This window comes from Methylocystis sp. (genome assembly GCF_051061225.1).
In the GTDB taxonomy this organism is placed as follows: Bacteria; Pseudomonadota; Alphaproteobacteria; order Rhizobiales; family Beijerinckiaceae; genus Methylocystis.
On sequence record NZ_JBPFEB010000051.1, the window covers coordinates 1 to 52,019 of the forward strand.

Below are 52,019 nucleotides of genomic sequence, written 5' to 3' on the forward strand. Positions count from 1 at the left end.
GGCGACACGATGCAGGCGGCTCGTCAAAGATTACGAGCGCTATGCTCAGACCCTCGCAGGCCTCCACGTCGTCGCCTTCGCATGTCTCATGCTCAAGCGCGCCGCAGAATTCATGCTCCAAGGTGCATAACACCCTCTAGCGAAAAGTCCCGGGTCTGAAGGTTAAGTTAAGAACTCTAACGCCGGTAACGATGTGGCTGTTCCAGAGGGCTGCTTATACGGGGGTAAGGCCAGGCAAGCCATAACCTTCCCCGCCACAACAGGGGGAAAGAACCCGAAAAGGAGCGCGGACAGAGTTTGGCATGGTTGACGCCAAACTGGGACGCCTTCAGGCGGGGGCGGCGCTGGATCAGGCCAGCTTTTTTTCGCAATCGCCCGCCTGTTACGCTCGCAGAGCGCTTTGCCTCTCCTAGTTCACCTGTCGCAGCATGTCTGTAGGAGGCCCAGATGCTCAGGAGAAGCTTGTCTGCGGCGCTATTCGTCACTTGCGTCGCGTCTTCGTTGCCGGCCACGTCATTCGCCGGCGTTATGCCCATGGCCGACAACGCCACCGTCAGCCTGTCGGCGCCCGCCGTTCAAGCGCATTGGGAGCCGTACCCTCATCGCCACCACCGCTGGCATATGGGTTGGCACTATGGCTGGCCCCGCTATCGCTATGGCTACGCGGGCTGGAACCCGGCCAACGCTCCGGGAGTCTACGGTTCCGCGGCGCCCGTGTATGGCGGTGGCTGCGGCGTCTACGGCGCTGCTTATCCGTCGTATGGCGGTTGTGGCGCCTACGGGGCGGCTTACCCGACCTGTGGTGGATGTGGCGCATACGGTTATGGCGGCGGCTTGTTCGGCCTCGGCTTCGGTGGAGGCGGGCTGTTCGGTTTGGGGCTTGGTCCGCTCTAGCAGCGTGACTTGAGCGCTCGCTCGCAATAAAAAACGCCCGCGCCTTTCATAGGCCGCGGGCGTTCTGATGTCCAAACCGCGGTCAGTGTGACACGCTAGTGTAAGATGCGACGCTGGCGCCAGCCTGTCTCGACTCCGCGCCTGACAACCACGCATCTCCAAAGAAGCGTTGGAGACTCGCGTCGTCAATGCGCGCGACAACGGCGAGGCGCTTCAACTCGCCGGATTCATAAGCTTGCAAGAAGACATGATAGTCCTTGAAGACCACGCATCCGTTTGAGTCTCCCTTCGGCCCGAGCATATAGGTGTGGGCAAGGAGTCCCGTCCTGCCGAACACTTTGCTGCGATCCGTCGGCGTCAGGCGCAACGCCCGGATTCCGTGGAAAGGTTTTTCCCGCAACGCCAGATCATAAACGCTCGGCGGCGTTGCCCCTCGCATCCGTTCATGGACATAGCGAGGATCATCCAGTCGCAAGCCAAGCCCTGAATGCGCCTCCAGTTTTGTCCCGTTCGGAAGGTAGACCGTATGGGCCGAGATGTCATAGACAGCCGTCCACTGATCGAAGCAGCGTCGTGAGTCTGGCCCTTCTTCCATGCAGCGATCCCGCGTCGGAGCTTCAGCGATGTCGGGGTGCGTCGCACTTTGCCCCTCGGCGACCAGTAAGGGTGGGGTGAATGGGGCTCCGGGCCGATCGCTTTGAGCCGCGATCAGGCTCGCAAAAACGAGAGACCCGATAATGAAAAGCACAAGCTCCATGCGCCAGCCAGGCAGGATGCGGCCCAGAGCCCAGGTCGCCAGACCCAGGAAGGGGCCGACCAAAAGGAGCAGATAGGGCTCGAATCCATGCATGGGGCGCCCGCCATTCGCCATCGGGGTCAACAAAGATAACGACAAATTTCGCGAACCGCTTTGCGCTCAGTCAAGATTATTGTGATGCAGAATGGTGAGTAGAAGCCATTGTTCCTGAATGCGTTGCAAATCCATCACAGCTGGACGGATCGCGAAACCCGGCGGCTCCCGCCGGTCGCTTGGGCTCGACCCATATCCGCTGTTCAGAAGGTCAAGCTCGCGCTCTGACCCCGCTCTGATCAGATGCGTCATATCCCCAACCTGTCGAGCTTTTTGCGGAGTGTATTGCGGTTCAATCCCAGCAATTGCGCAGCTTTCAGCTTGTTGCCGCGTGTCGCGTCCAGGACGCTGCGGAACAGGGGCGCCTCGATCTCGCGTAACAGCCGATCGTAAAGATTGGGCGGCGGGCTGCCTCCCGCCCGTAGCATGCCGGCGATGTAATTTTCGACCGCGTTGGCGAGACCGCGCTCGGTCAGCGATGCTTCTCTCGTCGCCGTCGGACGGCGCGGCTCATGCGCAAGCTCTGCACGCACCATCGCAGCGGTGATGACCTCGTCTCCATAGAGCAGAGCGAGACGGCGCAGAAAATTCGTCAGCTCGAGGATGTTGCCAGGCCAGTCATATTGCGTGAGGCATTCGAGGGCGCTCTCTTCAATGCGCTGCGCCGGCAGTCCGTCCCTGCGTGCAAGCTTCAGAACGGCGTCGACGAGGTCGGGCAAATCCTCCAGGCGTTCGCGCAGGGGCGGCAGGCGCAAGGGCGCGACATTAAGGCGATAAAAAAGATCTTCCCGGAACATCCCCTGCAGAACGCTCTGAGACAGATCCTTGCGCGTGGAGGCGATGAGTCGCGGGGCGCTCGACGACTCCACTTTCAGGAGACGCAGAAGACGGGCCTGCGCATCGAGGGGTAGGTCTCCAATCTCTTCGAGATACAGCGTGCCCCGTGTCATTGGAGTCACGCTTTCATCTGGAAAGGCCGCGATCTGCCGCGTCGTCAGCGCGCCAATGTCCAAATGTGCAAATGCCCCCTTCGACCGCGTGCCTCGCTTATGCAGTTCTTTCGCGACGAGTTCCGCCCCGGTTCCCGGCTCGCCCACGATCAAGGCGGGGAAATCGGTCTGCGCAAGCCGCATGAATGCGCGAGAGAGTTGCTGGGTTGTCGCCGATCTGCCGACCAGCGCAATGGCCCCGGTGTCGCCGGATGTCGGGCGCGCGCCGCCAGCCGTCTCCGAGCAGAGATCAACGAGGCGCCTGAGATCGAAAGGTTTGGCAAGCTGCGCGCGCAACTGCGGATGTTCGTGGCGCGTGGAGGCCGTTGTCGAGCCATGCGTGACGATGACCGGTAGATCGGGGGCCGCCTCGCCAAGAATGCGTCGTAAGCTCGCCTCATCGCCAAGCAGGCTTTCGTCGATGATCGCGAGGTGAGCGCCGGGGGTCGCGGCGAGGGCGCAAAATTGCTCGGCGTCCCCGGTCGTCAGCACGTTGAAGCCGAATTGCGATAGCGCCTGTTGCAGAATGGCGCGCATCGCCGCGCTTTTGTCGCCGACGATCACAGTCTTGCATCCCGCACGCGTCAATTCTGGCCGATATGCGTCGCTGCTGGCTTGCCCCATCGCGTCCGTAGCATTGAGAGAAACAATCCAGCAACATTTATAGATTTCCCTCTCGGCCGCAAGGAGGAACACGCTCAAAGCGCATTGGAATCCGACTGGCCTCAGTCGGTTTTGTCAAATTGGAGCCAAGAATACTACGTGGCTCCATATATGGCTTTAAAGCCGGCCTCATGAACCTGCGTTTGTCTCAACGCGCGAACGTCAAATATTCGTTCGTGAATGAGGTCCGGAACCGGGTGAGCTGCGCATATCAGGGAGCACGCGCATTTCCAGGACGCGCGGTCAGGTTTGCAGAGCGATGGCGTTGCATCGCCGAGGCTTGGACTGAATAGGCGGAAGCGAGAGGAGACCAGTCTGGCGATCTTTGCCCCCCAACGTATCCTGATGCGGCGCCGTTGAAAGAATCGGCTGCGCCGTAACCTTGCGGCTCTTCCTGAGCTAAGGCTTCAAGTGTTTCGGGTTGTTCAATTTTTTTGTCCCCTAGCTGAAACCTAATCATCCCCGCGTAGTTCTAACAACATTGTAAACTGCGTTATGGGGGTATCATGATTGAGGAAGCACGAAACGGACTTCTCGAACACGACTTCGCCCCATCCAGCCTGTCGGAAGGTTCAATCCAGCCAATTGCATTGATTGAGGCGAGGGCTTTGATCCGGGAATGCCTGGCGTTCTGCCTGCAAAAGAAACTCGGCCTGCCGGTCCTGACCTATGGCGACGTCGTCGCCTGGAGCCAGGATGCAGCCTTGGCCGGGGTCATCATTCTCAGCGGAGATCCAAGACACATCGACAGCGAACAGTTGAAGCTGTTTCAAGAGCTGGCGCTATGGGAGAAACAGATTCCCGTGATCCTGTTCTCTGATGGCGAGAGCGAAATTCAGATCGTCAATCGTCTCAGAAGCGGGGCGAAAGGTTATGTTCCCAGCGACACCCCGCTCGAGGTCGTCGCGCGGGCGATCAAGCTCGTGCTCGTGGGGGGCGTCTTCGTGCCCGCCGACATTTTGGCGCGGCCGATGCAAAGCGAGCCGGAGACCTTCCGCCGCACGACGAAGCTGGATTTCACAATGCGCGAGCACGACGTGGTCAAGGCGTTGCTCAAGGGCAAATCCAACAAATCCATCGCCTACGAGCTGGCGATGAGCGAAAGCAGCGTCAAGGTTCACATCAGGAACGTGATGCGAAAGCTGCAAGTGAGCAATCGCACCGAGGCGGTGATCAGAATCGCTGAAATGGAGCGATTCGACCCCGATGCGAACGGGGCCTGCTTTGCCTGAGCAAGAGGGCGAGTCGCCGCGTGACGGCGCGGCGACCCATCCGGTTCCTATTTGCCGAGCAGCGGCACGGGCGCGATCGGATCGAAGTGATAATTGAGCCCGAGCCGGGCGATTTGCCCGCTGAAGCGGGTCCCCGTGGTGAGCGCGGCCCTGTCCATGAAGAAGACTGGAGGCGTAATTGCGTTTGCGCGATCCGCCGTGACATCCGCTATTGATCCGCGGCTATTTGCATGGCCCAGATTGAAGTAGAGATACTCGGCCTTTAGGCTCATTGCCGGCGTGAAGCGCCATTCGACGCCGCCACCGACCGTCCAGCCCACCTTTGTCTCCGAGATATGCGAGACGTCTCCGATCGACTGGTAGAAAGGCGCGCCCACACTGACATGCGCGACCTGGTTTTGGAGTGTCACGCCGCCATATGCGAGGCCGCCGCTGGCGAAGGCCATGATCGATGGCGTCACCAGAAAACCGGCGCGAGCGCGCAATGTGCCGAACCAGTCGAGAGTCTTCTCGACGGCGGCCGATGTCTGCGTGTTTCCCATCTGGATGCCGGCAATCGAAAACGACGATTGGGCGCCGAAGCCGCCACGCCCGTGCTGAGCCGCGCCTTGCAGATCAGCTTCGGCGCCGACGACGTAGCGATCGAGGACGTAGTTGAAGCCGGCCTGGCCGCCGCCCAGAGCGCCATTCGCGGCCGCATTGACGACTCCGTTCGCCGTCTGCGCGGCTGCGAGGCCAAGCGTATTTCCATCGTGAGTTTGGTCGAGCATCCTCACCGCAGGCGCGGCGGTCGTCACGACTTGTCTGCTCGCATCCCAGCCGAAACCGGCGTTGAGGCCCGCATAGAAACCCGTGGCGAAAGCCGCCGGCGGCGGGGAGGCGAAGTCGACTCCCCCACCGCCGAAATGATAATTCAATCCCACGCGTCCGATGTCGCCCCGGAACTGCGTGCGCGCGTAGGAGGCCACGGAGTTGACAAGCGCGGATGGCGGGGGACTCGGATATGTGTAATTTCCCGTCGGCAACGTGGTGACCAGCGGCGAGAGCGCGTAGTTTACGCTGCCGAGGTCGTAATGCAAATATTCCGCCTTGAGGCTGGCGTTCGGCGCGAACATCCATTCCAGACCGGCGCCGATCGTCCATCCCGTTCGCGTTCCGGAATACCGCCCAACGGCGCCCGAGGATTGCAGGAGTGGGCCCAGCGGCCCGTCGCCGCTCCAGTTCTGCTCGACAAACGTGTTTGCCCGCGCCCCGCCATAGGCGAAGCCGCCGGTTCCATAAGCCAAAAGAGTCGGCGCAACGAGAAAGCCAACGCGCCCGCGCGCGGTGCCGAGCCAATCGACGTTTTTCTCGTGATGCGCGGTGATGTTGACGGCGTCGGTCTGCGGCACGGGCGGCGCGCCGACGAGAAGCGAGGAGCCGACATTAAGGGAAGCCAGGCTATGCCGGGTGCGGTCGTTCGACCCCTGAATATCGCTCTCGACGCCGACGACGAAACGATTGGCCTGGACATTGTAGCCGATCTGCGCGCCGCCGGAGAAGCCTCCGCCCGCCGCCAGCGAAACGCCATTCGCGCCCAGGGCGCCCGCGCCCCAGTAGGAGAAGATCGGAGCCGCGAGGAAGCCGTCGATTTCCGTTCGCACGGGGGCGCCGGCCATCGTGACGGTCGGACGGGGATCCCACGTATAGCCTGCGTTCAAGCCCGCATAGAATCCCTGCCACAGCAACGGCGCCGGCGCGACCGGGGGACCTTTCTTGAATATGCCCGTCGGCGTCGGCGCCGCGGCGTCCGGCGCAAAGGGGTCGCCCGCGAAGCGGATATTATAATTCACATTGGTGCGGTAGCCGGTTTGGCGGAAAGGGATGTTCGAAACATCGCGGCCAAACTCCAGCGCCAGCGTCTCGCCGAACAGAGACCCTGTGAAACTCGTGTCCGCTCTCAGACCGCCGCCGTAGGTCGAAACCCAGAAATGCCGATAAGCGCCCGCGTTGACATTCTCGATGATCCCGCTGCCCCACGCGCCAAACACGTAGGGAGAGACCACGTGGTTGTAATCCAGCAGGGAAAAGACGACCGGACGTGACAGTTCGGCGCGCGCGGTGACGCCGCGATCCGCGTTCAGCGTGCCGGCCGCATATCCCGACACCGCGTCGAAGCCGTCGAGACGGAAATTCTCGGTGATCATCAGCGGCCGGCCAAAATTCGTCTGTGCGCGGCCGATCGCGGTGAACTGGAACTGTTCGGGAAGCGCGACATCGACGCGCGCCTTCACGTTCAGGCGATTGAACGCCGTATCGGCGCCGATTCGGGAAAGATGCGGGCCGAAGAGATAATCCGAGCTGTCCAGGCGTCCCCCGAGCCCGCGCGCGTAGAGAATAAGGCCCGAAACCGTCACGCTGGGGAGCCACGGAAGGCGATAGGAGCCTTCTGCGCCGAATCTCGCCGCGACATAGCGGTCGCGCGTGATGTCGTTGACCGGTCCCAGAAAGAATGCGGGATCGACAAAGCCGAGCGGAAACGGCTCGAAGCGGTTACGATAATTGGTGTGATCGACGCTTGCCTGAACGCGGAGCGTAAGATCGTTCGTGAGGAACAGGGGATAGGCGGCGCGTGCGTTGACGCGATCGAACCTGCCGGCGACGCGCTCGCCGAGCGTGAGATATTCGCCGGGCAAAGTCGAGAGCAGCGGAGTCGCGCGCGTGCGCGCCATCACATAGCTGGCGCCCACCACGAGGCCATTCGCGCCGATCGGAACTGCAACGTCTGTGCTGTACGACTGACTCTTTGCGGTACCATCGAAATAGCGGTCAAAATCCGGCGTCGAGGCGACCGCGCCCGAAATCTGTTCGCCAAGCCCCAGCGAATTGTTGACCGCGAAAGACTGGGAGAATTCCCAGGTGCCGAATTGCTTGGGCAGACGGTTGGAGATCACTGTGCCCCCGGTGATCGGGGATTCGTTGGTTTCAAAGGTCAGCACGAATTCGGCAGAGCCCGGGCCGGGCGCGGTCTTGGCCATGCCGGTGACGCCCGCGACCGTGCCCAGAAGCATCGTGCGGCGCTCGAACTCCGCAGCGGTCAGATGGCGTTGACCCACCAGCGGATCGAGGCGCGCGCGCAACAGATCGACCGTTTGCGCGCGCGCGCCGACAATCTCGATCTTCCCGATGAACCCGTCTGTCACACCCAGATGAACGACGCCGTTCGAAAAATAAGGATCGGGCGTCGAGAGATAGGCCAGCGGATAAGCTTTCGCATAGGCCGCCTGCAGCTCGGCCGTCGCCTGATAAACATCCGCTACGCTGAGCCGCGCCCCCTGCAGCCTCGAGGCGAGCGCGGCGTTTTGCTCCGCGAGCTCAGGAAAGGCGCCGTCGATCACGACGCTGCGCACCGTCACAAATCGCTTGGCCGCGTCGGCGGGGATGACCAAGCCGCGTTGACCACGGGTCACAGCCACCCTTGCTTCGCGGGCCACCGGCGGCGCGGCCGGCGGCGCGAGCACCGTCGGGTTGAAGAACTGTGCGCTGGCGGGCGAGAAATGCCACACGCCGGCGACGCTGAGCGCAAGGCCACAAGCGCGGCGGTAGGCCGTGTTTCGTTGTTTCCGCTGTCGGGTCAAAGTTTCTTCTTCGCAAGCTAAATGGAACCTTCGACCGAACCTAACGAACGAGCGATGTCCATTCCATGGAAGCGACGGTTTTTTCGGAAAAAAAGCCCCCGTGCGCCCTTTGCGCAACATAAGTGTAAATACGTATTATTTTGCTTTTTTCTGTGTGTAATTATCCGGGAGGGGGAATGGCTCTGGCGCCGGCCGCAATGCTGCCTAAATCTTCAATTGGCGCGTTTTAGGCTTTGTAGGAAGTGACTCATTCGAGGAGGAAAATCTCATGAAAAAGCCTCTCTTCGCCTTGATAATCGCATTCTCGCCGACGAGTTTAGCCTACGCAGACCCGAGCGCGAGCGCCGGGATTTTCCAGTCAAGCCAGAACATTTTCGGTTCCACGATCAACAATCTGGCGGTCATTCAGCAGGTCCCGATTGCAATTGGAGGCGGCGGGAGCCCCTCGACCGGCGCTGTCATCTATCAGGGCTCCGCAAACGTCGTCAACTCGACGATCAACAACCAGGCGATGATCACTCAGGTCCCCATATTCATCTACCCCTGATGGGTTCCAATGCACGCGTGACGTTCTCGCGGCCACGACAAGCGACGCGCCGTCGTCTGGTCGTGCGCCGCGCGGCATTGCGCAGGAGAAAGAGCATGAAATATGCAGTCGCTTTGGTTCTCGTCGTTTGCGCCGCCGGGCGCTCCTACGCGAGCGACCATTTCTACGTCTACCAAACCAACATGGTGGACATTATAGCGGGCATGCAGGTCGGCCCGAACAATGTTTTCGGACGGAGCCAGGCGGGAGCCGCGAATTTATTCAACCTCACGCAGGTGGGGCCACAAAACACCGGTTATGTCTCGCAGCAGGGCTATCACAACATCGCGAACATCACGCAGATTGGAGCGGTCCTGCCTTTCATCTCGGCGGCCCCATGATCCGCGCAGCCCGTATACTTTGGGGTTAGTCCTTTTTTACAAGTATCCTTTTGCTTGGATCGTCAAAATAATGCCAGTTGTCGAAGGCCGCCCCGGTGGACTTCGGCAGAGAAATCGGAGGACCGGACCATGAAGAAATTTCTCGTCTCCTTTGCAGTCTTCACTGCGACCGCAGGCGCCGCCTATGCTGATTCGACCAGCATTGGTTCGCCTCAGATCAATGTCCCGACCTCAATCAATGTGGCGCTCCCAGTCCAGGTGCAAACAGGCGTCGCGCTCGGCATCGGCCTTATGGGCGGCACGGGAGTGGCTGGCGTCGGACAGTATGGCGGCCAGAGCGCCAACGCCCAGCAGTTCATAGCGAATATTCTTTCTCAGCACTTCGCTCCCTGAGCCACAATCACCTTTCGTCTCTAGGACAGTATCAGGATGGCCGTGTCGGAACCTCAGTCCGACGCGGCCATTTTGCCATTTGGTGGATATGCTGCCGCAATCCCTTCCGGTCGGCGAACGCGACAACCCGCCGATCCGGTTGCTGGCAGGGCGATGAGAACTGTTGGAAAAAATCGTCGGCCCGCTCTTGCTCGCCTCTCGCCCTTCAGCGAACAAACATCTTGCGAGGATCAAGAAGCGTTACGCCGCCGCCGTGCATCTCTGTGGAGCGGGGCGGCGTGAAAGAGGAAAATCCTCTGCGGAGCGCCGTTCGATGACGTGACCTCCAATGAGGCCCTTGCGTCTCGATAGGATGAAAGTCGTTTTGCCTCGGCGGCGAGGCGTATTGCCTCGCAGCCAAGGCTCGCGAGCATTTCCTGCCCATTGGGCGTGGCGGCAAGAAATGCCGCCACGACAGTTTCTCGGGACAGTTGCGCCCGCTTAGAAGTTCCAGTTGTTGCCACCGGCGATCTGGTTCGTGACGCTCTGGACGGCTGCGTTCCACTGGCTGGCGTTCTGAACGACGACGCCAACGCCGAGTCCCGAGCCGCTTCCCATGGAACCGATGCCGGTGGCAGTCGCCGTCTGCGCCTGGTTCGCGATCGCGGCGTTCGTGTTCGTGATGGTGGCGGTGAGGGACTGGCTGGGCGTCGGGGACGGCGGGGGAGCCGGCGGGGTGGCAAAGGCGGCGCTGGCGCTCAGAGCAACGAAAGCCGAGGAAATGAGAAGCTTTTTCATAGTCGTTCTCCATTTCTGTCCGATAGAAGCCCGAGTGACCGGCCTTCCACGAGATCATGTTTATCTGGAGACGACGCACAGCAATACTTGGAAATAAGCAGTAAGGAGAAACACGTAAATGATTGAATGGATGTCGCGGTGGACTCTTTCGATTCAGGATTCCTGTGTCAATATGGAAGAAGGTACATAAATTCTTTTCATGCTTTTGGTCAGACTCGACTGCCAAACTCGGCGACAAACTCTCCGAAGCGCCGATGTCGTCGCTCATTGAGCGCTCAAAGCCGACTCTTTGGCAAATCATTTGACTCGTTCGGCGAAAATCAGCCTGCCTGAAATATGGTCGAGCGGCTCATGAGCGCAATCTCAGGCCGCAGACTCACCGTTCTTCCAGATTGACCTTGCCCTCACCCTTGTTGACGAAGCTGGGGTGAGCATCGGAGTCGTCGCTGCGCGGTTTCACAACCTTTTCAGGCGCACGCGTGATCTGGGCGGCGACCGGCGCCGGCGCCGGCTTCTCGGGGATTGTCGGAGGCGGTGCGATGCGGGGCGGGGAGCTCTCGTGTCGAGCCGCCACAGGTTTGACATGCGCCTTCGCTTCGCTGCCCGTAAGGTTTGCTGGCCTTTGCTTCGGGCGAAACTGATCGTCGCGAAGCTGCCCACCGGTTTGGTTGCGCGGCGGGCCGAAGGGCTTTGGCGTGAGGCGCGGCGGCTCCTCGAGAGGCCTCGGCGCCATCAGTCTCGCGCTGTTGCGTTCGCGAGGAGGCGCGCGTTCAAACTCCGGTTCGATGGGAACGGGCCTTGGGCCGACATATCCGACAGGCGGCGGCGGAAGCCGATCGAGATAACGCTCATATGGCGCCAGCCTCGCGGCACCGCGCTCGCGCGGAAATCGGTCGAGTTCGGGCTCCATTGGCGGGGGGTCATCGCCAGGATCATAGGCCGGCGGCGCATGCGGATGCGGGATCGGCGCTGGCGGTATCGCGTCCTCGTCATCCGGTTCGTAGCCCTGGCCGAAGGCGACGCTCGTGCAAAGCAGAGCCAGGAGCGCAATGCCCGAGCAAAGCCGCCGTCCCCACGCATGCTCCATCATCTTGTGCTCACCTTCGCCGCATCGCGCTTATGGCGTCTGGATGGGTGATTGATCAAGCGCGGCGAGTTCTGACCTGACGCGCACGAGCCATTGCTCCTTGTCCTCGCCCAGTCGCCCTTGAGCCGCGAGCCTTTCCAATATCTCAAGAGCCGGGTTCAGATGGTCCCGCGCTCTCGGCCGGTTGAGCTCTGCGAGCCGCCAGCGTGGGGCGATGGTCGAAAGGAGCGCCTGGGCGTCCTCCGGATTGGCGCGCGCCAGCTTCTGATAAATTTCCAGCGCGCCCTCGAAAGAGGCCGTGGCGCCCGGGATGTCGAGGCGCTTCGCAAGCGTCGAGCCGATACGTTCATAGCTGATCGCGAGCCCCCGCTGAAAGCGCGTGTTGGACGGGTTGGCGTTTAGCAGCGCTTCTCTCGTCGCGCGCGTCTCTCCGTAAGCTTCGAGCGCCTTGTCGAACTCGCCCTTCGCGAAATAGGCGTCGCCCAATTTTTCCCGGCTCACCGACACGTCCCAGCGCCATTGCGGGTTGTCCGGGGCCGAAGACGCGAGCGCCTTGGCGATGTTCAGATCGAAGCGATAGGACGCGAGCGCGCCGTCAACGTCTCCCACCGCAAGCTGTGCGTCGCCGAGGGTCTCGTAGCTGACCGAGAGATCGCGCCTCCAGCCGGCGTTATTTGAATCGAGGCTCGTCAACTTCTGCATGAGCAGAACGGATTTTTGCGCAGCCGAAAGCGCCTGCGGCGCATTCATGGCGGTGATCAGGGTTTGCGCAATCGTATTGAGGCCGACGGATTGCGTTCGACGAAGGGTCCTGCTGAAGGCGTCCTGATCGTCGAGACGTAGCTGCATGTCGCTGACCCGGCTCGCGACATCCTTGACCAGACGCGTCTGTTCCGTGTTCCCCGTCGACAGCTTCTGAGTCAGATCTTTCAGCAAGCTGTTTGATGAACCAATTGCCGACTCGATCGACGCTTCCGTCCGCGCCAGACGCGCATCCGCGGCGCTCTTCTCCTGCAACGCCTCCTGCCATTTCCAGGCGGCGACTCCGGCGATGGACAACGCCACGACGGCGCCCGCCCAGGCCAGGCGTGCGGGCCGGCGTGTTCTTTCGCCTTTGCTGACAAACATCTCCGCTCGACGCGGCTCGATTTCGATCAGCGGAGCCTGCGCCGGCGTCTCCCTTTCGTGCTTCTTCACGTCGCGGCAGGCGACGAGGTAGGCGCGATCGGTCGCGTCGAGCAGCGCCAAAGTGTCAGGCTGCGCGTAGAGATGCTCCGCCGTTTCGAGCTGCGCGCCAGCATGCGCGATGCAGTCGGGCGATCTCACATTCCTGTCCCAATTTCTCGACGCACGCTTGAGACCCTCCACCACGGCGCCAAGCCTCGGCTCCTCGGCAAGGAATGCCCTGAGAAGACTCCAGCGCTCGAGCAAGACGTCATGGACGAGTTCGCAGGCTGTCTCGGGAGACTCCGTGTCCCGAACGCGCCGGAGCAGCCGCTCCTGCTCCAGCCGTTCAATCAGGGGTAGCGATGTGACGGGGATTTCGCGCATCATCGCGAGCCGCCGCCGTGGGGCGTCACCCTGCGGATCAATGCATGCAAGCCAGGGGATCAGGCCGCGTCGTAACAGAGCGAGCCGCACATCATGGTCCGGTGGCGGAGGCTGATCCGCACCCATTCCGAGAACGCGATCGCCTGCCGCGTCCAGACAAGCTGCGAGGCGGCCGACGCTATTGTAATCCGAAAGAGAGATCGCTCCATTCGGCGGCGACCGCCGTGCAAGCTGTTCGAGAACATAGGCGAGAAGCGGCAGGGGATTTGCGCATGCTTCCGCATCGTCCAGAAGGGCGGTGACGAGCTCGGCGTCGATACGGTAAGGGTTGGCCGACCTCTGCAACGGCCCGCTGATCACCAACTCGAGTTCGGCGCGGGAGAAGGCCGGTAAAGGGAAAACCCTTGTGCGCATGGCCGGAAGGAGCGCCGAGCACTGAAGCGACTCGAAGGCGCCGGCGGTCGCCGAATACAGAATGATGACGCCGCTGTCCTCCCAATCCGTCAGGGCTTTGAGAACGAGCAGGAGCTTTGCATGCTCATCGCGCGTCTGATCCCGAAACAGCATTTCCGCCTGATCGACTGTGACGACGAGTTTTGGCGAACTGGACGTATTCGCGTCGGCTGGCGTCTCTTGCCCCCGCAGCAGCGGGGCCAATGTTCTCACGCCGCCAGCAAGAGCCTCGGCGATTTGCTGCGGAGTCGATGTGCCTCCCTTCATGACCGCGATGGCCTGGACCAATCCCTGCGCACCACGAAAGCCGCCTCGGCCAGGACGAAGCACGGGAAGGACGCAGAAGCTCTCGCCTTCCCGCGCAAGCCGGGGGAGCAGGCCGGCGCACAGAAATGACGATTTGCCGGCGCCCGTTGCCCCTGTCAGAACGAAAGCCCCGCTGCCGCGTCCATGCGCGAGTGATCGCAGGGCTTCAAGCGATTCCCTGAGCGCGCGGTCGCGGCCGAAAAACACCCCCGCGTCCGCTGGAGTGAGCGGCTCGAGGCCCCTGTAGCAGGGACGGCTCTTCTCCTGCTCGGGAGGCCAGTCGAAGGAATGCGCGTCGAGACGGCTCGACTCCAGCGCGGCCTTGAGCGCTGCGAGCCTCTCAGCGGGGAATGCAGCCGCTGCGTCGATGTGAATGGGGAGTCGAACAACGACGACAGAGGCGGGGACAAGGGCGGCAATCTCGTCGTTGGAGAGCGACTCGGGTGCGACGCAAATCACGCGTTTACCCGCTCCAAGGACAAGTTCAAGCTGAAAGCGGAGCCCTTCCTGGCCGGCCGACGCGCGTGAGATCAGGAAAACGACAGCGTCGACGTCGAGATTTGACGACCAGGCCCGTGTTTCGGTCCCGGCAAACCGGACATCCCAGCCGTTTTCCCTCAACCAGGCGCCGAGCGCCTGAGCCCCAGAATGGTTTTCCGCAGGACCGGTCAATAACAGAGAATGCATCCAGGCCTCAAGGGACGCGGGCGTTGGTGAAGACTCTAAAAACACAAGAATGGCAAAGCAGGGGCATTTTGCCGGAAAATAGGCGGAACGCGCGCCTGTCCCGCATGCGAGCAAAGTGAGGTTAATATTGCGTTCCCAGTGGGACGCCGTTCAAGCCGGTCGCGACCCGCCATCTTCAGAGGTGTCTCTTGGATCCTTTACACCAGACCGTCACCGCAAAACCGCCGCCGCCGCAACCATCCACGCTGTTGCGCCGAAGCCAATGGTTGTCGCGACGCAACTCGACAGCACTGCAGCAAACAAGGCGGGGTTGGGCGCGGCCTTGAGATCCGGCCGCATGGCGTGCACGAGAAAGGCGAAGGGGTTGAAAAAGGCGCCAAGGCACGCCGCGATGATCAGCCAGTTCGGGGGCGCCGCGCCCGTAAGGCGGCACAATCCGTAGAAGCCGAAGAGGAACAAGCCCATCATCAGATAGTCGACATGGGAGCGGAGGAGGTCGGCGCGGTTCGGCACGAGCCTTTGAAGCGCGCCGCCGGAGGATGCGAGGAGTGCGACGAGCAGCCATGCTTCAAGCAACGCCATGGAGAGACAGACGGCGCCGCCGACGGCGAATGCGGAGAGCCACATGATCACCGTCCTCCATCGTAGAAGTGAGCAAAGTCCTGAACGGCGAGCGTCCGGACGACATTGAGTTGCTCATCGAGCGCCTGGTAGAGCGCGCCGCTTCCGTAAATGGCGAAGAGCACAATTGCATCCTGCTCGCCGCCGCCTTCCCGATGCGGCTCGTCGGATGGCGGCGCGACAGTGAAGCGCCCCGCCGGCCTCACCTCCTTCAGCTTCCCATCTGCATGATAGAGATGATGTTCGCCGGAAAGAGTCATGGTCTTGTTCAGGGTCAGGTGGCGATGAAGGAGAATGCGCTCATTCGCGGCAAATCTGAAAAGGACGTGGAGGACGCCGTTGCTTTCGTCCAGGTCGAGAACCGAGAGCGACAGATGGTCGATGCCCTCGATGGTCTTCCATTGGATCACACGTTCGTCGTCGTAAAAGGCAGCCATGCGCGCTCTCCTGAAGAATTCGAGAGCACATTGCAGCATGTTGGCGCCAGACGCCCAGGGCAGATTGCCCGGATTCAAGCGTGGAATCTTCCCGCAGTCCGATCGGCGGCGATCTGATCCCCTTCGGGCAATTTGCCCGAATTTGGCGGATGCGTCGCCCGCCCATTGGCGGCGCGCCCGCCTCGGGCTAGAGTTCGGGAGTCGCGCGAAAAGCAGCGGAGTGGGATGCATGCGCCTGATCATACGATTGATCGCCCAGCTCATTGCGATTGTGGCCGTCACTCTGATGACGGCCTCCGCCTTTGTCATGATCGACGCTCATCGGAGCGTGGAAGCCGAAACCGCCGCCACGGCAGATCGTGTCGCCTACGAACTGGAAAACCTGTTCTGGCGTGAGATTCTGTGGCGCGGCAGCATGCGGCGCGACAAGGTGTTGCCGGTTCCGAACTGGGAGTCGCTGTCGACCCTGAAGCTCATCTCGCCGGGCGTGTGTATTGCTTTTGCGCCCATCGGCGAGGAGCCGCGTCAGCTTTGCAGCCGATTGGAGGGCGTCGGCGCGACGGCGCCGGAGTGGTTTGCGCGCACCTATCGGGACATTTTTGGTCCGGAGACTCCACAGACCCGTCAGCTCACCGTGCGGCAGCCGGAAACCGGCGCGGTGGTCGCGACGGCCGACGCGGATGCGGCGGTCCGACAGGCATGGCGGCAGATATCCATCGTCCTCAACATTGCCGCGTCCATGGCGGCGGCGATCTGCCTTCTGGCCGCCATGGCCATTGCGAGGTCGCTCGCGCCGACCCAGACCATCATTGCAGGGCTCAGGAGTCTGGAGGCCGGAAATTGTCGACGGCCGATCGAAGCCTGTCAGGCGGACGAGTTTGGTCTCATCGCGCGGGCCGTCAATGATCTTGCCGAGCGTCTCGCCCATACGGCCGCCGAGCGCATGGCCCTCACCAAGCGCCTGTTCGAAGTGCAGGAAGAAGAACGGCGCGCATTGGCTCGGGATCTTCACGATGAATTCGGGCAATGTCTCACGGCGACGCTCGCGTTCGCGGCGGCCATAGAGGCGGGCGCCGGCGACCGGCCCGATCTCGCAGAAGACGCGCGTTCCATTTCCAATGTCGCCAAACGCATGATGGCGACGCTGCGTGAAGCGCTCGCGCGCCTGCGCTCCCAGGATTTGGAGGAGCTGGGGCTCGAGGCCTGCCTTGTTCAACTCGTCGCCGGTTGGAATGCGCGGCCGCGCGCCAACGCCATCGTGCATCTCGATCTGGCGGGAAATCTTGCGAGCGTTCCGCGCGCCGTCTCCACCAGCGTTTATCGGATCGCTCAGGAGTGTCTCACCAACGCCATGCGCCACGGTCGCCCGAGCGATGTTCGCCTCCGCATCGAACGCGGCCAGGCCGGCGACAATGCGATCGCGCTGACGATCGAGGATAATGGCGGCGGCGATCCAGCAAGCGTGATCGCATCTGCGGGTCATGGCCTGCTGGGGATACGCGAGCGTATCGCGGCGCTGGGCGGCCATCTCTCCATCGGCCGGGCGGCAGGCGGCTTACGCATCGCCGCAATCATTCCGCTCGCGATGTCGAGTGAATCGCGGAACGGGCTTGTCGGCATATGACGGCGGTCTCCATCCTCCTCGTCGACGATCATCCGATCGTGCGCGAGGGATATCGCCGCTTGCTCGAACGGCAGCCGGGCTACCATGTCGTCGGCGAAGCGGACAATGCGGCCGGGGCCTATCAGGCCTATCGCTCCGTGGCGCCCGATGTGGTGATCATGGATCTGTCTCTACCGGGCGCCGGCGGACTGGAGGCGATCCGCCACATTCGGCAGTGGGACAAAGCCGCTCGCATCCTCGTCTTTACGATGCATAGCGGATCGGCTTTCGCTTTGAAGGCGTTTGAGGCGGGCGCCGCTGGCTACGTCACGAAAAGCAGCGACGCCGGCGATCTCATCAAGGCGGTGGGCGCCGTCGCGCGCGGCGGCCGCGCGCTCAGCGACGACATTGCGCGGGAGATCGCCGCCGAACGTCTCGGAGACGGCCGATCGCTCATCGAAGAGCTGGGCACGCGTGAGACGGAAATTCTGCGACTGGTGGCGGAGGGCAAAACGACAGAGGAGATTGCCGACGTTCTCAACCTCAGCACGAAGACCGTCCAGAACTACCATTATCAGATCAAGTCGAAGATCGGCGCGCGGACCGACGCGCATCTGGTGTGGCTCGCGATCGGCGCGGGGCTGGTGGGAACGGCCGGCGCCGACTGAGCTGATGTTGCGGCGTCAGGGAATTTGCCCAGCCCAGATCAGGCGCTTTACCGAAGCCCGACGATTGTGCTTCATCCATATTTCTCCCGTCTGTCCTTCAGGACGAAAGCGGGAGAAACAAGATGGCGTCCGTGTCGTTCATCCATATCGCAACGTCTCTGGCACTCTCTTTATGTGTGGCTGTCGCGATTCCCGCGCGGTCGCAGGCGAAGGAGGCGCCACGACCGATCCGGCTTGCGATCTTCGATCTGGAGCTCGACGATTTCAGCGCGGGTGGGCCTCTCGCGGGAGAGAGCGCAGCCGAAACTGCGCGCCTACAGCGCATGACAAGGCTTGTTCGCGAATTGCTGTCGCAATCGGGCCTGTTCGAGCCTGTCGACGTCGGCGCGTCCTCGAGTCCGATGGTGGCGGAACACTGGCTTCGCAAATGCAATGGCTGCGACGCCGACGCCGCCCGCGCGCTGGGGGCGGAGATGTCCTTCGTCGGCTTCTTTCGCAAGATCAGCGTAATGGAACAATATTTGGAAATCCGGATTCGTGACGCGCGGACGGGCCAGCTCGTCCATGTTTCGCAGACGGATTTGCGCGGCGAAACGGACGACTCCTGGAGCAGGGCTTTGAAGTTCCTGATCAGATATGAACTTGTCGAGCCCGAACTCAGGCGTCTTGATCATGCCGCGCGAAGTTCCCGGGAGTGAGCCCCGGGCGCATGCAAACATGACCATGCGGGCTCGCAGAGACGGCTCTGTGACGCAACAGCGTCATCGAATTCGGATCAGGTCGATTTCGTAAAGATGCGGCCAGCATTTGCCGGTGACGATCAGGCGGCCTGTGTGCGTATTGACGGTGACGCCGTTGAGAACGAAGGGATAGATCAGAACCGAAGGGCTCGGGTTCAGACCGCCGAGATCGATCCAGCTGATGATTTTCCCGGTCGCGGCATCGATCTTTGCAATGAAATCGGTCTGCCAGACATTGGCGTAGATCGCGCCGTCAACATATTCGAGTTCATTCAGAAAGCCGACCGGCCCAATATCGTCCGTCACATATACAGCTCTGACAACGTCGAACGTCTGGGCGTCTCGGAACATGATGGCCGAGGAACCGTTGCTGGAAATCAGATGGACGCCGTCATTGGTCAATCCCCACCCTTGAGTCTCGTAGCGGAATTCGCCCGTGCGACGGAAGGTGCGCTGATCGTAGGTATAGCGCGTGTTTTCGATGTAGGTCATCTGGTGGATGGCGCCATTCAGGACCGTCACGCCTTCTCCAAAATATCGCGGATCGAGATCATGATGGTTGAGAACACGGCCGGTTTCGAGGTCCCACTGGAGCAATTTGGATTGCCCATAGAGACCGGTCCCCTCGTAAATCGACCCGTCCACCATCGTCAGCCCCTCAGTGTAGGACATGCGGTCGTGGGGATAGGTCCGAGCAACGCGGTAACGGTAGAGAGGGATCGACGTCTGTCGCTTGACGCGTTCGCGGGTCAGTTCGACATGCCCACCGGAAGGCGGCCAATTCGTTCCGGCTCTGAGCTCAGGGCTTAGACCCGCCGAGACCAGCGCCGAGGTCATGCCGAGAAGAACGTTTCGACGGGGCGCGCACAGCGTCCTCATGTGAGCGGGCATCGTCAAACCTCCAGGTCAGAGGCGTCAAGCCGTAGCGCAACGGGGGACCTTGTCAAGCTTGTGAAGCAAGTGAAATGCGCCAGCGCGAGCGTCGTCCTGCCTGAAATGAAAAATGATCGAAAATGAGGTAACTCGTAGTAACGCCATCGCGGTGGGCAGGGGGGGGCTCCTTCACGCTGAACCAGATGTGTCGCGCCTGTCGTCGGAGCTCAGCGCCCGTCGTCAGGGCCTGTCTTTCATGGACGCAACCGTCTTTTCGATCCGTTGATCCGGCACGAGCCATATCAACGCAACTCCAATAAAGAACGCGAGGCCGAGAAGAGGGGACAAGAGCCAGGCCGCCGCTATGCCGAGAGCGTATAAAACCGGTGAGATTCTCCCCTTGAAATCTCTTCCGATGGCTCTCGCAAGAAGGCTCTCGGGGCCGTGCAGCCGTATCAGCACAGCCTGCAGAAGGGTGTAGGCGAGGGCGGCGGCAAGGAGGTTTGCGCCGTAGAGACAGATCGGGGCTCGCGCGAAATGGTTCTCGCCCATCCAGCCGGTTGTAAACGGCAACAGCGACAGCCAGAACAGCAAATGAAGATTCGCCCACAAGGCCGCGCCATTCACGCGCCGGGCCGCCTTGATCAGATGGTGATGATTGTTCCAGTAGATTCCGATATAGATGAAACTAAGGACATAGCTCACGAATACCGGCCATAGCGGGAGAAGGGCCGTGACGTCTTCGCCGGCGGGAACTTTGAGTTCCAGAACCATGATCGTGATGACGATCGCCAGAACGCCGTCACTGAACGCTTCCAGCCGATTGGTCTCCATGAGGGCGCCTCGACATCATGCGTCGCCGTCCCGGCGGGGCGCCGGTTGCGGTGTCCGATCTGTCTATAGCAGACGCCGATCCGGACAGACATAGGCGAGCGCCGCTGCGAGAGCCATTTCACGGCCATGCTGGAAAACGCGCCTTCAGACTGGGATCGGAAGGCGCGCGAGCTCGACAGTGACTGAACTGGCCTTTTGGCCGTGCAGTGTTATTGAGTCAGGAGCGCGACGCCCTCCTTGCCGAGCAGCCGGTGCACATTCAGCAGGAGCTGGAGCACGACGCCGAAGACGCCCAGCGCCATCCACCCGAAGAAGACGAAGCCCCAGTGCAGCGGCGCGACGAAAAGTTCTTCCATGAACCAGAAGGTGTGGCCCCATTCGTTGAGACCGACATTCGGAATGATCATGAACGGACCGATCGACACGATGAGATAGGCGAGCGAATAGCCTTTCGAGAAATAGGGAATTCGCGTCTTGGCGTGGAAGAAGCAGCCGACCGCGAGGATGGAGTAGATCGGGTAGCTCATGTAGAACTCGATAATATGCGAGGGCGTGAAATCGGTGTCGCGGATGACCGTCATGTGCCAGGTGCCGTCCTGCTCTGTAAAGAAGGAGGCGCCCCAGTAGATGGCGGCCGCGTAGCAGACGAGCCACTTCACATTATCAACAATGGCGCGCATCTCCTCGCGCGGCGTCACGGCCGACATGTCGCGCACGCGGGTTTTCCAGAGATAGCCGGCAAGCGCCAGTCCCGTAATGAGTTCGAGAGGGATCTCCGACCAGAGGATCGACATCCAGTAGGTCTGAAACTCCGGCGCGAAGGAATCGAGACCTGCCCGCCAGCCGTAGATTTGCTCGTAAATTCGGACAATCAGATAGAAGCTGTTCAGCAGCCCCAGTCCGATCCACATTCCCCTGAGATCGACGATCGGCTTTTCGGCGGCCGTGGCGCTCGCCGCGCTATGTGTCGATACGCTCATCTTGTTCCTCCATTGGATCTCGAAAACGCGTCTGCGCTTTCGTGTCCTTGAGAATACGGGCCGGCGCGGCCTTGCCAGCCTGACAGATTTGCCATTACTCTCGCAAAACTGGACAAGTGTTCTGCCAAAACGCATGCAGTTTCCGCCATCACGGAGCGCGCCATGGACATCGCCATTCTGGGATATGACGACTGCCTGGGACTTGGTTTCATTGGCGCGGCTGATCTCCTTCTCCTCAGCCGTCGCATGTTGAAGAGGAAGGATGCGCCCGAGCCCTTCCGTGTCGTCACCGTCAGCTACGACGGCGCGACCATCCGCGACGGCTTCGGGCGCAGCCATGCGGTCGACGCGTCTTTCGCGACGCTCGACAATTGCGCGGCGGTGATTGTTCCGCCCTTTCTGTGCGACGGCGATCACGCCATTCCTGCGACGCCCGCGATCAGCGCCGCGGCTGGTTGGCTCAGGCGGCAACACGCTCTCGGCGCCATCCTCGCCGCCTCCTGCAATGGCGTGTTTCTGCTCGGCGAAGCCGGGCTTCTCGACGGACGCCGCTGCACCACCACATGGTGGCGGCATGATGAATTGAAGGCGCGTTATCCGCGCGCGGACGCGGCGCGGGGCGCGGCTCTCATCGAGGACGGTCGCGTGGTCACCGCCGGCGGCCCCATGTCCTGGATCGACCTCTCCTTCAACGTCATCCGTAACCTTTGCGGCGCCGAGGCGGCCAAGAAGGCGGCTGATTTTACAGTTGTGGACACTGTTCCGACGACGCAGAACGTCTATATTCCTCCCGGCTATGTCACGGCGTCCAATTCTTTTCTGCTGGAGGCGGAGCACATCGTTCGACAGGCTGGCGACGGGCCGATCACCTCCGCGCAACTCGCGCGCGCCATCGGCGTCTCGGAACGAACGCTGCACCGCCGCTTGAAGGACTCGACAGGCGAAACGCCCAAGCACTTCATCGACCGGCTGCGATTTGAAACGGCGCGCATGCTGCTCGAAACGACGAAGAACCCCGTCAAGCAGCTGGCCTCGGCCTCGGGCTTTGCCGACGAGACCAGTTTCCGGCGGGCGTTTCGCCGTTATGCGGGCATGACTCCCGGCGCTTATCGCTCCTGGTCGCAAGCGCGGCGTGGCGTCAAATCCTGATCGCGGCGCGTCCGTGAGGATGGAGGCCGTCGTGTCTCCCTGCGGGGCGTATCGTTATCTGCTTCTGCGCGAGTGGAGCGCGGCGCGACCCCCGCTCGCCTTCGTCATGCTCAATCCGGGTTTCGCGGATGCCGCGAGGGACGATCCAACCATCCGCCGTTGCATCGGTTTCGCGCGACGGGAAGGGTGGGGCGGAGTCGTCGTGGCGAATCTCTTCGCATATCGTACGCCCTATCCGAGCGAACTCGCCGCCGCCCCCGAACCGGTCGGGCCGGAGAACGAGGCGACGTTGCGGCTGCTTGCGCAGACAAGCAAAGCTCCGATCATTTGCGCCTGGGGGGCAAATGCGCCCGGTCCACTGTGTGATCATGCGATTGCTGTCCTGGGTGCGCATGGGGCCGCTCTGCTGTGTCTTGGCAGGACGAAAAGCGGGGCGCCGCGTCACCCTCTCTATGTGAGGCGAGACAAGGCGTTCGAGCCGTTTCCCTGAGTTGTTGCCCGCTCTGGCGGCATGTGCGACGCCGCACATCCAGTCGAGCGGTCGGCGCGTATCTTCTCCTCATGACAAGACACGGAGGACCATATGTTGACCAGGCTCACCACCACGCTGATCGGCGCCCTCATTGGAACGATGATGTTTGCGGCCGTTGGAATCGGCATGGCTCATGCGCACACGGTTGATCAGCAGACCGGGGTCGTCGTCTTCGGCGGCGACTAATTCTTGCAAGTTTATTTCCAGAAAGCCGCCGGATCAGCCTCCCGGCGGCTTTTTGCTGTTCTCTCCTGTCGTGTAAAAGATACAGCCGAACGGCCTCCTGGCGGTCTTCTGCAACATTGGAAAACAAGGAAGTCAGATGTTCGGCGACCTGGCAATCGACCACTATCCCGTCGGCGCGGTTCTCATATCGCTGACGATCGCCGCAGCCATCACGCTACAGCTCGGATTAAGGCGCTTGCTCGGCGCCGACACGATCAGGGACTGTCATGAAGTGAGCGGCTATTATCTTTCGACTGTCGGCGCTTTTTACGCCGTGCTGCTCGGTCTGATCGTCTTCGACGCCATGTCGAGATTCCAGACTGCGGACAAGACGGTCGACGCCGAGGCAAAATCCATTCTCACCATCTATTCGCTCTCCAGCCAGTTCCCCAGGCAGGAGGCGAACATCAAGGACCTCACGCGGCGCTATCTCGACGATGTGATCAGGAATGAGTGGACGCTCATGGAGAAAAACCAGATGAGCCCGCCGGCGGGGAAGGCCATTCTCGATCTGATGGAGGTGATCAAGACGATCGAGCCCGAAACAGAGAACCAGAAGGCCATCTACCCGAACATATTGTCCGAGATGCTGTCGTGGCGGGAGAGCCGTGGCGAAAGATCGCGCGTCGCCAATTTCGAAATTCCCGCGGTCGAATGGCTGGTGCTCATTCTCGGCGGTGGCATCACGATCGTCTTCACATTCTTCTTTACGCTCGACCGAAAGGCGTTCCAGTTCGCCATGACGGCGATGATCACCCTGATGCTGTCGATGAGCCTGTATCTGATATATCTCTTTGGCGATCCCTTCTCAGGGGATCTGAAAATTCACGAGGACGCGCTGGTAAATGTTCGCAAATTCGTGACGGAACACCCTTAGGCGCAAGCGCAGCATTTCGGCTCCCCGCTCCGAAGCAGCGGAGAGCCAACGCGCCCGCCAGAAGCGGGCTACGTCAGGTGTTGAAGCGGAAATGCATGACGTCGCCGTCGGCGACGACGTACTCCTTGCCTTCCAGTCTCAGCCGGCCAGCGTCCCTTGCGCCTGCTTCGCCCTTGTGCGCGACGTAATGCTCATAGGCGATGGTCTCCGCGCGGATGAAGCCCTTTTCGAAATCCGTGTGGATGACGCCCGCCGCCTGTGGGGCGCGCGTTCCTTTTTCGATGGTCCAGGCGCGGGCCTCTTTCGGGCCGACGGTAAAATAAGTGATGAGATGCAGCAGCTCGTAGCCGGCGCGGATCACGCGGTTGAGGCCAGGCTCGGTCAGACCGACGGCTTCGAGAAAATCCGTCTGCTCCTCGGCCGGCATCACCGCGATCTCGCTCTCGATCTTGGCCGAGACGACGACGCAGGCCGCGCCTTCCTCGGCGGCGCGGGCGGCGACCTTGGCGGACTGGCCATTGCCGTCGGAGGCGGCTTCCTCTTCCACATTGCAGACGTAGAGGACGGGCTTGGAGGACAGGAGACCGAGCCCGTTGAAGGCGGCGCGTTCATCTTCCGAGATTTTGGCCATGCGGGCCGGCTTGCCGTCGCGCAGCAGCACGAGGCAGCGGTTCATCAGATCGAGAAGCTCCTTGGCCTCCTTGTCGCCGCCCTTCGCCTTCTTCTCCAGAGGAAGCACGCGCTTTTCGAGGCTTTCGAGATCGGAGAGCATCAGTTCCGTCTCGATGGTCTCAATGTCGCGAATGGGGTCGACGCCGCCCTCGACATGGGTCACGTCGCCATCCTCGAAGCACCGGACCACATGGGCGATGGCGTCGCATTCGCGAATATTGGCCAAAAACTGATTGCCCAGCCCCTCGCCCTTGGAGGCGCCGCGCACGAGGCCGGCGATGTCGACGAAGGTCAGGCGCGTCGGGATGATCTGCTTGGAGCCGGCGATCTTCGAGAGCTCGTCGAGGCGCGGGTCGGGGACAGCCACTTCGCCGACATTCGGCTCGATGGTGCAGAAAGGATAATTCGCGGCCTGCGCCGCAGCCGTCTGCGTGAGCGCGTTGAAGAGGGTCGATTTGCCGACGTTCGGCAGACCGACGATGCCGCATTTGAATCCCATTTCCGTCCTGCTTTGCTTGGAGAGAGCGTCTTTGGCGGGGGGTATGCGGGGCCGCGCGCCAAAAGGCAAGGGGGGCGCCGGGCGCCAAAGGGCAAGGGGGCGCCGCGCGCCAAAAGGGAAGGGGGGCGCGCGCCCCTACAAAACGCCGGGTGACCCTTTGCGCTGAGTCCCTGGGGCAGCGGCGACGGAGGGAACGTCGCCTGCGTCCCCTCCGTCGCGCGTCCTTACAGGCTCTTCAGATATTCCAGCAGCGCCTTCTTCTCCTCCGGCGAGAGGCGGACGCCAAACTCGTGGCCGCAACGGCTGTTGCCGGAATCCCGCTTCGAGCAATCGTCAGCCGTATAGGTCGAGTTGAGCCCCGTCTGCTCGCTGGCGAGGCCGACATTCTGCACGTCATAGGCGGGTCCGACCTTGAACGAGGCCGGACGCTCGGCGGCGGGTTTCAGAAGATCGGCCAGAGTCGGGACCGAGCCGTTGTGGAGATAGGGGGCGACAGCCCAGATCCCCTGCATCACGCGCGATTCATAGGCGAAGGCGGGGGCTGCGCCGGGCTCCTTGTAAGTGTTTTTCAGACCCTCGCGCAGCTTTTCGAGCAGCGCCATGCGAAGCGCGGTGGGCCGGGCGGGCCGCAGCGGCAGGCATTCTTCGGCGATCGGGCGGAAGACGTCCAGACCGAAATGCAGCGGCGCCTCGAGGATCGAGCCGATGACGGACATGCCCAGAATGGAGATGATCTTCTCGCGCGGCTGCAAGGGCTTGTCGAGGTCGGGCAGCAGCGGGATCGAGGCGCCTTCCAGCACGCCGGTGTCGGCCTCGCGGACCAGCACGGAATATTCCTTCGAGTCGGTGCCGACGTCCTGAATGGGCGTGCGCCAGGTGTCCGGATTGCAGACGCGCGCGGCGCCGGTCGTGACCTCGTGGCAGCCCTTGGCGCAGCCGCCGTCCTTGGGATCGCGGTGGAAGATTTCGTCGCCCTTGGCCACGAGCGCCGCGTCGAGCGCAAAGGGCCATTTCGGCGGCTCGATCTGCTTGAGCAGGATCTCGAGCTGCTGAAGCCCGGCGAAATTCAGCGAGGAGTCGTTGAGGAAGTTGGTGACGTTCGGGAGGATGGATTTCGTGGGGTGATAGACGCCGAAAACGCCATAGACCTCGCCGACATTTCGCGCCAGTCCCAGAATATCGTCGCCATTGCGGGCGAAGCCCGGCCATTGCGTCGTGTCCTGCACAGGCGCCTTCCAGACGAAGGGATAGCGCACCGGCGCGTTGGCGGGGGCGATATTGCCCTCGATGATGCGGGTCGGCGGCTCGCCGATGTCGAGGCCGGCGACGCGGTTGAAGATCATCGACACGGCGTCCGCGCGGCCGACGCCCCAGCCGGGCGTGGGGAGGGCCTTGCTCATCAGCGTGTGATAGGGCGTGAACCAGGCTTCGACCTCGTCACGCAGGGCCTTGCGCGCATCGTCGCCATTGGCGCCGGCAGCCTTGGCGAAGTCGTCGAAGGCGGCGCCGTTCTTGAGAACCGCATCAACCGATTTGTCGATGTCGACGAGCAAAGACTGAAAATCCGTCAGCGCGGGGCCGCCGTCGATGCGCCAGGAGACGCCGTCGACCTCGATTTGCCGCGTATGACAGGCCGAGCAGGTCATGCTCAGCGTGCGGACATTGTTCTCCGAAGCCGTGAGAAAGCCCACCGGCAGGCCGGGCGTCGGGCTGTCGGGATTGGGCAGGTAGCCGTAGCGGCGCAAGCCGTCGTCGAGGAAAGCCGAGCCGTCCGCGCGCTTCAGCGCCTTGAACCAGGCGAAGGGCATGATGCGCGCGCCCTGATCGCGCGAGTAGAAGTCGCTGCGGCTCGCTGGCGTCCATTGAGCGCCCTGGCTGGCGTATTTCACCTCCGCTCGCAAAGGCGTCGCGACCGCGAGCGCAAGGAGGGCGGCCGAAACGAAAGAAGCCGTGGCGGAGAAGGGGGTTACGGTATGTTCCAACATGTTTCTCTCCAATTAAAAAACAATAGCTTATGCGGGTATTGATAGCCGAAAGCCGCGCTGGCGCCAAACGCCTTTGCAGACTGGGCGTCGCGTGCCTGTCTGCAATTTAAGTTGACCCTCGCGGGCATGCGGTTGAAAAACGCGGCCATAACGACGCTTCCGTCTGTGCGGCGGAGCTTATTGGAATTTGTGGCGCTCAGAATGGCGAATGTCATGTTCAACGGTCGCTTGCGCCGCCTCGGCGCGGGGATTGCCGTCGGTCTTGTTGTCAGCACGACGCCCCTGCTGGCGCAGAGCGGGCCGCCTGCCGCCACGCCTGCTCCGGCGCCGGTCGCCGGGCCTCAGCCGGCTGCGCCGCCCCCCGCCGCCGCTCCAGCTCCGGCGCCTACGCCCGCGCCGGCGCCCGCCACGGCGCCTGCGCCGGCCGAATCCGCGCCTTCCGCGCCCGCGACGGAGGCGAGCGCGCCGCGCCCGAAGCCCAAGCCGAAGCCCCCGGCGCCGCCGCGCGAGACCGCGCTCTCCGACGATCCGACCCCTGTTCTCCAGCCCGAGACCTTTTTCACCACCTCCAAGGCCTCGGAGCGCTATGCGCAGATCGTCGACCTGGGCGGCTGGCCGACCGTGGGCGTCCCGCTGCGCGCGGGCGCGAAAGGCCCGGCGGTCGTCGCATTGCGCCGCCGGCTCGCCGCCGAGGACGAGACGCTCACCGACACGCGCAAACAGAGCTGGGACCCGCAGCTCACGACGGCGGTGAAACGTTTCCAGTTCCGCATGGGCCTGAAGCAGACGGGCGTTGTCGCGGGCGCGACGCTGCGCGCGCTGGATGTGCCGGCCGATGTGCGGTTCCGCCAGCTCGCGTCCAGCGCACAGCGTCTGGCGGGCGTCGATTTCCCCTTCGGCGAGCGCTACATCGTCGTCAATATTCCGTCGACGGCGGTCGACGCGGTGGAAAACGACCGCGTCGTGCGGCGCTATGCGGCCATCGTCGGCGATCCGGAGCATCATTCGCCGGAGGTTCAGGCGAAGATCGTCGCCGTGAACGTCAATCCCACCTGGACGGTGCCGACCTCGATCATCAAGAACGAGATCGCGCCGAAAATGCTCAAGGACCCGGGCTATCTCACGCGCTCGCGCATCCGCGTGCTCAACAACAAGGGCGAGGAGATTGATCCGCGCAGCATCAACTGGGCGAGCGAGCGCGCCGTGAACTACACGCTGCGGCAGGATTCCGGCGCCGGCAATTCGCTCGGCTCAATCCGCATTTCCATGCCAAATCCCCATTCGGTCTATATGCACGACACGCCGTCGCGCAATCTCTTCGCCAATGATTACCGCTTCCTGTCGCACGGCTGCGTGCGCGTTCAGGGCGTCGTCGATCTCGCGGCGTGGATCCTCGACGGCTCCAATGGGCCGGCGCTGCTGAAGGAAGAGATCGAACTGAAGATCGCGAGCGGCGAGCGGGAGGAAGTGAAACTCGCGCGCCCTGTCCCAGTCGTGTGGGTTTACATGACAGGCTGGGCGTCGGCGGATGGAACCGTGCATTTCCGCGACGACGTTTATCATCTCGACGAAATCGGCGGCGCGGGGGAGCCGATGTAGCAAGGCCCTTCGGGGCGCTTTCTGGGAGCGGCGCTCCGCTCCCTCTCCCGCGAAGCGGGGGAGGGGGCTAATCCGCGCTTTCCCGCGCGCTCTCATGCCAGCCGCGCAGCAGATAATAAGAGAGGGCCGACAGCGCCCCATAGATCGCCAGCCCGGTCAGCGAAATCAGCGCCAGCGCCGCGAACATGCGCGGAATGTCGAGCCGGAAGCCCGCCTCCACGATACGATAGGCGAGCCCTTCGCCCTGTCCTGACGCCCCCGCCGCCAGCTCCGCGACAATGGCGCCGATCAGCGCAAGCCCGCCGCCGATGCGCAATCCCGTGAGGAACTGGGGTAGCGCCGCCGGCAGGCGCAGATGCACGAGTCTTTGCCAGGGCGATGCGCGATAGAGCGTGAAGAGATCGCGCAGCGCGTGATCCACCGAGGCGAGCCCAAGCGCCGTGTTCGAGAGGATCGGAAAGAACGCGACGAGAAAGGCGCAGACCAGCACCGCATTGTCGGGCTTCATATAGACGAGCAGCAGCGGCGCGATGGCGATGACGGGCGTCACTTGCAGCACGATGGCGAAAGGCAGCAGCGCCCGCTCCAGCCACTTGGATTGGGCGAGCAGCAGCGCCAGCGCGACGCCGCAGAGGGTCGCGACCGCCAGCGCCTTCAGCGTCACGCCGAGCGTCACCAGCAGCGACGAAAAAAGCAGCGCGCGATCCTCGACGAGCTTGGCGAAGATCGCAGATGGCGCAGGCAGCACATAGGGGGGGATCTGCTTGACCGCGACGATCCACTCCCAAAGGCCGAGCGCGGCGGCGAACACGAGCAGCGGCACGAGCGCGTCGCGCAGTTTCACGACCGTTCCCCCATCGCGGCGTGCAGCGCGTGCGAGGCGCGGCGCGTGATCTTCGAGAAGGTCTCGCTCAAGCGAAACGCGTCGTCCCGCGCGATCGCCGGATCGATCTCCATCTCGTCGACGAGCGCGCCCTGCGCGCGCGACATGACGAGAATGCGGGTGGAGAGAAAGGCGCTTTCGAAGATCGAATGGGTGACGAAGACGATCGTGGCGCCGAGATGCGCCTTCAGCGCGACGAGACCGTCGTTGAGCTTGAAGCGCGTGACTTCGTCGAGCGCGGCAAAGGGCTCGTCCATGAGCACGAGCGCGGGGCGGGTGATGAAGGCGCGCGCGATGGCGCAGCGCATCTTCATGCCGCCGGAGAGTTCGCGCGGCAGCGCTTTGGCGAAATCGGCGAGGCCGACGCGCGACAGCGCCTCCATGATCTGGCCGCGCGCCTCGGCGCGGCTGTGGCCAGCAAGGCGCAGCGGCAGGTAGACATTGTCGAAGACAGTCGCCCAAGGCAGCAGCGTCGGCTCCTGAAAGACGAAGCCGATGTTGCTGCGCGCCGAGGCGTTCGCCCAATCAATGGCGCCGGCACTGGGCTCGGTCAGGCCGGCGATGAGCCGCAGCGCCGTGGATTTGCCGCAGCCCGAGGGACCGAGCAGCGTCAGCGTCTCGCCCTTGCGCACTTCGAGGTTCAAGTCCGAAAGCGCCGTCACCCCGTTGGGGAAGGTCTTGCCGACGCCCTTGAGGGAGACCAGGCGCGGCGCGGCGCTGCGCGGACCATCGGCGAAGACATCCGCCGGCTTCGCGTCATGCGCGAGGACGTCGCTCGTCTGGTTCATTGCGGGCGCAGCTCCAGGCCGACCTTCCTGTTGATGAAGCGCAGCGTGTAGCCCTTGCCGTAATCCAGATCCGCGGGCGAGACGCCGGCTTTGACCATCTTGTCGAAGAAGCTCTTCATGCGCGCGTCGGTCATGGCGCCGACGCCGAGCGTGAGGGAGTCGCCGGAGTCGACGATGCCGCGCTCTTTCATTTTCTCGATGGAAAAAGCGATCTGGCCGTCAGTGATGTCCGGATTGCCGCGTTTGATGGCGGCGTTGGCGGCGGCGTTGTCGCCATACATGTAATGATACCAGCCGATGATCGAGGCGTCGACGAAACGCTGGACGAGATCGGGTTTCTTTTCGACCGTGTCGGCCCGCGTCTGGATCGTCGTGGAGTAGCTGTCGTAGCCGTAATCGTGGAGCAGAAAGACATTGGGCTTGAAGCCGCCCTGTTTCTCGACCGCATAGGGCTCCGACGTCAGCAGCCCTTCCTGAATCGACTTCTTGTCCGCGATGAAGGGCGCCGAATTGAAGCCATACGGTTTGATCTTCTCGTCCCGGAAGCCATAGGCCTTCTTGAGCCACTGCCAGACGGAGGCGCGAACGGCGCCGGCGATGAAGGCGGTCGCCTTTGGCAGATCCTCGAAGCGGTCGAATCCTTCTCCCGGATGCGACATGAAGATGACGGGGTCGATCTGGAACATGCTCGCGACCGCCACGATCGGTACGTTCTGCTGAACGGCTTCCAGCATCTCGATCGTATTCGCGCCCATGGCGAAATCGACGCGCCCCGCAGCCAGCAGAATCTGCGTGTTCACCTGCGGCCCGCCCTGCACGATCTTCACATCCAGCCCGTGGCGCGCATAGGTGCCGTCAGCGACGGCCTGATAGAAGCCGCCATGCTCGGCCTCGGCGCGCCAGTTGGTGGCGAAGGTCACCTTGTCCGCGGCGAAGGCCGGCAGGGCGGCGACGACTGCGAAAAGGATAGCGGGGAAACGTCTCGGCATGTGCGGCTGCGCTCCGATAAAACGCGCGCAGCATACACGAATTCCTCGCTCAGACGCCGCTGGATTTGGACGAGAAATGGAATTTCTCCGCCAGCATCGGCGGCGCCGCCGCCGCTCCGCCGCCCCCGGCCGCCCGCCAGGTGCGCTCCGTCGGCCCGAGCGCCGCGATCTTGCCGAAGAGTTCGCCCAGCCGCTGGTTGAAGCGCATGTTGCGCACCGGCGCGGTGACGCGGCCATTCTCGATGAGGAAGTTTCCGTCGCGGGTGAGGCCGGTGAGCAGCAGGCTTTTGCGCTCGACCATGTTCTCGTACCAGATGCGCGTGACCAGAACGCCGCGCTTCACCGAGCGGATCATGTCGTCGAGCGAGGCGTCGCCGCCCTCGATGATGAAATTGCGCGCGAAGGGGATGGCCTCGGCGCCGGTCTTCTGCGCCCAGGCGCGGGAGCGGTAGAGCGAGGTCACCACGCCCCTGTCGATGAAGGCGCGGGCGCGATGCGGCACGCCTTCCCAGCCGACGCCGCCTTCCGGCGCCAGCGGATCGGCGGGGTCGATGCGGATGGTCAGCTTCTCGTCGAAAAGCCTGTCGCCGATGAGCGCGCCGCCGCCGGGGCGGGAATAGAAGCTGCGGCCCTCGTCGGCCGCGCGGGCGTCCATCGCGCTCATGATCCAGAAGGCGAGCTCGGCGACCGCGACCGGCTCCAGCACGACCGTGTAATCCCCCGGCTCGAGGTCGACCGGCTCCACGTCATGCGCGGCCTTTTCGCAGGCGCGGCGCGCGATGCGTTCGGCGTCGAGGCGGCCGCTGAAGAACTGATGCGCGCCGGCCCAGCCCGACCAGCTGTCGCTCTTGTTGCGCGCCGTGGCCGAGAGATCGATCTCGCTCCTGCGGTCATAGGCGAAAAGGCCGGCGCTGGTCGCGAGCGTCTCGAAGCGCCGCGCGCTCGAGGCGCAGCCAAAGGTGTCGACGCCAATCCTCGCGCCTTCCGCGATCACCTGCGCCGCCTGCGCCGCCAGCGCGTCGAGACGCAGCGCGGCGGCGTTGTCGTCGTATCGGGCGGCGGTCTCATAGGTCTGCGGACCGAGCGGCGCGACATAGTCGGGATCGGCAGGCAACATGCGGGCGATCTCTTCCGAGCGGAGCCGCGCCGCCTCCAGAGCGTCGTCGTCCAGCCGCGTCGTCGTCACCGAGCCGATGCGCCCGCCGATATGGGACGAGATGCGCAGGCTGATCTCGGAGGCGGCGCGATTGGTGGTGGCGCCGCCGCGCGCGAAGCGCAGGCTCATGTCGTCGCCGCCGTCGATCTTCACCACGCAGGCGTCGGCGGTCGAGCGCGCGAGGATCTTATCGGCGATGGCCTTTGCGTCGTCGGAGGAAAGAAACATGCGCTTAAGCGTCGCCTGTGGTGTTCAGAACGCGCACCTTGCGAAAGCGCGCGGGCGGGCTGCCGTGGGAGACGGGCGCGACCTGAACCGGCTCCGCCTTGCCGCAGGTGAAGGTGCCGTCGAGGTGATAGGTCGAGGCGTCGCCCAGCCCATCCAGCGAATTCCAGAACGGGATCGTGCGACCCTGGTAGGCCCCGTCGCGCAGCAGCGCGCCGAGCTTCCCGTTTCTGATCTCGTAGAAGAGCTGGCCGCCGAACTGGAAATTGTCGCGCTGCTGGTCGATGCTCCAGCTCCCGGCGCCGACGACGTAAATCCCCTCGTCGATCCCGCCGATGAGGTCGTCCAGCGAACATCTCTCCGGGTTGGGCGCCAGCGAAATATTGGGCATGCGCTGGATCGGGAAGGCGGTCGGGCTGTCGGCGTAGGCGCAGCCGTTCGAGGCGGAAAGCCCGATGTAATGCGCTTGGCCGAGCGCCATCTGGAAGTTCCGGAACACGCCCTTTTCGATGATCTTGAATTCCGCGCTCGCGGCGGGCGCGCCGTCGTCGTCGAAACCGATGGTCGAGAGCGCGCCCGGCTGCGAGCGGTCGGCGACGATGGTCATGAGCTCGGAGCCGAAGCGCAGCTGATTGAGCATCGCCGGCTTCACGAAACTGGTTCCCGCGAAATTGGCTTCCCAGCCGAGCACGCGGTCCAGCTCGGTCGAATGTCCAACGGTCTCGTGGATGGTGAGCCAGAGATTGGTCGGGTCGATGACGATGTCGTAATCGCCCGAGACCACGGGCTTCGCGGCGAGCTTCGCCCGGGCCTGCTCGCCCGCGAGCCGCGCCTCGTCGAGGAGCCCGGCGCCCGCCACATATTCCCAGCCGGCGCCACGCGCGGGAATGAGGCTGTCGCGCGTCGCCATGCGGCCGGCGTCGCGATCGACGGCGGTGGCGGTGAAGGTCGGGTGGACGCGCGTGCGGGTCTGGCGGATGCGCGCGCCGAAACTGTTGGCGAAGAGCCGTTCTTCACACGCGATCGACAGAGACGCGGAACAGAAATCCGCGCCAGCGTCGCGGGCGGCCGCGCAGGTCGCGAGCAGCAGGTCGGATTTCTCGCGCGCAGGCACGGCGAATGGATCGACGCCCATGGGCATGATCCATTCCGCCTCATGGGCCGGAAGCTGCTCCAGCGCCACCGGCTGCGAGCGGATCGGCCGCACGGCGCGGGCGTTCTCCAGCGCGCGTTCGACGCCTTCGCGAATGCTCGCCGCGTCGAGCCGCCGCGCGCCATAAAAGCCCCAGCAGCCGTCGAGCAGCACGCGCAGTCCGAAGCCACGCGTCGAGCGTTCGTCGAAGTGCTCGAGACGGTCGTCCTTGGCCTGCGCATATTCGCGAAGCGTCTCGCCGAGCCGGATGTCGGCATAGCTCGCGCCGCCGCGCCGGGCGCCCTCCAGGGCAAGATCGGCGAGGTTGTCCAGCAGTTGGCGATCGAGCGCAAAGCGGCTCCCGCCCGTTGCTTCCGCGCGCTCCGGCGCGTCCCTGAGAGGCGCGACTCTCGGCCCCACTTGAGCTTCTCCCTGGATTCAGTCTGTTAATGTGGCCGCTTCGGCGGCGTTTGGCAATTGTGGGGCGTGCGGAGCGTCCGCTGCCCAGCCGCAGCGGGCCATGGCGGCGCGCATATGCTCCGGCGCGGGCGCTTCGACGCGCACCGGCGGCTTGCTTTCCTGCATGGGAATGACGATGGCCCGGGCGTGCAGATGCAGCGGCGGCGCGCCCTCCCGCCGTCCGTGGCCGTAGACCGGATCGCCGAGGATCGGCCAGCCCATCGCCTGCGCATGCACGCGGATCTGGTGGGTGCGGCCGGTGTGCGGCGTGAATTCGATGAAGGCGAGGTTGGCGTCCGGCGCCCGGCCAAGCACGCGCCAGCTCGTGCGGGAGGGAAGCCCCAGCGGATCGGGGCGCATCCACCAGCCGCGCGCGGCGTCGAGTCGCCCGAGCGCGAGGTCGATCTCGCCTTCCCCGGCGTCGGGCGCGCCCTCGACCACGGCCCAATAGGTCTTGGCGATGCGGCCGTTCTTGAACAGCTTGCCGAGGCGGTCCAGCGCCTTGCGGTGGCGGCCCAGCACGAGGCAGCCGGAGGTGTCCTTGTCGAGCCGATGCGCGAGGGCGGGTGCTCGGGGCAGGCCGAAGCGCAACTGGTCGAAGGCGTCCTCCAGGCTCGGCCCGCCCTTGGGGCCGCGATGCACCGGGACGCCCGCAGGCTTGTCTATGACGAGCATCAGCCCGTCGCGGTGGAGAAGGCGGGAGAGAAGATCCATGCTGTGTTTGCGGCGGCCCTATTTCTGCTGCGCCACCCGCCGGGGCAGCGTCAGGGCGTCGCCGATGAATTTACCATATTTGTGCAGATATTCATCTGTCAGATGCACGCCGTCGAACTGATAATATTCCTCGTGGCCGTCGAATCTGTCGATGAAATTGTCGAACTCGATGACGTTCAGGTCAGGGTGGTCGCGCCACAACGCCACGCGATAGACGTCGTTCACCTGGAAGTCGCAGCCGTCGTAGAAGCAGCGCAGGATATTGCGCTTCATGCGGCTGAACAGATTGGGGGGCTTGAACCAGCGCTCGTTGACGCGGGGGATGGAGATCAGCTCGACATCACGGACATCGGAGAAAAATTCGACCAGCTTCTTGGTGTACTCGACATAGGCCGAGGCGCCGACATGCTGAATGACGTCGTTGACGCCATTCAGGATGACGACCTTGTCCGGCGTCTTCCCGCCAAAGAGCGAATACAGCCGGGGTCTGGGATATTTGTCGCGCAGCTCCGTGTAGAGCAGACGGGAGTTGCGTCCGTTGAAGGCGACCGCGCAGGCGTCGACGCCGCGCCCGCCGAGCCGCTTCGACACCTCTTTGGGCAATTCCGGGAAAAGCTTGCCGTCGGAGGCCCAGGATTCGCCCACGATCAGCACGCGGTAAGTGTCGGGGCCGTCATTGACGAGGGAGCAGGTGACGACCGGCTCGTCGGTGCGTTTCAGCGACAGCAAGCCGAGCGCCGTCGACACGAACAGGACGAAGAACGCCCTCCGCAGATTCGGCAGAAGAACGGCAAATCCTTGTTTCAGCAAGACTGACGCCCCTACCAACCTTTGGCTGCATCGGGGCTTTTGACCACGATGCGCCACAGGCTAGCAGCTTTGCCGGACTGCCGCCACTCGTTGATTTTGGGGCAGGTCCACAGGGCTCGCGCCCGTTGCGTCAGGCCGGCATGGCGGCGATGGCGACGCCCGCGGGCTCGTCCATCAGGCGCCGGCCAGAGACCCAGGAGGCGCGCACCCTGCCGATCGGCCGGTCGAACAGGAGCCAGATCAGCCAGGAGATGACCATGATCACCACGACGGCTTCGGCGCAGAGCACGAAGCGATCGGCGTAGGAGCCTTCGCCCGTGCCGAGGGCGCCGATCACCGACCAATGCAGCAGATAGAAGATGTAGGAGAGGTCGCCGAACATCCGGTCCGTCGCGCCGCTCTTCTGCTTGGTGGTGTAGATCGCCCAGGGTGTCATCATGACCGCGATGAGAAGATTGGCCTTGCTGCTGAAGGCGAGGAGCTGGTGCTGCGAGGGATCGGCCGCGAACGCCTTGAAATAGAGCGCCGCATAGACGAGCAGAAGCGCGAAGGTCGCGATGAGCGAGCCATAGGCGAGGCGGCGGCTGGGCGCGAGCTCGTGGGTCGCCGCGGCGACGCCGATGCCGAAGAAATAGAGGAACGGCAGGACGGTGGCCGCGCCGCCGAACCTGGGGGCGACCAGCGAGAGCGCGACGCAGCCGAGCAGCGCCAGCACATTGCGGGAAACGAGGAAGATCACGACGGGCGCGACGAGATAGAACTGCATCTCCATGTCGAGCGACCAGCCCGGCACATTCGCCTGATAGGTGAGCGAATTATAGCCGAGAATCAGGACATTGGAGAAAAGCTGGTGCGCCACTCCGGCGAGGCTGCCGGCGAATTCCGGGGCCTGCCCGCGCCACCACAGCAGCGCCCAGGCGATCCCCGAGCAGAGCGCGAAGACCGGCGCGACGCGCCACAGCCGCGACACGAGGAAGGTGAAATAGGACAAGCTCGTCTTGGAGTAGGTCTTGTTCCACATGGTGGCGACCCAATAGCCGCTCAGCACGAAGAAAATCAGCACGGCGGACATGCCGAGATTGAACGCTGTCGTATGGTGCACGAAGACCGCGAAGGCCAGCGCCATTCTCAGCGCGCCGGGCGAAGCGAATTTATCCGTTCCAAAAGCCATGACCGCTCCGCCAGTCGCAAGGGGAGAAGAAATCCGACGCTTTCTTTACGCCCTTCCGGCGCGCCCGCGCTGTGGCAAGAGGTCGCGAAGGGGGTTCCCGGCCTGTGGCGTGAGGTCGCAGACCAGATCGCGTCAATTCGATCTATCCAGCGGCGCGCGCGGTTGTTACGAGTGGCCCATGCCGATCGTTTCCCCCACTCCGAAATTGCGCGTTGATGTACATCAAGGCGTCGCGCGCCTTCTCATCGACAATGGCGCCAAGCGCAACGCGTTCGATCTCGACATGTGGCGGGCGCTGCCGCCGCTGATGGCGGCCTGCGACTCCGCGGACGACGTTCGCGTGGTCGTCCTGAGCGGCGCGCCCGGTCTGCCGTTTTGCTCCGGCGCCGATATTTCGGAGTTTTCGACGGTGCGCGCGACGAGCGGCGGCGGGCGCGCCTATGAACAGGCGAATGTCGAGGCGTTCGACGCCATCTCGGCGTGCGCGAAGCCGACCATCGCCGCGATCTCCGGTTTCTGCATGGGCGGCGGAATGGGCATCGCCGCCGCCTGCGATCTCCGCGTCGCGGCTGAAGGAACGGTCTTCGCCATTCCGGCGGGTCGGCTCGGCGTCGGCTATCCGCCCTCCGCCATGCGTTATGTGGTGACGGCGGTGGGCGCGCAGCGGGCGTTGGAAATGTTCTTCACCGCAGGGCGCCTGAGCGCCGGGGAGGCGCTGGCGGCGGGTTTTCTGTCGCGCGTCATCGAGCCGGACAGTTTCGAACGCGCGGTCGACGACCTTGCGAAAGCCATCGCCGGCAATGCGCCCCTGACCCTTCGCGCCGCCAAGGCGGCGATTCGCGCGGCCGCCGGACTTCCGGGGGCGCCGTCGATGGCCGAATGCGAGGCGCTCGCCGCGCAATGTTTCGACAGCGCCGACTATATGGAGGGACGCGCGGCGTTCCTGGAAAAGCGCGCGCCGAAATTCACGGGGACGTGATCGTCCGCCAGAGCGCGCGTCAGATCACGTAATCAAACGAATCATAGGCGAGCCCCCGCAGGATCTGGTCCATGTCGCGGGCCGGCTGGGCGGAGGGTTCGACGCCGATGACCTTCGCCGGCACGCCGGCGACCACGGAATTGGCCGGCACGGCCTGCAACACCACCGATCCCGCGGCAATGCGCGCGCATGCGCCAATCTCGATGTTTCCGAGAATTTTCGAATCGGCCCCGATCATCACCCCGCGTCTGATCTTGGGGTGCCGGTCGCCGGCGACCTTGCCGGTGCCGCCGAGGGTCACGCCATGCAGGATCGACACCTCATCCTCGACCACCGCAGTCTCGCCGACGACGAAACCCGTTGCGTGGTCGAGAAAAATTCCCTTCCCGAAGCGCGCCGCCGGGTGAATGTCGGCGGCCAGCGCGTCTGAGGTCCGGCTCTGAATGTAGAAGGCGAAATCGCGCTTGCCGGCGCGCCACAGCGCATGGGCGAGGCGCGAGGCCTGAATGGCGTGGAAGCCCTTGAAATAGAGCAGGGGCTCGATCAGCCTCTGGCAGGCGGGATCGCGTTCGACGCAGGCCGCGATGTCGGCGCGGAAGGCGTCGCCAATGGCGGGTTCGCTTTCGAGAGCGGTCAGAAAGGCGTCGGCGATGGCGGCGGCGTCCATGGCCGGGGCGCCGAGGCGCCCGCTCACGCGATGGATCACCGCCTCTTCGAGACTGTGGCGGCTGAGCAGTTCGCCCATGAACAGCGGCGCGAGGGCGGGGTCGAGGCGGAGGGCGTCCTCCGCCTCCTGTCGCATATGCGCCCACATGGCGTCCCTCCTCGCGCAAAGCGCGGCAAGGTCTTCCGGCGGGCGCGCGGCGGCCATTCTAGAACTTCACCTGCGGCGCCTGCTGGGCGGATTCGGTCGCGGTGAATTCGGCCATCGGCTTTGTCCCGGCGAAGAAGGTCTTGGCCCACAGCAGGGTGGGGAAGGTGCGCAGCGAGAGGTTGAATTCCCGCACCGCGTCTATGTAGTCGCGCGGCGCCACATTGATACGGTTCTCCGTGCCTTCGAGCTGCGATTGCAGCGCCAGGAAGTTCTGGTTGGACTTGAGGTCGGGATAGGCTTCCGTCACGGCGAGCAGGCGGCCCAGCGCGCCGGAGAGCTGCGCCTGCGCGTCCTGGAACTGCTTCATCTTTTCGGGGTCGGTGATCGAGGAGGCGTCGATCTTCACCGAGGTCGCCTTGGCGCGCGCCTCGACGACCGAGGTGAGCACGTCCTTCTCCTGCTTGGCGTAGCCCTGCACCGTTGCGACGAGATTGGGGATGAGGTCCGCGCGGCGCTGGTATTGGGATTGCACGACCGCCCATTTGGCCTTGGCGTTCTCCTCGAGCGTCGGAATCGTGTTGTAGCCGCAGCCCGAAAGCGACAGGGCGGCGACAATCGCGACGGCGAGCGCGCGCCAGCGGGACAGGAGGCTCATCTTCATCTCCGTGAAATCGGAACGGCGGACCGTTCCGGCAAGGGTGGACGCGCGTGAACTTAAGCGTTTCGGCAAGACATGGAAAGGCTGCGCGTTTGGTCTAGAATGTTACGGCAAAAGGGGACGGTGAATGGCAATCGACGAGATCATCGGCAATTTCGAGCTGCTCGAGGAGTGGGAGGATCGCTACCGCTATCTGATCGAGCTCGGCCGCACGCTCGAGCCGCTGCCCAAGGACGCCTATACGGAGGACAACAAGGTCCGCGGCTGCGCCAGCCAGGTCTGGCTTGAGACGACCCACGGGCAGGACGCCGCCGGCGCGCCGACGCTGACCTTCCGGGGCGACAGCGACGCTCACATTGTGCGCGGCCTCGTGGCGCTGGTGCTGGCGCTCTACTCGGGGCGCCGCGCGCGGGAGATCGTAGACACCGACGCCGCGCCGCTCTTCAAGCAACTTGGGCTCGCCGAGCATCTGACGCCCCAGCGCGCCAATGGGCTGCGCTCCATGGTCGAGCGGATCAGGAAAGAGGCGCGCGGCGCGCTGGCGGGGTAAGCCCCCTCCCTGTCCCTCCCCCGCTTTCGCGGGAGAGGGCGGAAGGGGGCAAAGCGACTTTAGAAACTTGGCCGGTAATCCTCCGCTCCCCAGTGCAGCAGCCCTCTGGCCCGCGCCGGCCCTGTCGCCGCGTCGCCAATTCCATAGTGCCGCGCCAGTCGCTCCAGGGCGATTTTCAGCACGACCTTTCCCGAGCGGGCCGGCCAGCCGCGTTCGCATTCGACCGTCTCCAGCCCTTGGAGACGGTCGCAGTCGCATGGCTCAAAAATTATTGTTGAAAACCAACGCTTTACGTAAAATTCAGCCGACGCTTGAAAGCTCGTTTTGGCGAAAATCGGCACCGGATCGGCACCAAGTGCCTCCGCCAAACAAAAACGGCCCGTCGCTACATCCGCGCTCGGGCCGTTCTTTTTGCAATCGGGATATGTTGCCGGGGCAATCTACGAGCGTCACTTGTGCAATACAAGGGCGGCGCTAAGGTGCGGCCAGGAGGTCGCCCCAATGGCCAAAACACAGAAGCCCGTCCCGCTTGCGTCCATGCGTCTCGCCAAGGCGTCCTATCTCGCCGGCCTCGGCCACTCGGCAGCGGAGATCAGCGCCGCCACCGGCATGAAGACCGGGCACGTATATTGGTTGCTTTTCACTCACCACATCCGCCTCGCGCCCAAGACGGCCGCTGACGTCGTGCTGCCGCCGATCATGGTCTCGAGGAAGACGATGGCCGATGTCGAGAACCTCTCGAAGACCCTCGCCCTGCCGCCGGATTGGATGCTGGCCCGCCTGCTCGAGGCCGTGGCCGCCGAGCCCACTGTCGCCGCAAACCTCCTCGATGGGGTGAAGGCGCCGAAGGCGAAGGCGGCCTGAGCCAGGAAGCAATCAGGGGCGGCCGCCGGGGGTCTGTATTGAATACAGGCCCTCATCTCCCCGCGCGCGTCGGGCCGCCACCGTGCTCATATGGGCACAGTTGAATTTTTCGCCCCTCTCCCCGCGCGCATGGGGCCGCCTCTCCGCTTGGGCGGGTCACGCCGCGAGCCCCCGGCGTTGATCCTCGAACGTCCGGCGAATCTTCGCCGCCGCCCATGCCATTCGATGGGAGGGCCAGGGATGACCGGCTAACCCTTGAACCTGTTCAAGATCGCGACTTTGCCGAGCTGCCGGCGGTCGATGAGGAATTCCCGCTCACCGTCGAAGCGATCCGATAGCTCGGCAGGAGAACAGATAATCGCCTCGGGGGGCGCCACTGTTTCAAGCAAGCAGCCGTCGCCGTGCATCTTGGCGGCAAACTTGGCGAATTCCTCCGCGATTTCGATCTTGTCAGTCCACGAAAGGCCATAGGTCCGCCGTCGCCGGTTGAAGAGGGTTTCGCCGCGGAACAACCGTTTCGGCTGCCCCGAATATTTCGGCAGGAGAACGCGGAGTCCGCCGATCAAGACGAGGTCGTCGTTGACCTCAGGGGCAGGAGATACGAGCAATTCGAGCCTTGTCGGCTTGCTCTGCCTTGAGGCGTTTTCTCAGGCTGCTGTTCTCTGTTTTCAGCCGTTCGATTTCCGCCTTGGTGATGTCGTCAGCACTGGCGATCGCTTCTGCCCTGGAGGTTCTCTTATCGGCGGCAATGGAATTCTTTACGTCGCCCGCTAGCCGCAGCACGGCGCATTCCTGTCGCAGCGCCGCACAGTCGGCTTCCAGCGCGGCGATCCGGGCTTGTGCGCTGGCCAGATCGGCAGGCGAAGGCGGTTGAGGGCGAGAGGCTTTCTCGGCCTCGCGGCGTTTCCGCATGTATTCGCGCATATAGTCGGCTCGGGACACTGTTTACATAATCCTGTTAGCAGCAGTGTTTACATATCCCTGTTAGCAGGTGTTTACAAGTATGCTGTTAACTATTCCGCCGCCTGCATCGACGGAGGCCAGCGGCTTGGGAAGCGCCAGCCGCCGCGGCGATCGATCGGCGGAGTCTTGCCCTTCGTCGCCCGGTAGAAGGCTTCCCATTCGCGCCAGCCGGGGGCGTCTAAGGCGATCCAGACGAGCGGTTGAACCGGCTCAGAATTGAGCCCGTCGCGCCACTTCCCCTCCTGCAACCAACGCCGCGCCGCCATGGTGAATCTCGCCGGCTGGCCCTCCCGCGCTCGCGCATAGGCGGCGGCGGCGGCGATGATCGCCTCGGGGTCCGCGCGGCGCAGCGCCCGGGCCCATGCCTGCCGGGCCGCCGCGGCGTCGTGCGGCTCGTCTCTCTCCGGGAAGGCTGCGAGGAACCGCCCGAAGCCGTCCGAGCGCGGATCAGCGGGGCTTGGCCAGGAGCCGTTCCGTTCTTGCTGCGCTGTGCTTTTGCTGTTGAAGGTCTGTCGGGTCATGACGAAGAGCCGTTGGGGCTGAGAGGTTCTTTTTTTCGATGCAGTTTTCTGGAGGTCGCGAGGCGGGGGAATTTGAGGTTAGCCGCCGCGCTTTCGCCGTTGCTTCGCCTTTGGTGTTCATCCCGCGCCCGCCCCTGCCGGGTGAGAGGGTCAGGCGGAGGCGCATTTCGCCCGTCGAGAGCGAAACACGCCGCCCTTGCCGGTATGAGCCGGGCCGAGGCACTCGACGCACTGGCGCAGCGGCTTCCGTTTCCGGTTAGGCGTGGGTTGGCCGATCCGCCTATGTCCGCTGTTTCATTCCAACGGCGGGCGAGACGGGCCGCGCCAGCAACTTCGTCTCGCCGTGCAGGTCCTCGCGGCCCGCATCCTGCCGGGGGCTTCAGGAGCCCCTTCGGCTTTTGCTCGCCTCGCTGTGCCCGGCTCGGTCTGTGTCCCGGCCTTCGCCTCATGAGGAGGGTTGCTACCGCGAGCGCGTCCCGCATATGGGCGGGCCGCCTTAGTTCTCAGGGCTCAGCGCCCGGCGCGCGATGCGAACGCGAAGAGCGGAAGCGCCTCGTCGTCGCCGAGCTCGTCGTCTTCAAGGTTGACGTCGCCCTGCAGCTCGTCTGCGATCGCGATTAGCGCCTCGGCGAGAGCCTCGAATCCCGGAAGATCGAAGCCGTCTGGAAGATCGCCGAGAGCATCGAGAGCGCGGGTCACGCGCCGCTCGAGCCCCGCCGGCGGCTCGACGAAACAGCGCGGCGCGTCCCGGCGCCGGGGGAGCTCGATAAGAAGGGTCACGACGTCGGATCCGTATCGCGAACAGCGGCTTTCACTCCCGCGTAGACAGAAAACCCGCGGTCCCCGCGCTCGAAATGAAATCGGTAGCAGTCAACCGCGCTGGCGTTACCAAGGTAGTTGCCCCAAGGTTCAATATGCGCCGCCGGGAAGAGGTCGCGCATGGCCGCTTCGGCGCCGGCGAGATGATGGGCGAGGCGCGTGGCCGCGTCGTCAGGCGTGACCAGCGCTTGCGCGGGCAGGATCAGCTTATGGGTGGCGAGCGCCGCAACGGGAGCCGCTACGAGCGAACGTAGGAAGCCGCGGCGCGCTGGCTCTTGTTCTGTGAACAGGAGGTGTTTCATGGCTTTCCCTCCTGCTCTGCCACAAGCTGCGCGTCCACTTCGTCATGCAGCGCCTTGATGGCGTCGACGAGCATCTCGCACAGCCGGTTGAGGGCCTTGCTTTCCCCGGGCTCTGTGGACGCAGAACCGCTGACCGCCATCTCCAATCCGCGGGCGTGATTCACGAGCTCCGATAGCCTGTCCACGAGCTCGACGGTCGAGAGCGGCTCAGTCATCGTGTCGTTCCTCCTGCTCGCCGCCGAGCGCCAGATACAGATCGGCGACGTCGCTATGGGCCGCCAAAACCATGAATTCGAGCGCCTCCCGGTCCGTCTCGGAAATCGCCTGAGCCTTTCTCAGCCCTGCCAGAGCAAGCTCCAGAGCTCTGAGCTTCGCCATCAGATCCTTGATGGCGTCACCGACGAAGGCTTTATCAAGAGGCGGGCGGGACGGCTCAGCCATGGCGATCCTCCTTTTCGCTGTGGATCGCTTCGAGAATTTCGGCGGCGGCGTCCGATGCGTCCTTCAACAATTGGACGAAGCCCTCCACGGCGCCGAGAGAGCCTTCGTGGCCATCAACCAGCTCGGCGAGGGTTGCCAAAGCCTTCAGCCGGTCGCGCTGGCGCAGCGCCAAATCGTAGGCGCGGAGCGGCTCGCCGGTCGGAGTCTCAACGGCCATGGCGGCGCCCTCCACGGATCGCGGCCACGGCGCGCGCGGTCTCGCTAATGGCAAACGAAAGCCACAAGAGACCGAACGGGGCGAGAAAATAGAGGGTGGCGACGGTCTGGTCGCTCATGACGCGGCACTCACGGCGTAGTCGGCGCCGCCGAGGCGCTGAATGAAGGTGTCGCGCTGGGCGAGGCTATTGAACTGCCACTCGTCCCGCCGTCCGTCTTCGTGCAAGAATTGAACAGCGAGGCCGGCGGCGCGGCGCTCGGCAATCACGCGCCGGGTCGTCTCGACAACGGCCGCTGGGAGCGTGGGCGGCAGGGTGTGCTTGTAGCTGTGGTCGAATTGCATCTGGCAAGCCTCCGGCGTGCGCAGAAACAGGTGTTTCCGCGTCGGTATGAATTGAGTGTTTTAGCGTCCTATGATAGGAAACGTATCATCTGATACGGGCGCTAGTCAATATGCAATCAAATGATCCGAAAACAATCACCGGTGCGCAGCTAAGGGCGGCACGGGCACTGTTACGCTGGAGCGCGGATGAGCTGGCGGAAAAGACGAGGGTCGGGATCGCTACGCTCCGCAGGGCCGAAAATGTCGATGGCCCGGTTGGCATGACGGTGGCAAACCAGTCCATTGTCCGCGCCGCCCTCGAGGCCGCCGGCGTCGAATTCATCCCGGAGAACGGCGGCGGCGCCGGCGTCCGCCTGAGGAAGGCGCGGGCGGAATGAGCGAACGCGGTTCAGGTTTGACATGGGGGGAGTTCAACCCGATATTTCGGATCATGCGTCACGAAAGCCACCCCACAGCGATCCATTCGATGCGCGTCATCGCGTCCTTCGCCCTTCTCGGCGCGGTGCTTATGGGCGTTCTTGCCGGCTGGGCGGATGAGCAGACGGTCGACGTGAGGCTGCTTGGAGCTATCGCAGGCGCATTGGCCGCCGTCGGGGCCAAAGCTTTGCATATCCTCTAAAAGCCCTTTCCGTGGACGAAATTCCCTTATCCTCAATCTGGGGCGTAGTTTCCCCGTATCTGGACGGCAATTGGTTTGATGTTCTCTCCTTGATTGGTGGGATAGGCTATGCCGTCTACCGGTGGAGGAAGTGCTGCCCGTCGCGGCCATTCGTCACCAAGGAAACCGGAATTGATGTCGCGAACGGAGTCGGGCTTTTCCCGCTCCTGATGCTCTCCTTCAGCATTATCTCTTCACGCGTCTTGACCGAGGTGCTCCAATCAAATCGGCTCATACTCTCTGTCGCTGGCGTCGTTGCATTACTCGCCATCCTTGAAGATTAAGACACGCTCCATCTTGGCAAGCGCGTCGAGTTCCATGCCGTTGTCGAGGCTTGTGCCGGCGATCTCCGCGAGGTCCGGCCCGAGGGCCTTACCACGGGCGGCGGTGAATCGCTCGGCAGGAGTGGCAACTTTCGCCACTCCTCTCGTGCGCCGGTCCTTTCCAGTAGCGTCGGCGGGCGATGGCGGCGCATTCCTCCGCCTTTTCGCGAACCACCGCGACCCGCTGCCGGAGCCGGTGAGATGCACGCCTGCTTGGGCCAACTCTTTCATGAAGATCGCCCTCAAGATTGATGCGCTGGCAAATGACAAGTTTACTTGCGATTTCGCAATATTGCCGCCGAACGTCGACACCCTCGCCTACCTCTTCAAAGAGGATATGGACACGGCTGGCCTCAAAGTCGCATTTGACGAAGGATGGATCACGCTATTGTAATTACAATAGCCCCGCAATCTCGCGCCCAATGGCCGCCTCGAGGTCCGGCGGCAGCTCGATTGCCGGCATGATGGCTCCATTGTGTGCGACGCCAGGCGCGTCGACCCTCAAACGCCCGGTCAGCAGTTCACGGCTGACTTCTAAGCCATGAACCGCTATCTCGACTCCAGCGATCCAGACGCGCGCGGTGGCGACGGCGAGCACGCCATCGCGGCACACGCGCTCGATTTCAACCGTGAGGCGCGCCTTTGTGCGTGTCATTTCAGCCCCAAGATGCGCGCGAGTTCGTGTTCAACGCGCGGCGCCAGGTCCGTTTCAATGACGCGGTAGAATGCCTTCTCGCTCTCGCCGCGCACCATCTCAATCGGGATGAAAACGTGTGAGCGCACAGTCTGAAGTGGCAGCCTGCCACTGCCGGCGCGCTGCTTGACCTCGCGCCCCCATGGCAGTCCGACGCGGTTCGGAAACCTGCCGCCCTTGCTAAATGTGCGCGCAAACAGCGTGCGCTTGCCAGCGACCATCGCCGTGACGCCCTGCCGCGTCTCGCGGGGAGAAAAGAACTTCAGGCGGATGTCGCCGCCTTCAGAGCTGATCGTGTATGAAAAATCGCCCGACGCCGCGGCTTTGTCGTTTGCCTTGGTCGTTTTCAGCGCGCGTTTGAGAATTCCATATTTGAGGCCGGTCTGCGGAACCAGCGCTTTAGTCATCTGTGTGCGGGCCTTGTCACCTGTATGATTGATCGCGCGACGCATGGCCTTCGGGGCTTCCATTCCCGCCGCGCCGAGCATGTTTGCCAGCCGGCCGAAGTCGCTCATGTCGACCTTGATCGAAATGCCGCCAGGGCCGAACGTCTTTGAGAAAGCCATTGTTATGCCCCTTGTTCACGCATTGCCGGGAGGCGTCTTTCGATCCTCTTCGAGCGCTTCCCAATCGACCTCTTCGTGATATTCGGGCGCGGGCCAGAACGACGGGTCGGGCTCGCCGATCTGCGATTCCGCGAGGATCTGTGTCGCCCGGATCACGAACATCTGGAACGCATACTCGCCGGCCTGTTGCGCCTGGTCGACAGGAGCGCCCGCGTGATAAGCGGCAAGAGCGCCGATGGCTCTCACCTGCGTCGACATTGCCAGAACTGCCGTCAGGACGCCGCGCGCCCACGGGTCCTCTACCTGCATGGCAGGGCGCATCCACACCGTTTCAATTTCTTCGTCTTCAGCCATCTTACCCTGCCTCGTTCTGCGCGTGCTGCGCGTGCTCAGCGTGGACATGCGATCAGGTCTATCACTGCATGGCCTGGAGGCGCTCGCTTTCGGCCTCGTCCTCAATCGCGGCGGTGAGCTTCCTGAGAAAATCCAGTGTGAACTCGTGACCAGCCGTCGCGACAAGAGCCGCCGCGCCGCCGTGGCAGAAATTCATCGCCAAGTCGCGCGTCTCCGCAGCGGTGGAACATGCTGCGGCCTGCCGTAACACCATACCAACTACTCTATTCGTGTCGTCAATCTCGGCGAGGGTCATCTTCGTTCTCATGCCAGGTCCTTTCCTTCAGCGTCAGCCATGTCGGCAAGCTCTGTCAGCCCGTCGCGGATGGCGCGGTCAATTATAAAAATTTCTTGTTGCGTCAGCGTAGAAATTTCCGTCGCCAGCATTGTCGGGATCGTCAACATTCGTTGACGGAACGAGTGGCACATCGAATCCCAACAGCGAGAAACGTCAGCCGCGAGCAGATATTCTCCCCTCGCGATGGCGTTCTTCAACTCCTGCCCGTCGCCCTGGAGGACCGCAAGACGAGCGCGCGCCGCGGATAGGTCCATTGCCGCCGCCTCTCCGCCGTGCCCCGACGCAATGGAGCGGATATGACAGCAATAGGCCAAGATCGTCGCATCCAGGTCATAAAGCCCGCGGGCCGTTCTAACGGCCCAGCCGACCTTGACGCCATTGCGCACGGTCCGCTCGTCACAGCCAAGCTTTTCCGCGACTACCTTCGCCGAAACCAATCCAGACATTTCGCTATCCTACTATTTGGAAACGGCCCCCCTTAAGGCGGACTACAAAGCGTCCCTTTTCGGGCCAAATCCCAGCGCGCCTCGAAGCGTAGCGGCAAAGGACCCGTGCCCGGCCTAGCTACAGCCCTCCTGACCCTCCCGGCCCGGCCGGCGGGCGGCGGCGCCGATGATGCCACCGCCCGCCTCCACGTCACAACGCGTCCACCGCGCGCTGTGTCATCCCCATGCGCACGCGGGCCAGCTCTGCCGGCGACGCCGCGTCCGAAGGCCGGGAGCCGATCGCCTGGACGCCACGGAAGCCAGCCGCGGCGTCGGCGGGAACGGCAACGGCCGAGAGTTCATAGACTTCCCAGTCCGTAGCCGTGCGCGTGGGAGGCGAGGTCCTGTCGTCCACCTTAAATGCGTGGGTGAGGTAGCCGACTGAGACAGAGCGGAGCACACCGTCGCGCACATCCTGCCAAGCCCGCTCGCCAGCCTCAGAGCGAGAAAATTTGACCCTGCCCCAGAGCGCGCCACGCTCAATGCGCGCACTGCCGGGAACCACGGCGCCGAGAATCGCGTCGACCCCGCCCCAATAATTATGGCTGTCGAGCAGCGGTGCTCCAGCCTGGAGGCGATCCATTCGAATAGCCTTGGCGCTGATTTCCAAGACCTCCAAAAACTCACCATCGATCCAGTCCGATCGCCGCACTGCCGCGCCTGTCGACATAACGACGTCGACAGTGCGCTCGGCTTCGTCGACGGTGCGGGGGGCGTCGCCAGTGAACGCGGCCTTCCGAGTGAGAATCGGAATGTCGCCCACGAAGCGGCCCGATGGCCCCTCAGCAGCGACACCCAAGAAAACCAGGGCGGACGCTTCGTGCTCGGGAAGGGCGAGGACTTGTCCCGCGCGATAGTTTTGAAAGTCTCGGATGATTCGAATCATTCCACCGCCGCCCACCGTTCGAAAATCCCCCGCCGCGCCCCGCCGGCTTCGAGCAGGCGCTCGGCCTCGGCGGACGGGACCATGAATTCCACTAGGCCTGTCTTGCCGCCGCGCTCGGCTTTCAAGAGTTCGATCCGCAACCCGCGCGCTAGTTCGTCCGCGAGGCCTTCGATTGCGCGCCACACCATGGGGCTCCTGAGCATCCGCCGCGCGGACATCCAGACCAACCGCTTCCAAGCGCCGGCCTGACGCCCCGAGCAGTAGACGGTCAGATTCGTAAGGTGCTGTATCCGCCGCTCATCTCCCTCGTTTCCGGAAAAGCCGCCGCCAACCATATGTTGCGCAGCGGGCCCAGCCGCAGAGACGATCGCTTGCGGAAGAAATGTCCGAAAGCTCGCGCTGGCCCACTCCGGGGCGGGGCCGGGCTCTTCAATCGGTGTATCTTCGGCGCAGCGCCGGAGGCCGCTTTGATACCGCCCGACGTAGCCAGAGAGTCGCGTCGCGCCATCGCGGGACTGGACCACAACATCATTGACGGGGAGCCCGAGGACGAAAGCCGCTGCGGCATGTCCGGCCTCATGAACGGCGAGAGCGCGGATGGCGTCACTCATGGGCATTGTCCACTGCCGCGCGGCGGCTGTCCTCGTGAGCGCGCGAGGATGCCAGCCTTTTGCCGAAGTTCTGGACGGCCTCGGGGGAGATAACGAGAGGACCATCGCCCCAGTGATGAGCGCTCTGGCCAGCGGCCCGCGCCGCCTGATGGTGCTGCTCATGGGTGCGCTGGACCGCTTCGAGCTTCGCAAGCGCGACCGTCATTGCTTCGTGAAACGCTTCGAGCGCATTGTGCCGTTCGTCGAAAGTCTCCCGCGCCGCGCGCTCGGCGAGTTCCCGCTGGGCATCCTGGAGGCGGCCTTGCAGCACGCGCTCGAGCTCGTCCAACCGCTCCAACCGCGCGTGATGACGCTCTGTCGTCATGTCGAACTTGATCAACTGATCTTCGCTCACGCTCTCATCGATGAGCATGGCTTTTCTCTTCGCTGCATGGCCAGCGATCTCCCCGTGAAGGCGGGCGCGCTCGCTTTCCACCGCCTGGAGATCCTCGGCGATGGCCACGACGCGGCCCTCTACGGTCGCGGCTGCGTCGGCGCTCTGGCTCCTCAAAAAGCTGAAAAATCCCATGTTATTCCTCCAATTTGCCAGCGCCGGCCGCCGCGGTTTTCTTCGGCGCAATCAGATCGGCGACGCGATTGAGCAGCGTTTTGTTGAATTTGGCGCGGCCGGTTTTGACGAGATGGTCCGCGACATTGTCGTCAAACGATGCAACCTCGCCGGCTGCGTAAAGGCAGGGCCAGACTTGCGTGTTCACAGTGAATTCGATGGTTTTCATCGGGCCTCCGCTGATTTGCGCCAAGCATGACAGGCGCGGTTTATTAAGTTCAAGCCTCACGACTTAATATGTTTCAGCGCGATGCCCCTCGGCGATGTTTTTGAGCTGCCCGTGGCCGATGGTCTTGCCGCCGTTCAACGCGGTTAGCCGTTGCAGCTCTGGATCGTCAGTGCGGCGGGTCACGTGTTCAATCCACGACTCCGCGAGTCTTTTGCAGCGGCCACACAGCGCGCCATGGCCGAAGCGGGTCTCGAGCAGCTCCCGGATTAGGGCGTCCCGTCGGTCAAACCTGGCAGCACGGGCGGCGCGCAGAGCGGCGTCTATCGTGGCGCGGAGGCCCTCGCGGCGGGAGTCGGTCATTTCGGAAGCGGCCTCGGCAATGACAGCGATGGCGCTGGCAAGGTCCGCGTCCGTGTCGGCGGGCGGGAGGGCGGCGAGGGCAGCGGCGAGGCGGGGGTCAGCGGTCATCGGCTGTCCCCCGTCGCTCTCGGCCCGCGACCCGTCCATGGTATATTATAAGTGGCCCATGGGCGGGCCTGAGAGGGGGTCACTTTTGTGACAATTAGGCCCGCTAGTGGGCCTAATATGAGACCATAGGCCCATGGGTGGGCCTGAATTGGCCCATGGATGGGCCTAAGCGGCCCATGGGCGGGCCTAAGGAATTTCACCCATAGGCCCGCCCATGGGCCTAAAGCGACTGGACGCGGGTTAATCATTCTGCCGCCTCCGCTGTCCCGACGATGCTCGCTATTTTCATGAACCGCTTATTCGCCGCCGTTCCCGTTGCGTCGCATGGAAGGTGCGTAAGGCGGTATTCGGTCGCGCACTTGGTCTTGTGGAAGTCTGATCTCACAACGATGTCCAAGAAGCCCCAGCGCAGGAGTTCGTCAGTAGCTCGGGTTGCCGATGACTTGCCGACGCCCAAGCGCCCAGCAAGGGCGCGAGCAGATATAGCGAGCCGGCCATTGTTCGAACCATTGAAGAACAGGTTTATTTCAAGCCAGGCGCATCGCGCCAGCGGCGAAAGCCGCGACCATGCGTAGCTCCGCATCATGTATTCGTGCACCTGGACGAAGCGCCCGTGGCCCTTGGAACGGCCCGTTTTGTTGGTTTTAGCCATTGGCCACGCCTTTCTCCCTCGCTTTCGCAAAGGCGATCGCGCGCGACCTGACCCAGTTTCTTGTCGTCAGGGTCGGCTCTTTCGGCCTCGCCTTCATTAGGGCGTGGTCCCAGCCTATTTTGATTCCGAAACGTTCCTCGATCTTGAATTTCGCCCACGCGGTCTTGTAACCACGCTCGCGGACGATCCAGAAAAGTTCGGAGGCGAACTCGTATTTCTCAGCCCAGGACGCCCCGCCTATGCCCTCTGACCCGTAAATCGCGAGGTTGCCCGGCTTGTGTATTACGGATGTGTGCGCAGGCTTAACCCACCCGCATTGTGGGCACTTGTCGGCATCACGCTGGATGACGGCGCTGCATTCCTCGCAGAGCCTCGGGAGGGGTTCTTTGCGTTCTTTCTTCTTACGCTCGCCAGCCTTGCCCACGCGTCCATCATCAAGCTCTTCGAACTCGATGTCGGTAGGCAGCCCAAGGCGCAAGCAATTTCCACTATGGTCGATGAAAATGGCTTTCCTGCCATCCGGCTTCTTGCGGAGAGCTCTGCCCCAAGTCTGAATATACAAGATGACTGATTTCGTCGGGTGAGCGTCCACAACAGCCTCGACGTAAGAGTCGAAACCTGTCGTCAGAACGCCAATATTTACAATCACCTGCACTTCTTTCCGTTCGAAGCGGCGAAGGATCGCGGCTCGA

General features: G+C 63.2%; 66 protein-coding genes and 2 pseudogenes (1 of these 68 running past the window's edge). 21 read left to right on the forward strand and 47 right to left on the reverse strand.

Translation table 11 applies throughout. The features are described from left to right. A pseudogene (locus ACR652_RS09905) lies at positions 1 to 130 on the forward strand (IS5/IS1182 family transposase); the annotation flags it as partial. A 404-nt stretch (positions 131 to 534) separates the two neighbouring features. After that, positions 535 to 894, forward strand: coding sequence for a hypothetical protein (locus tag ACR652_RS09910; protein WP_434506348.1), 360 nt, complete (start codon positions 535 to 537; stop codon positions 892 to 894). Positions 895 to 976: 82 nt separating this feature from the next. Here the strand turns inward: ACR652_RS09910 and ACR652_RS09915 are convergent. Both ACR652_RS09915 and ACR652_RS09920 read right to left on the reverse strand, forming a co-directional pair. Next, a pseudogene (locus ACR652_RS09915) lies at positions 977 to 1,459 on the reverse strand (DUF2778 domain-containing protein); the annotation flags it as partial. A 533-nt stretch (positions 1,460 to 1,992) separates the two neighbouring features. Continuing rightward, on the reverse strand, positions 1,993 to 3,297 hold the full coding sequence (locus tag ACR652_RS09920) for a sigma 54-interacting transcriptional regulator (RefSeq protein WP_434506349.1): 1,305 nt from the start codon (positions 3,295 to 3,297) through the stop codon (positions 1,993 to 1,995). 605 nt (positions 3,298 to 3,902) lie between these two features. On the opposite strand from ACR652_RS09920, the gene ACR652_RS09925 reads away from it, so the two are divergent. Further along, positions 3,903 to 4,628: a helix-turn-helix domain-containing protein gene (locus ACR652_RS09925; RefSeq protein WP_434506350.1), complete on the forward strand. Its 726-nt coding sequence runs from the start codon at positions 3,903 to 3,905 to the stop codon at positions 4,626 to 4,628. A gap of 47 nt (positions 4,629 to 4,675) precedes the next feature. Here ACR652_RS09925 and ACR652_RS09930 read toward each other — a convergent pair whose 3' ends face one another. After that, a complete protein-coding gene (locus ACR652_RS09930) occupies positions 4,676 to 8,245 on the reverse strand; it encodes an outer membrane beta-barrel protein (protein ID WP_434506351.1) in 3,570 nt (1,189 codons plus the stop codon). Between the two features lie 268 nt (positions 8,246 to 8,513). On the opposite strand from ACR652_RS09930, the gene ACR652_RS09935 reads away from it, so the two are divergent. The 3 genes from ACR652_RS09935 (at position 8,514) to ACR652_RS09945 (ending at position 9,565) form a co-directional block, all read left to right on the forward strand. Next, on the forward strand, positions 8,514 to 8,792 hold the full coding sequence (locus ACR652_RS09935) for a hypothetical protein (protein WP_434506352.1): 279 nt from the start codon (positions 8,514 to 8,516) through the stop codon (positions 8,790 to 8,792). A gap of 95 nt (positions 8,793 to 8,887) precedes the next feature. Beyond that, on the forward strand, positions 8,888 to 9,172 hold the full coding sequence (locus ACR652_RS09940; RefSeq protein WP_434506353.1) for a curlin repeat-containing protein: 285 nt from the start codon (positions 8,888 to 8,890) through the stop codon (positions 9,170 to 9,172). A 129-nt stretch (positions 9,173 to 9,301) separates the two neighbouring features. Further along, positions 9,302 to 9,565: a hypothetical protein gene (locus ACR652_RS09945; RefSeq protein ID WP_434506354.1), complete on the forward strand. Its 264-nt coding sequence runs from the start codon at positions 9,302 to 9,304 to the stop codon at positions 9,563 to 9,565. 480 nt (positions 9,566 to 10,045) lie between these two features. Here ACR652_RS09945 and ACR652_RS09950 read toward each other — a convergent pair whose 3' ends face one another. From ACR652_RS09950 to ACR652_RS09970, 5 genes are all read right to left on the reverse strand, one after another. Further along, on the reverse strand, positions 10,046 to 10,342 hold the full coding sequence (locus ACR652_RS09950; RefSeq protein WP_434506355.1) for a hypothetical protein: 297 nt from the start codon (positions 10,340 to 10,342) through the stop codon (positions 10,046 to 10,048). Between the two features lie 376 nt (positions 10,343 to 10,718). Next, the gene (locus tag ACR652_RS09955) at positions 10,719 to 11,432 is read right to left on the reverse strand and encodes a hypothetical protein (RefSeq protein WP_434506356.1); all 714 of its coding nucleotides are present in this window, start codon (positions 11,430 to 11,432) and stop codon (positions 10,719 to 10,721) included. 27 nt (positions 11,433 to 11,459) lie between these two features. After that, complete coding sequence (locus ACR652_RS09960; RefSeq protein ID WP_434506357.1) at positions 11,460 to 14,198, reverse strand: tetratricopeptide repeat protein; 2,739 nt, start codon at positions 14,196 to 14,198, stop codon at positions 11,460 to 11,462. Positions 14,199 to 14,636: 438 nt separating this feature from the next. After that, on the reverse strand, positions 14,637 to 15,053 hold the full coding sequence (locus ACR652_RS09965) for a hypothetical protein (protein ID WP_434506358.1): 417 nt from the start codon (positions 15,051 to 15,053) through the stop codon (positions 14,637 to 14,639). A gap of 2 nt (positions 15,054 to 15,055) precedes the next feature. Beyond that, positions 15,056 to 15,484 (reverse strand): regulator, encoded by a 429-nt coding sequence (locus tag ACR652_RS09970; protein WP_434506359.1) that lies wholly within the window; start codon positions 15,482 to 15,484, stop codon positions 15,056 to 15,058. 229 nt (positions 15,485 to 15,713) lie between these two features. On the opposite strand from ACR652_RS09970, the gene ACR652_RS09975 reads away from it, so the two are divergent. From ACR652_RS09975 to ACR652_RS09985, 3 genes are all read left to right on the forward strand, one after another. Further along, positions 15,714 to 17,108 carry a histidine kinase gene (locus ACR652_RS09975; protein ID WP_434506360.1) on the forward strand — a complete coding sequence of 465 codons (1,395 nt, stop codon included), beginning with the start codon at positions 15,714 to 15,716 and terminating at the stop codon, positions 17,106 to 17,108. Further along, positions 17,105 to 17,755, forward strand: a complete 651-nt coding sequence (locus ACR652_RS09980) for a response regulator (RefSeq protein ID WP_434506361.1) — start codon at positions 17,105 to 17,107, stop codon at positions 17,753 to 17,755. The genes ACR652_RS09975 and ACR652_RS09980 overlap by 4 nt, the downstream gene beginning before the upstream one ends. A gap of 122 nt (positions 17,756 to 17,877) precedes the next feature. Then, on the forward strand, positions 17,878 to 18,453 hold the full coding sequence (locus ACR652_RS09985) for a DUF3280 domain-containing protein (RefSeq protein WP_434506362.1): 576 nt from the start codon (positions 17,878 to 17,880) through the stop codon (positions 18,451 to 18,453). A 63-nt stretch (positions 18,454 to 18,516) separates the two neighbouring features. Here the strand turns inward: ACR652_RS09985 and ACR652_RS09990 are convergent, their stop codons facing one another. The 3 genes from ACR652_RS09990 to amoC form a co-directional block, all read right to left on the reverse strand. Continuing rightward, the gene (locus ACR652_RS09990) at positions 18,517 to 19,386 is read right to left on the reverse strand and encodes a glutaminyl-peptide cyclotransferase (RefSeq protein ID WP_434506363.1); all 870 of its coding nucleotides are present in this window, start codon (positions 19,384 to 19,386) and stop codon (positions 18,517 to 18,519) included. Between the two features lie 222 nt (positions 19,387 to 19,608). Then, positions 19,609 to 20,202 (reverse strand): TMEM175 family protein, encoded by a 594-nt coding sequence (locus ACR652_RS09995; protein WP_434506364.1) that lies wholly within the window; start codon positions 20,200 to 20,202, stop codon positions 19,609 to 19,611. A 209-nt stretch (positions 20,203 to 20,411) separates the two neighbouring features. Then, positions 20,412 to 21,182 carry a bacterial ammonia monooxygenase, subunit AmoC gene (gene amoC, locus ACR652_RS10000; RefSeq protein WP_434506365.1) on the reverse strand — a complete coding sequence of 257 codons (771 nt, stop codon included), beginning with the start codon at positions 21,180 to 21,182 and terminating at the stop codon, positions 20,412 to 20,414. A 162-nt stretch (positions 21,183 to 21,344) separates the two neighbouring features. Between amoC and ACR652_RS10005 the strand changes: the two genes are divergently transcribed. The 4 genes from ACR652_RS10005 to ACR652_RS10020 all read left to right on the forward strand — a co-directional run bounded on the left by ACR652_RS10005 (position 21,345) and on the right by ACR652_RS10020 (position 23,965). Next, the gene (locus tag ACR652_RS10005) at positions 21,345 to 22,331 is read left to right on the forward strand and encodes a GlxA family transcriptional regulator (RefSeq protein WP_434506366.1); all 987 of its coding nucleotides are present in this window, start codon (positions 21,345 to 21,347) and stop codon (positions 22,329 to 22,331) included. 19 nt (positions 22,332 to 22,350) lie between these two features. Continuing rightward, entirely contained in the window at positions 22,351 to 22,821 is a 471-nt protein-coding gene (locus ACR652_RS10010; RefSeq protein WP_434506422.1) for a DUF1643 domain-containing protein, read from the forward strand. 93 nt (positions 22,822 to 22,914) lie between these two features. Continuing rightward, the gene (locus ACR652_RS10015) at positions 22,915 to 23,049 is read left to right on the forward strand and encodes a hypothetical protein (protein WP_434506367.1); all 135 of its coding nucleotides are present in this window, start codon (positions 22,915 to 22,917) and stop codon (positions 23,047 to 23,049) included. Positions 23,050 to 23,185: 136 nt separating this feature from the next. Continuing rightward, positions 23,186 to 23,965 (forward strand): hypothetical protein, encoded by a 780-nt coding sequence (locus ACR652_RS10020; protein WP_434506368.1) that lies wholly within the window; start codon positions 23,186 to 23,188, stop codon positions 23,963 to 23,965. 73 nt (positions 23,966 to 24,038) lie between these two features. On the opposite strand, the gene ychF is transcribed toward ACR652_RS10020, so the two are convergent. Both ychF and ACR652_RS10030 read right to left on the reverse strand, forming a co-directional pair. Beyond that, positions 24,039 to 25,136, reverse strand: coding sequence for a redox-regulated ATPase YchF (gene ychF / locus ACR652_RS10025; protein WP_434506369.1), 1,098 nt, complete (start codon positions 25,134 to 25,136; stop codon positions 24,039 to 24,041). 224 nt (positions 25,137 to 25,360) lie between these two features. Further along, complete coding sequence (locus tag ACR652_RS10030) at positions 25,361 to 27,121, reverse strand: di-heme-cytochrome C peroxidase (protein ID WP_434506370.1); 1,761 nt, start codon at positions 27,119 to 27,121, stop codon at positions 25,361 to 25,363. A gap of 201 nt (positions 27,122 to 27,322) precedes the next feature. Here ACR652_RS10030 and ACR652_RS10035 point away from each other — a divergent pair, with 201 nt between their 5' ends. Beyond that, positions 27,323 to 28,720, forward strand: coding sequence for a L,D-transpeptidase family protein (locus ACR652_RS10035; RefSeq protein ID WP_434506371.1), 1,398 nt, complete (start codon positions 27,323 to 27,325; stop codon positions 28,718 to 28,720). Positions 28,721 to 28,787: 67 nt separating this feature from the next. On the opposite strand, the gene ACR652_RS10040 is transcribed toward ACR652_RS10035, so the two are convergent. The 8 genes from ACR652_RS10040 to ACR652_RS10075 all read right to left on the reverse strand — a co-directional run bounded on the left by ACR652_RS10040 (position 28,788) and on the right by ACR652_RS10075 (position 37,047). Further along, positions 28,788 to 29,564, reverse strand: coding sequence for an ABC transporter permease (locus ACR652_RS10040; protein ID WP_434506372.1), 777 nt, complete (start codon positions 29,562 to 29,564; stop codon positions 28,788 to 28,790). Next, positions 29,561 to 30,391 (reverse strand): ABC transporter ATP-binding protein, encoded by an 831-nt coding sequence (locus ACR652_RS10045; protein WP_434506373.1) that lies wholly within the window; start codon positions 30,389 to 30,391, stop codon positions 29,561 to 29,563. The genes ACR652_RS10040 and ACR652_RS10045 overlap by 4 nt, the downstream gene beginning before the upstream one ends. After that, positions 30,388 to 31,380, reverse strand: a complete 993-nt coding sequence (locus ACR652_RS10050) for an ABC transporter substrate-binding protein (RefSeq protein WP_434506374.1) — start codon at positions 31,378 to 31,380, stop codon at positions 30,388 to 30,390. The genes ACR652_RS10045 and ACR652_RS10050 overlap by 4 nt, the downstream gene beginning before the upstream one ends. A 49-nt stretch (positions 31,381 to 31,429) precedes the next feature. Then, positions 31,430 to 32,764: a TldD/PmbA family protein gene (locus tag ACR652_RS10055; protein ID WP_434506375.1), complete on the reverse strand. Its 1,335-nt coding sequence runs from the start codon at positions 32,762 to 32,764 to the stop codon at positions 31,430 to 31,432. Positions 32,765 to 32,768: 4 nt separating this feature from the next. Continuing rightward, on the reverse strand, positions 32,769 to 34,313 hold the full coding sequence (locus tag ACR652_RS10060) for a TldD/PmbA family protein (protein ID WP_434506376.1): 1,545 nt from the start codon (positions 34,311 to 34,313) through the stop codon (positions 32,769 to 32,771). Positions 34,314 to 34,331: 18 nt separating this feature from the next. Beyond that, positions 34,332 to 35,066 carry an RluA family pseudouridine synthase gene (locus ACR652_RS10065; RefSeq protein ID WP_434506377.1) on the reverse strand — a complete coding sequence of 245 codons (735 nt, stop codon included), beginning with the start codon at positions 35,064 to 35,066 and terminating at the stop codon, positions 34,332 to 34,334. Between the two features lie 18 nt (positions 35,067 to 35,084). Further along, complete coding sequence (locus tag ACR652_RS10070; RefSeq protein ID WP_434506378.1) at positions 35,085 to 35,876, reverse strand: SGNH/GDSL hydrolase family protein; 792 nt, start codon at positions 35,874 to 35,876, stop codon at positions 35,085 to 35,087. A gap of 130 nt (positions 35,877 to 36,006) precedes the next feature. Next, positions 36,007 to 37,047, reverse strand: a complete 1,041-nt coding sequence (locus ACR652_RS10075) for an acyltransferase family protein (RefSeq protein ID WP_434506379.1) — start codon at positions 37,045 to 37,047, stop codon at positions 36,007 to 36,009. Positions 37,048 to 37,225: 178 nt separating this feature from the next. Here ACR652_RS10075 and ACR652_RS10080 point away from each other — a divergent pair, with 178 nt between their 5' ends. After that, positions 37,226 to 38,026: an enoyl-CoA hydratase gene (locus tag ACR652_RS10080; RefSeq protein WP_434506380.1), complete on the forward strand. Its 801-nt coding sequence runs from the start codon at positions 37,226 to 37,228 to the stop codon at positions 38,024 to 38,026. Positions 38,027 to 38,045: 19 nt separating this feature from the next. Here ACR652_RS10080 and cysE read toward each other — a convergent pair whose 3' ends face one another. Together cysE and ACR652_RS10090 are read right to left on the reverse strand one after the other, a co-directional pair. Further along, complete coding sequence (cysE, locus tag ACR652_RS10085; protein ID WP_434506381.1) at positions 38,046 to 38,897, reverse strand: serine O-acetyltransferase; 852 nt, start codon at positions 38,895 to 38,897, stop codon at positions 38,046 to 38,048. Between the two features lies 1 nt (position 38,898). Continuing rightward, positions 38,899 to 39,495, reverse strand: a complete 597-nt coding sequence (locus tag ACR652_RS10090; RefSeq protein ID WP_434506382.1) for a LemA family protein — start codon at positions 39,493 to 39,495, stop codon at positions 38,899 to 38,901. 130 nt (positions 39,496 to 39,625) lie between these two features. On the opposite strand from ACR652_RS10090, the gene ACR652_RS10095 reads away from it, so the two are divergent. Continuing rightward, the gene (locus ACR652_RS10095) at positions 39,626 to 40,048 is read left to right on the forward strand and encodes a SufE family protein (RefSeq protein WP_434506383.1); all 423 of its coding nucleotides are present in this window, start codon (positions 39,626 to 39,628) and stop codon (positions 40,046 to 40,048) included. A gap of 59 nt (positions 40,049 to 40,107) precedes the next feature. On the opposite strand, the gene ACR652_RS10100 is transcribed toward ACR652_RS10095, so the two are convergent. Continuing rightward, positions 40,108 to 40,389 (reverse strand): DUF6456 domain-containing protein, encoded by a 282-nt coding sequence (locus tag ACR652_RS10100; RefSeq protein ID WP_434506423.1) that lies wholly within the window; start codon positions 40,387 to 40,389, stop codon positions 40,108 to 40,110. Positions 40,390 to 40,549: 160 nt separating this feature from the next. Between ACR652_RS10100 and ACR652_RS10105 the strand changes: the two genes are divergently transcribed. After that, positions 40,550 to 40,912 carry a hypothetical protein gene (locus ACR652_RS10105; RefSeq protein WP_434506384.1) on the forward strand — a complete coding sequence of 121 codons (363 nt, stop codon included), beginning with the start codon at positions 40,550 to 40,552 and terminating at the stop codon, positions 40,910 to 40,912. Between the two features lie 248 nt (positions 40,913 to 41,160). Here ACR652_RS10105 and ACR652_RS10110 read toward each other — a convergent pair whose 3' ends face one another. From ACR652_RS10110 to ACR652_RS10155, 10 genes are all read right to left on the reverse strand, one after another. Beyond that, on the reverse strand, positions 41,161 to 41,424 hold the full coding sequence (locus tag ACR652_RS10110) for a hypothetical protein (protein ID WP_434506385.1): 264 nt from the start codon (positions 41,422 to 41,424) through the stop codon (positions 41,161 to 41,163). Between the two features lie 73 nt (positions 41,425 to 41,497). Then, entirely contained in the window at positions 41,498 to 41,836 is a 339-nt protein-coding gene (locus ACR652_RS10115; RefSeq protein WP_434506386.1) for a hypothetical protein, read from the reverse strand. Positions 41,837 to 41,925: 89 nt separating this feature from the next. After that, complete coding sequence (locus tag ACR652_RS10120) at positions 41,926 to 42,396, reverse strand: hypothetical protein (RefSeq protein ID WP_434506387.1); 471 nt, start codon at positions 42,394 to 42,396, stop codon at positions 41,926 to 41,928. 510 nt (positions 42,397 to 42,906) lie between these two features. Further along, the gene (locus tag ACR652_RS10125) at positions 42,907 to 43,176 is read right to left on the reverse strand and encodes a hypothetical protein (protein WP_434506388.1); all 270 of its coding nucleotides are present in this window, start codon (positions 43,174 to 43,176) and stop codon (positions 42,907 to 42,909) included. Continuing rightward, positions 43,173 to 43,517, reverse strand: a complete 345-nt coding sequence (locus ACR652_RS10130) for a hypothetical protein (RefSeq protein ID WP_434506389.1) — start codon at positions 43,515 to 43,517, stop codon at positions 43,173 to 43,175. The genes ACR652_RS10125 and ACR652_RS10130 overlap by 4 nt, the downstream gene beginning before the upstream one ends. Next, complete coding sequence (locus tag ACR652_RS10135) at positions 43,514 to 43,732, reverse strand: hypothetical protein (protein WP_434506390.1); 219 nt, start codon at positions 43,730 to 43,732, stop codon at positions 43,514 to 43,516. Before ACR652_RS10135 ends, ACR652_RS10130 begins: the two co-directional genes overlap by 4 nt. Then, positions 43,725 to 43,958: a hypothetical protein gene (locus ACR652_RS10140; protein ID WP_434506391.1), complete on the reverse strand. Its 234-nt coding sequence runs from the start codon at positions 43,956 to 43,958 to the stop codon at positions 43,725 to 43,727. The genes ACR652_RS10135 and ACR652_RS10140 overlap by 8 nt, the downstream gene beginning before the upstream one ends. Further along, positions 43,951 to 44,175, reverse strand: coding sequence for a hypothetical protein (locus ACR652_RS10145; RefSeq protein ID WP_434506392.1), 225 nt, complete (start codon positions 44,173 to 44,175; stop codon positions 43,951 to 43,953). Before ACR652_RS10145 ends, ACR652_RS10140 begins: the two co-directional genes overlap by 8 nt. Beyond that, entirely contained in the window at positions 44,165 to 44,293 is a 129-nt protein-coding gene (locus ACR652_RS10150) for a hypothetical protein (RefSeq protein ID WP_434506393.1), read from the reverse strand. The genes ACR652_RS10145 and ACR652_RS10150 overlap by 11 nt, the downstream gene beginning before the upstream one ends. Next, positions 44,290 to 44,517, reverse strand: a complete 228-nt coding sequence (locus ACR652_RS10155) for a hypothetical protein (RefSeq protein WP_434506394.1) — start codon at positions 44,515 to 44,517, stop codon at positions 44,290 to 44,292. The genes ACR652_RS10150 and ACR652_RS10155 overlap by 4 nt, the downstream gene beginning before the upstream one ends. Positions 44,518 to 44,627: 110 nt before the next feature. On the opposite strand from ACR652_RS10155, the gene ACR652_RS10160 reads away from it, so the two are divergent. From ACR652_RS10160 to ACR652_RS10170, 3 genes are read left to right on the forward strand one after another with little or no spacing between them, the layout of a single operon-like run. After that, the gene (locus ACR652_RS10160) at positions 44,628 to 44,894 is read left to right on the forward strand and encodes a transcriptional regulator (RefSeq protein ID WP_434506395.1); all 267 of its coding nucleotides are present in this window, start codon (positions 44,628 to 44,630) and stop codon (positions 44,892 to 44,894) included. Continuing rightward, positions 44,891 to 45,136, forward strand: coding sequence for a hypothetical protein (locus ACR652_RS10165; protein ID WP_434506396.1), 246 nt, complete (start codon positions 44,891 to 44,893; stop codon positions 45,134 to 45,136). The genes ACR652_RS10160 and ACR652_RS10165 overlap by 4 nt, the downstream gene beginning before the upstream one ends. Positions 45,137 to 45,147: 11 nt before the next feature. Further along, positions 45,148 to 45,459 (forward strand): hypothetical protein, encoded by a 312-nt coding sequence (locus tag ACR652_RS10170; RefSeq protein ID WP_434506397.1) that lies wholly within the window; start codon positions 45,148 to 45,150, stop codon positions 45,457 to 45,459. Here ACR652_RS10170 and ACR652_RS10175 read toward each other — a convergent pair. After that, positions 45,436 to 45,729: a hypothetical protein gene (locus tag ACR652_RS10175; RefSeq protein WP_434506398.1), complete on the reverse strand. Its 294-nt coding sequence runs from the start codon at positions 45,727 to 45,729 to the stop codon at positions 45,436 to 45,438. The two genes, ACR652_RS10170 and ACR652_RS10175, sit on opposite strands and share 24 nt — an antisense overlap. Between ACR652_RS10175 and ACR652_RS10180 the strand changes: the two genes are divergently transcribed. Next, positions 45,728 to 45,892, forward strand: coding sequence for a hypothetical protein (locus ACR652_RS10180; protein ID WP_434506399.1), 165 nt, complete (start codon positions 45,728 to 45,730; stop codon positions 45,890 to 45,892). The genes ACR652_RS10175 and ACR652_RS10180 overlap by 2 nt on opposite strands. On the opposite strand, the gene ACR652_RS10185 is transcribed toward ACR652_RS10180, so the two are convergent. The 12 genes from ACR652_RS10185 to ACR652_RS10240 all read right to left on the reverse strand — a co-directional run. Beyond that, on the reverse strand, positions 45,893 to 46,153 hold the full coding sequence (locus tag ACR652_RS10185) for a hypothetical protein (RefSeq protein WP_434506400.1): 261 nt from the start codon (positions 46,151 to 46,153) through the stop codon (positions 45,893 to 45,895). Beyond that, on the reverse strand, positions 46,150 to 46,707 hold the full coding sequence (locus ACR652_RS10190; RefSeq protein ID WP_434506401.1) for a hypothetical protein: 558 nt from the start codon (positions 46,705 to 46,707) through the stop codon (positions 46,150 to 46,152). Before ACR652_RS10190 ends, ACR652_RS10185 begins: the two co-directional genes overlap by 4 nt. A 66-nt stretch (positions 46,708 to 46,773) precedes the next feature. Further along, entirely contained in the window at positions 46,774 to 47,160 is a 387-nt protein-coding gene (locus tag ACR652_RS10195) for a hypothetical protein (RefSeq protein ID WP_434506402.1), read from the reverse strand. 13 nt (positions 47,161 to 47,173) lie between these two features. Further along, positions 47,174 to 47,419, reverse strand: coding sequence for a hypothetical protein (locus ACR652_RS10200; protein WP_434506403.1), 246 nt, complete (start codon positions 47,417 to 47,419; stop codon positions 47,174 to 47,176). Beyond that, positions 47,416 to 47,895 carry a hypothetical protein gene (locus ACR652_RS10205; protein WP_434506404.1) on the reverse strand — a complete coding sequence of 160 codons (480 nt, stop codon included), beginning with the start codon at positions 47,893 to 47,895 and terminating at the stop codon, positions 47,416 to 47,418. Before ACR652_RS10205 ends, ACR652_RS10200 begins: the two co-directional genes overlap by 4 nt. A gap of 190 nt (positions 47,896 to 48,085) precedes the next feature. Further along, positions 48,086 to 48,820, reverse strand: a complete 735-nt coding sequence (locus ACR652_RS10210; RefSeq protein WP_434506405.1) for an HK97 family phage prohead protease — start codon at positions 48,818 to 48,820, stop codon at positions 48,086 to 48,088. Then, positions 48,817 to 49,008: a hypothetical protein gene (locus ACR652_RS10215; RefSeq protein ID WP_434506406.1), complete on the reverse strand. Its 192-nt coding sequence runs from the start codon at positions 49,006 to 49,008 to the stop codon at positions 48,817 to 48,819. Before ACR652_RS10215 ends, ACR652_RS10210 begins: the two co-directional genes overlap by 4 nt. Before the next feature lie 415 nt (positions 49,009 to 49,423). Continuing rightward, complete coding sequence (locus ACR652_RS10220; protein ID WP_434506407.1) at positions 49,424 to 49,999, reverse strand: hypothetical protein; 576 nt, start codon at positions 49,997 to 49,999, stop codon at positions 49,424 to 49,426. Position 50,000: 1 nt separating this feature from the next. Next, a complete protein-coding gene (locus tag ACR652_RS10225; protein WP_434506408.1) occupies positions 50,001 to 50,207 on the reverse strand; it encodes a hypothetical protein in 207 nt (68 codons plus the stop codon). Between the two features lie 63 nt (positions 50,208 to 50,270). Beyond that, entirely contained in the window at positions 50,271 to 50,675 is a 405-nt protein-coding gene (locus ACR652_RS10230) for a hypothetical protein (protein WP_434506409.1), read from the reverse strand. 244 nt (positions 50,676 to 50,919) lie between these two features. Beyond that, complete coding sequence (locus tag ACR652_RS10235) at positions 50,920 to 51,327, reverse strand: hypothetical protein (RefSeq protein WP_434506410.1); 408 nt, start codon at positions 51,325 to 51,327, stop codon at positions 50,920 to 50,922. Beyond that, positions 51,320 to 52,019, reverse strand: partial view of a DEAD/DEAH box helicase gene (locus ACR652_RS10240; protein ID WP_434506411.1) — the end only. The gene runs 836 nt beyond the window's last position; 700 of the gene's 1,536 nt are visible here — the last part of the coding sequence; the start codon falls outside the window, past its right edge; it ends in the stop codon at positions 51,320 to 51,322. Before ACR652_RS10240 ends, ACR652_RS10235 begins: the two co-directional genes overlap by 8 nt.

Bases quoted from the DNA above. Each gene is read 5' to 3' on its own strand.
- ACR652_RS09910 (WP_434506348.1), top strand. From the start codon at position 535: ATGGCCGACAACGCCACCGTCAGCCTGTCGGCGCCCGCCGTTCAAGCG.
- ACR652_RS09925 (WP_434506350.1), top strand. From the start codon at position 3,903: ATGATTGAGGAAGCACGAAACGGACTTCTCGAACACGACTTCGCCCCA.
- ACR652_RS09935 (WP_434506352.1), top strand. From the start codon at position 8,514: ATGAAAAAGCCTCTCTTCGCCTTGATAATCGCATTCTCGCCGACGAGT.
- ACR652_RS09940 (WP_434506353.1), top strand. From the start codon at position 8,888: ATGAAATATGCAGTCGCTTTGGTTCTCGTCGTTTGCGCCGCCGGGCGC.
- ACR652_RS09945 (WP_434506354.1), top strand. From the start codon at position 9,302: ATGAAGAAATTTCTCGTCTCCTTTGCAGTCTTCACTGCGACCGCAGGC.
- ACR652_RS09950 (WP_434506355.1), bottom strand. From the start codon at position 10,342: ATGAAAAAGCTTCTCATTTCCTCGGCTTTCGTTGCTCTGAGCGCCAGC.
- ACR652_RS09955 (WP_434506356.1), bottom strand. From the start codon at position 11,432: ATGATGGAGCATGCGTGGGGACGGCGGCTTTGCTCGGGCATTGCGCTC.
- ACR652_RS09965 (WP_434506358.1), bottom strand. From the start codon at position 15,053: ATGTGGCTCTCCGCATTCGCCGTCGGCGGCGCCGTCTGTCTCTCCATG.
- ACR652_RS09970 (WP_434506359.1), bottom strand. From the start codon at position 15,484: ATGGCTGCCTTTTACGACGACGAACGTGTGATCCAATGGAAGACCATC.
- ACR652_RS09975 (WP_434506360.1), top strand. From the start codon at position 15,714: ATGCGCCTGATCATACGATTGATCGCCCAGCTCATTGCGATTGTGGCC.
- ACR652_RS09980 (WP_434506361.1), top strand. From the start codon at position 17,105: ATGACGGCGGTCTCCATCCTCCTCGTCGACGATCATCCGATCGTGCGC.
- ACR652_RS09985 (WP_434506362.1), top strand. From the start codon at position 17,878: ATGGCGTCCGTGTCGTTCATCCATATCGCAACGTCTCTGGCACTCTCT.
- ACR652_RS09990 (WP_434506363.1), bottom strand. From the start codon at position 19,386: ATGCCCGCTCACATGAGGACGCTGTGCGCGCCCCGTCGAAACGTTCTT.
- ACR652_RS09995 (WP_434506364.1), bottom strand. From the start codon at position 20,202: ATGGAGACCAATCGGCTGGAAGCGTTCAGTGACGGCGTTCTGGCGATC.
- amoC (WP_434506365.1), bottom strand. From the start codon at position 21,182: ATGAGCGTATCGACACATAGCGCGGCGAGCGCCACGGCCGCCGAAAAG.
- ACR652_RS10005 (WP_434506366.1), top strand. From the start codon at position 21,345: ATGGACATCGCCATTCTGGGATATGACGACTGCCTGGGACTTGGTTTC.
- ACR652_RS10010 (WP_434506422.1), top strand. From the start codon at position 22,351: ATGGAGGCCGTCGTGTCTCCCTGCGGGGCGTATCGTTATCTGCTTCTG.
- ACR652_RS10015 (WP_434506367.1), top strand. From the start codon at position 22,915: ATGTTGACCAGGCTCACCACCACGCTGATCGGCGCCCTCATTGGAACG.
- ACR652_RS10020 (WP_434506368.1), top strand. From the start codon at position 23,186: ATGTTCGGCGACCTGGCAATCGACCACTATCCCGTCGGCGCGGTTCTC.
- ychF (WP_434506369.1), bottom strand. From the start codon at position 25,136: ATGGGATTCAAATGCGGCATCGTCGGTCTGCCGAACGTCGGCAAATCG.
- ACR652_RS10030 (WP_434506370.1), bottom strand. From the start codon at position 27,121: ATGTTGGAACATACCGTAACCCCCTTCTCCGCCACGGCTTCTTTCGTT.
- ACR652_RS10035 (WP_434506371.1), top strand. From the start codon at position 27,323: ATGGCGAATGTCATGTTCAACGGTCGCTTGCGCCGCCTCGGCGCGGGG.
- ACR652_RS10045 (WP_434506373.1), bottom strand. From the start codon at position 30,391: ATGAACCAGACGAGCGACGTCCTCGCGCATGACGCGAAGCCGGCGGAT.
- ACR652_RS10050 (WP_434506374.1), bottom strand. From the start codon at position 31,380: ATGCCGAGACGTTTCCCCGCTATCCTTTTCGCAGTCGTCGCCGCCCTG.
- ACR652_RS10055 (WP_434506375.1), bottom strand. From the start codon at position 32,764: ATGTTTCTTTCCTCCGACGACGCAAAGGCCATCGCCGATAAGATCCTC.
- ACR652_RS10065 (WP_434506377.1), bottom strand. From the start codon at position 35,066: ATGGATCTTCTCTCCCGCCTTCTCCACCGCGACGGGCTGATGCTCGTC.
- ACR652_RS10075 (WP_434506379.1), bottom strand. From the start codon at position 37,047: ATGGCTTTTGGAACGGATAAATTCGCTTCGCCCGGCGCGCTGAGAATG.
- ACR652_RS10080 (WP_434506380.1), top strand. From the start codon at position 37,226: ATGCCGATCGTTTCCCCCACTCCGAAATTGCGCGTTGATGTACATCAA.
- cysE (WP_434506381.1), bottom strand. From the start codon at position 38,897: ATGGCCGCCGCGCGCCCGCCGGAAGACCTTGCCGCGCTTTGCGCGAGG.
- ACR652_RS10090 (WP_434506382.1), bottom strand. From the start codon at position 39,495: ATGAGCCTCCTGTCCCGCTGGCGCGCGCTCGCCGTCGCGATTGTCGCC.
- ACR652_RS10095 (WP_434506383.1), top strand. From the start codon at position 39,626: ATGGCAATCGACGAGATCATCGGCAATTTCGAGCTGCTCGAGGAGTGG.
- ACR652_RS10105 (WP_434506384.1), top strand. From the start codon at position 40,550: ATGGCCAAAACACAGAAGCCCGTCCCGCTTGCGTCCATGCGTCTCGCC.
- ACR652_RS10115 (WP_434506386.1), bottom strand. From the start codon at position 41,836: ATGCGCGAATACATGCGGAAACGCCGCGAGGCCGAGAAAGCCTCTCGC.
- ACR652_RS10120 (WP_434506387.1), bottom strand. From the start codon at position 42,396: ATGACCCGACAGACCTTCAACAGCAAAAGCACAGCGCAGCAAGAACGG.
- ACR652_RS10130 (WP_434506389.1), bottom strand. From the start codon at position 43,517: ATGAAACACCTCCTGTTCACAGAACAAGAGCCAGCGCGCCGCGGCTTC.
- ACR652_RS10135 (WP_434506390.1), bottom strand. From the start codon at position 43,732: ATGACTGAGCCGCTCTCGACCGTCGAGCTCGTGGACAGGCTATCGGAG.
- ACR652_RS10140 (WP_434506391.1), bottom strand. From the start codon at position 43,958: ATGGCTGAGCCGTCCCGCCCGCCTCTTGATAAAGCCTTCGTCGGTGAC.
- ACR652_RS10145 (WP_434506392.1), bottom strand. From the start codon at position 44,175: ATGGCCGTTGAGACTCCGACCGGCGAGCCGCTCCGCGCCTACGATTTG.
- ACR652_RS10150 (WP_434506393.1), bottom strand. From the start codon at position 44,293: ATGAGCGACCAGACCGTCGCCACCCTCTATTTTCTCGCCCCGTTCGGT.
- ACR652_RS10155 (WP_434506394.1), bottom strand. From the start codon at position 44,517: ATGCAATTCGACCACAGCTACAAGCACACCCTGCCGCCCACGCTCCCA.
- ACR652_RS10160 (WP_434506395.1), top strand. From the start codon at position 44,628: ATGCAATCAAATGATCCGAAAACAATCACCGGTGCGCAGCTAAGGGCG.
- ACR652_RS10165 (WP_434506396.1), top strand. From the start codon at position 44,891: ATGAGCGAACGCGGTTCAGGTTTGACATGGGGGGAGTTCAACCCGATA.
- ACR652_RS10180 (WP_434506399.1), top strand. From the start codon at position 45,728: ATGAAGATCGCCCTCAAGATTGATGCGCTGGCAAATGACAAGTTTACT.
- ACR652_RS10175 (WP_434506398.1), bottom strand. From the start codon at position 45,729: ATGAAAGAGTTGGCCCAAGCAGGCGTGCATCTCACCGGCTCCGGCAGC.
- ACR652_RS10185 (WP_434506400.1), bottom strand. From the start codon at position 46,153: ATGACACGCACAAAGGCGCGCCTCACGGTTGAAATCGAGCGCGTGTGC.
- ACR652_RS10190 (WP_434506401.1), bottom strand. From the start codon at position 46,707: ATGAGCGACTTCGGCCGGCTGGCAAACATGCTCGGCGCGGCGGGAATG.
- ACR652_RS10195 (WP_434506402.1), bottom strand. From the start codon at position 47,160: ATGTCCACGCTGAGCACGCGCAGCACGCGCAGAACGAGGCAGGGTAAG.
- ACR652_RS10200 (WP_434506403.1), bottom strand. From the start codon at position 47,419: ATGAGAACGAAGATGACCCTCGCCGAGATTGACGACACGAATAGAGTA.
- ACR652_RS10205 (WP_434506404.1), bottom strand. From the start codon at position 47,895: ATGTCTGGATTGGTTTCGGCGAAGGTAGTCGCGGAAAAGCTTGGCTGT.
- ACR652_RS10210 (WP_434506405.1), bottom strand. From the start codon at position 48,820: ATGATTCGAATCATCCGAGACTTTCAAAACTATCGCGCGGGACAAGTC.
- ACR652_RS10215 (WP_434506406.1), bottom strand. From the start codon at position 49,008: ATGGTGTGGCGCGCAATCGAAGGCCTCGCGGACGAACTAGCGCGCGGG.
- ACR652_RS10220 (WP_434506407.1), bottom strand. From the start codon at position 49,999: ATGGGATTTTTCAGCTTTTTGAGGAGCCAGAGCGCCGACGCAGCCGCG.
- ACR652_RS10225 (WP_434506408.1), bottom strand. From the start codon at position 50,207: ATGAAAACCATCGAATTCACTGTGAACACGCAAGTCTGGCCCTGCCTT.
- ACR652_RS10230 (WP_434506409.1), bottom strand. From the start codon at position 50,675: ATGACCGCTGACCCCCGCCTCGCCGCTGCCCTCGCCGCCCTCCCGCCC.
- ACR652_RS10235 (WP_434506410.1), bottom strand. From the start codon at position 51,327: ATGGCTAAAACCAACAAAACGGGCCGTTCCAAGGGCCACGGGCGCTTC.